This is a genomic window from Cesiribacter andamanensis AMV16 (assembly GCF_000348925.1).
Taxonomy (GTDB): domain Bacteria; phylum Bacteroidota; class Bacteroidia; order Cytophagales; family Cyclobacteriaceae; genus Cesiribacter; species Cesiribacter andamanensis.
Genome location: NZ_AODQ01000002.1, coordinates 1 through 57,671, shown reverse-complemented (window position 1 = coordinate 57,671; position 57,671 = coordinate 1). Strand labels below are relative to the sequence as shown.

30 protein-coding genes, 1 tRNA gene and 1 pseudogene (1 of these 32 running past the window's edge) are annotated in these 57,671 nt (G+C 50.8%); 25 read left to right on the top strand and 7 right to left on the bottom strand.

Annotated features, from left to right (window positions below; genetic code table 11):
• Together ADICEAN_RS00670 and ADICEAN_RS22200 are read right to left on the bottom strand one after the other, a co-directional pair.
• Positions 1 to 684 carry the start of a PKD-like domain-containing protein gene (locus ADICEAN_RS00670; protein ID WP_394330738.1) on the bottom strand. Its footprint begins 3,897 nt before the window's first position, so only the first 684 of its 4,581 coding nucleotides appear in the window; its start codon is at positions 682 to 684; its stop codon lies beyond the left edge, outside the window.
• Entirely contained in the window at positions 681 to 2,294 is a 1,614-nt protein-coding gene (locus ADICEAN_RS22200; RefSeq protein WP_009193555.1) for an immunoglobulin domain-containing protein, read from the bottom strand. Before ADICEAN_RS22200 ends, ADICEAN_RS00670 begins: the two co-directional genes overlap by 4 nt.
• Before the next feature lie 572 nt (positions 2,295 to 2,866).
• Between ADICEAN_RS22200 and ADICEAN_RS23475 the strand changes: the two genes are divergently transcribed.
• A complete protein-coding gene (locus tag ADICEAN_RS23475; protein WP_009193554.1) occupies positions 2,867 to 2,989 on the top strand; it encodes a hypothetical protein in 123 nt (40 codons plus the stop codon).
• Positions 2,990 to 3,007: 18 nt separating this feature from the next.
• Here ADICEAN_RS23475 and ADICEAN_RS00665 read toward each other — a convergent pair whose 3' ends face one another.
• Complete coding sequence (locus tag ADICEAN_RS00665) at positions 3,008 to 9,682, bottom strand: HYR domain-containing protein (RefSeq protein WP_040395884.1); 6,675 nt, start codon at positions 9,680 to 9,682, stop codon at positions 3,008 to 3,010.
• Positions 9,683 to 11,343: 1,661 nt separating this feature from the next.
• On the opposite strand from ADICEAN_RS00665, the gene ADICEAN_RS00660 reads away from it, so the two are divergent.
• On the top strand, positions 11,344 to 12,582 hold the full coding sequence (locus ADICEAN_RS00660; RefSeq protein WP_009193552.1) for a site-specific integrase: 1,239 nt from the start codon (positions 11,344 to 11,346) through the stop codon (positions 12,580 to 12,582).
• A gap of 137 nt (positions 12,583 to 12,719) precedes the next feature.
• Here ADICEAN_RS00660 and ADICEAN_RS00655 read toward each other — a convergent pair whose 3' ends face one another.
• A complete protein-coding gene (locus ADICEAN_RS00655) occupies positions 12,720 to 13,823 on the bottom strand; it encodes a hypothetical protein (protein ID WP_009193551.1) in 1,104 nt (367 codons plus the stop codon).
• Positions 13,816 to 14,169, bottom strand: coding sequence for a helix-turn-helix domain-containing protein (locus ADICEAN_RS00650; protein ID WP_009193550.1), 354 nt, complete (start codon positions 14,167 to 14,169; stop codon positions 13,816 to 13,818). The genes ADICEAN_RS00655 and ADICEAN_RS00650 overlap by 8 nt, the downstream gene beginning before the upstream one ends.
• A gap of 245 nt (positions 14,170 to 14,414) precedes the next feature.
• Between ADICEAN_RS00650 and ADICEAN_RS00645 the strand changes: the two genes are divergently transcribed.
• The 20 genes and pseudogenes from ADICEAN_RS00645 (at position 14,415) to ADICEAN_RS00555 (ending at position 51,570) form a co-directional block, all read left to right on the top strand.
• Positions 14,415 to 15,290 (top strand): hypothetical protein, encoded by an 876-nt coding sequence (locus ADICEAN_RS00645; protein ID WP_040395883.1) that lies wholly within the window; start codon positions 14,415 to 14,417, stop codon positions 15,288 to 15,290.
• 396 nt (positions 15,291 to 15,686) lie between these two features.
• Positions 15,687 to 17,855 carry a type I restriction-modification system subunit M gene (locus ADICEAN_RS00640; RefSeq protein WP_009193548.1) on the top strand — a complete coding sequence of 723 codons (2,169 nt, stop codon included), beginning with the start codon at positions 15,687 to 15,689 and terminating at the stop codon, positions 17,853 to 17,855.
• Between the two features lie 10 nt (positions 17,856 to 17,865).
• Positions 17,866 to 19,758, top strand: a complete 1,893-nt coding sequence (locus ADICEAN_RS00635; RefSeq protein ID WP_009193547.1) for an ATP-binding protein — start codon at positions 17,866 to 17,868, stop codon at positions 19,756 to 19,758.
• The gene (locus tag ADICEAN_RS20760; RefSeq protein WP_009193546.1) at positions 19,755 to 21,128 is read left to right on the top strand and encodes a restriction endonuclease subunit S; all 1,374 of its coding nucleotides are present in this window, start codon (positions 19,755 to 19,757) and stop codon (positions 21,126 to 21,128) included. Before ADICEAN_RS00635 ends, ADICEAN_RS20760 begins: the two co-directional genes overlap by 4 nt.
• Positions 21,118 to 24,156, top strand: coding sequence for a type I restriction endonuclease subunit R (locus ADICEAN_RS00625; RefSeq protein ID WP_040395882.1), 3,039 nt, complete (start codon positions 21,118 to 21,120; stop codon positions 24,154 to 24,156). Before ADICEAN_RS20760 ends, ADICEAN_RS00625 begins: the two co-directional genes overlap by 11 nt.
• Positions 24,157 to 24,167: 11 nt before the next feature.
• Positions 24,168 to 25,115: a hypothetical protein gene (locus ADICEAN_RS00620; protein WP_009193544.1), complete on the top strand. Its 948-nt coding sequence runs from the start codon at positions 24,168 to 24,170 to the stop codon at positions 25,113 to 25,115.
• A 537-nt stretch (positions 25,116 to 25,652) separates the two neighbouring features.
• Entirely contained in the window at positions 25,653 to 27,671 is a 2,019-nt protein-coding gene (locus ADICEAN_RS00615) for a glycoside hydrolase family 32 protein (RefSeq protein WP_009193543.1), read from the top strand.
• Positions 27,672 to 27,760: 89 nt separating this feature from the next.
• Positions 27,761 to 30,055: a GH32 C-terminal domain-containing protein gene (locus ADICEAN_RS00610; RefSeq protein ID WP_009193542.1), complete on the top strand. Its 2,295-nt coding sequence runs from the start codon at positions 27,761 to 27,763 to the stop codon at positions 30,053 to 30,055.
• A 303-nt stretch (positions 30,056 to 30,358) separates the two neighbouring features.
• Positions 30,359 to 33,112: a hybrid sensor histidine kinase/response regulator transcription factor gene (locus ADICEAN_RS00605; RefSeq protein ID WP_009193541.1), complete on the top strand. Its 2,754-nt coding sequence runs from the start codon at positions 30,359 to 30,361 to the stop codon at positions 33,110 to 33,112.
• A 697-nt stretch (positions 33,113 to 33,809) separates the two neighbouring features.
• A complete protein-coding gene (locus ADICEAN_RS00600; protein WP_040395881.1) occupies positions 33,810 to 35,192 on the top strand; it encodes a sugar porter family MFS transporter in 1,383 nt (460 codons plus the stop codon).
• Between the two features lies 1 nt (position 35,193).
• Positions 35,194 to 38,220 carry a SusC/RagA family TonB-linked outer membrane protein gene (locus tag ADICEAN_RS00595; protein WP_009193539.1) on the top strand — a complete coding sequence of 1,009 codons (3,027 nt, stop codon included), beginning with the start codon at positions 35,194 to 35,196 and terminating at the stop codon, positions 38,218 to 38,220.
• 29 nt (positions 38,221 to 38,249) lie between these two features.
• Entirely contained in the window at positions 38,250 to 39,998 is a 1,749-nt protein-coding gene (locus ADICEAN_RS00590) for a RagB/SusD family nutrient uptake outer membrane protein (protein ID WP_009193538.1), read from the top strand.
• 89 nt (positions 39,999 to 40,087) lie between these two features.
• Positions 40,088 to 41,320, top strand: coding sequence for a DUF4960 domain-containing protein (locus ADICEAN_RS00585; RefSeq protein ID WP_009193537.1), 1,233 nt, complete (start codon positions 40,088 to 40,090; stop codon positions 41,318 to 41,320).
• 93 nt (positions 41,321 to 41,413) lie between these two features.
• Positions 41,414 to 44,323 carry a LamG-like jellyroll fold domain-containing protein gene (locus ADICEAN_RS00580; protein WP_161622640.1) on the top strand — a complete coding sequence of 970 codons (2,910 nt, stop codon included), beginning with the start codon at positions 41,414 to 41,416 and terminating at the stop codon, positions 44,321 to 44,323.
• Positions 44,324 to 44,453: 130 nt separating this feature from the next.
• Positions 44,454 to 46,742, top strand: a complete 2,289-nt coding sequence (locus tag ADICEAN_RS00575; RefSeq protein ID WP_009193535.1) for a GH32 C-terminal domain-containing protein — start codon at positions 44,454 to 44,456, stop codon at positions 46,740 to 46,742.
• 25 nt (positions 46,743 to 46,767) lie between these two features.
• A pseudogene (locus ADICEAN_RS24010) lies at positions 46,768 to 47,631 on the top strand (glycoside hydrolase family 32 protein); the annotation flags it as partial.
• A 468-nt stretch (positions 47,632 to 48,099) separates the two neighbouring features.
• Positions 48,100 to 48,852 (top strand): GH32 C-terminal domain-containing protein, encoded by a 753-nt coding sequence (locus tag ADICEAN_RS24005; RefSeq protein WP_236612843.1) that lies wholly within the window; start codon positions 48,100 to 48,102, stop codon positions 48,850 to 48,852.
• 26 nt (positions 48,853 to 48,878) lie between these two features.
• A complete protein-coding gene (locus ADICEAN_RS00565; RefSeq protein WP_009193533.1) occupies positions 48,879 to 49,682 on the top strand; it encodes an HAD-IIA family hydrolase in 804 nt (267 codons plus the stop codon).
• 3 nt (positions 49,683 to 49,685) lie between these two features.
• The gene (locus ADICEAN_RS00560) at positions 49,686 to 50,564 is read left to right on the top strand and encodes a carbohydrate kinase family protein (protein ID WP_009193532.1); all 879 of its coding nucleotides are present in this window, start codon (positions 49,686 to 49,688) and stop codon (positions 50,562 to 50,564) included.
• 79 nt (positions 50,565 to 50,643) lie between these two features.
• Positions 50,644 to 51,570 carry a TolB-like translocation protein gene (locus ADICEAN_RS00555; protein ID WP_009193531.1) on the top strand — a complete coding sequence of 309 codons (927 nt, stop codon included), beginning with the start codon at positions 50,644 to 50,646 and terminating at the stop codon, positions 51,568 to 51,570.
• Positions 51,571 to 51,969: 399 nt separating this feature from the next.
• Here the strand turns inward: ADICEAN_RS00555 and ADICEAN_RS00550 are convergent.
• Together ADICEAN_RS00550 and ADICEAN_RS00545 are read right to left on the bottom strand one after the other, a co-directional pair.
• Positions 51,970 to 52,043, bottom strand: a tRNA-Asn gene (locus ADICEAN_RS00550).
• A 119-nt stretch (positions 52,044 to 52,162) separates the two neighbouring features.
• Positions 52,163 to 53,479, bottom strand: coding sequence for an NRAMP family divalent metal transporter (locus tag ADICEAN_RS00545; protein ID WP_009193530.1), 1,317 nt, complete (start codon positions 53,477 to 53,479; stop codon positions 52,163 to 52,165).
• A 416-nt stretch (positions 53,480 to 53,895) separates the two neighbouring features.
• Here ADICEAN_RS00545 and ADICEAN_RS00540 point away from each other — a divergent pair, with 416 nt between their 5' ends.
• The 3 genes from ADICEAN_RS00540 (at position 53,896) to ADICEAN_RS00530 (ending at position 57,625) form a co-directional block, all read left to right on the top strand.
• Positions 53,896 to 55,407, top strand: a complete 1,512-nt coding sequence (locus ADICEAN_RS00540; protein WP_009193529.1) for a Do family serine endopeptidase — start codon at positions 53,896 to 53,898, stop codon at positions 55,405 to 55,407.
• Between the two features lie 134 nt (positions 55,408 to 55,541).
• A complete protein-coding gene (gene amaB / locus ADICEAN_RS00535) occupies positions 55,542 to 57,089 on the top strand; it encodes an L-piperidine-6-carboxylate dehydrogenase (RefSeq protein ID WP_009193528.1) in 1,548 nt (515 codons plus the stop codon).
• Between the two features lie 125 nt (positions 57,090 to 57,214).
• Entirely contained in the window at positions 57,215 to 57,625 is a 411-nt protein-coding gene (locus ADICEAN_RS00530) for a response regulator (RefSeq protein ID WP_009193527.1), read from the top strand.
• The last annotated feature ends 46 nt before the right edge of the window (positions 57,626 to 57,671 follow it).

The window sequence follows — 57,671 nt, the reverse complement described above, 5'->3', positions numbered from 1 at the left end:
GGTAAGCGTGCTGTTAAGCTGAGGTCTGGGGTTTACGGTTATGATTACCTCATCGGTATTCTGGCAGCCCGTGCTGGTATTTCTTGACGTCAGCGTATATGCCTGGGTAATCGGGGCTGTGCCTGTATTGCTAAGTGTAACAGTGGGATTGGATATATTTGGGTTCGATAAGCCAGTAGATGGAGACCAACTGTAGGTAACCCCGGTTACAGGACTAACCCCTAAAGCGGTGGATGTAGCTCCGGAACAGATTGCTCGATCCGCTCCGGCATTTGCAACAGGCAGAGCGTATGTGACTACGTCTAATCTTGCCCTTGGCCCTTCACACCCATTCACAGTCTGGGATACATAATAGGACACTGTTCCTGCTGTGGCAGTAGAAGGGGTTGGTGCTCCCGGCAATGCCGCTCCTCCTGTAGCAGCAGTATACCATTTTAGGTTACTGCCTGTAGCCGTTAAGGCGGTTGCCGGATCATTGAGGCAGTAATTAACCGGAGAAGAAACACCCGGCGCCGGAGGGGTAGTATTTACAGTGACATTTACAGTTGTTCTGGCACTTTCGCAGTTCTGAGCTGAAGTCTGGCTCACATAGTAGTTGCCAGTAACAAGGGCAGCGCCGGAAGTTAAGGCTGTTCCGCCAGTGGCTACATTGTACCACTTTAGGTTGGTACCTGTAGCTGTCAAATTAGCAACTGTTGGGTTAGTAGCTGAGCAAAAATTTGAGGAGATGCTGCAGTGGGCGCTGCAGGTGTGGTATTTACAGTAACAGACACTAGCGTTCTGGCACTCTCACATCCCTCTGCGGAGGTCTGGCTTACATAGTAGTTGCCAGTAACAAGGGCAGTGCCGGAAGCTAAGGCTGTTCCGCCAGTGGCTACATTGTACCACTTTAGATTATTGCCTGTGGCTACCAGGTTAGCGACCGTTGGGTTAGTAGCCGAACAGAAAATTTGAGGCGATTGGGCTACAGGCGCAGCTGGCGTAAGCGGCTGCGGATTAACAGTTAGTTGCGTTGGTTCAGAAATACAGCCATCAGCATTCCTTACCCTTATATTATAGATGTTGGGCTCCAGACCACTGAAGGTTGTAGATGATTGATACGCCCCTCCATTGACGTTGTACTCCAGCCCTGCGCCGGTAGGCGCACTAATGGTAATAGTGCCGGTTGCCAGTGTACAGGTAGGTTGTTGAGAGACTGTGGCAGTAGGCGCAGGGGGTGTCTGGGGCTGGGCATTTACAGTTGCAGTAGTTGCTCCAGAGGTGCAGCCGTCGCTGTTTCTGGCCGTAACACTGTAGGTACCGGGAGCTACCCCGGTGAAAACACCATTGGTATTTGTATAATCTGTTCCATTAATGCTATAAGCAACGCCTGTTGGGGTAGAAACAGTAAGCGTAGCTGTAGCTATTAAACAAGTTGGCTGTAATATGTCCACAGTCGGTGGCGCAGGGGTAAGCGGCTGCGGATTAACAGTTAGTTGCGTTGGTTCAGAAATACAGCCATCAGCATTCCTTACCCTTACATTATAGTTGTCTGGGTCCAGGCCGCTAAATGTAGTGGAAGTCTGAAAGGGTCCATCATTCACATTAAATTCCAGTCCTGTGCCGGTAGGCGCACTAATGGTAATAGTGCCGGTTGCCAGTGTACAGGTAGGTTGTTGAGAGACTGTGGCAGTAGGCGCAGGGGGTGTCTGGGGCTGGGCGTTTATAACTGCAGTGTATATTCCAGAGGTGCAGCCGTTGCTGTTTCTGGCCGTAACACTATAGCTGCCTTCAGTAAGCCCTGTGAAAACACCAGTAGTATTTGTGTAATCAGTGCCATCAATACTGTAAGCAACACCTGTTGGAGCCGTAACTTGCAGCGTTCCTGTAGCCAGCTGACAGGTGGGCTGTGTAATTACAACCGTAGGAGTAGCGGGCGTTGGTGGCGGCAGGTTTATAGTAACTACCTGTGGAGCCGAAGTACAGACCAGATCGCCATTTGTATCTATAACGCCATAGGTAACATTGTAGGTAGCAGGTTCTACATCAGTAAAAGCGCCTGTTGTATTGGCATAATTTACGCCATCAATGCTATACCTGACACTACTGCCCGCAGGGCCCGTAATGGTAATGGAGCCCGCTTCTTGCCCACATCCCGGATCCTGTTTTGTATATGTAAGTGGTGTGTCACACTGGGCCCAAGCCTCCTGAGGCAGGAATAGAAACCCGGCAAAGCACAAAAGCATGACAACCAGTTCGTGCTGGAACCCTCTTCTAGTAGCTAAAAATCCTTGATGCGTAGAGGTCTGTTTCATAGAGGTCGGGAGAAAAAAATGATCAAGTGGTCCTATCTGCTGTAGCGATTCGTTGCTTTAAAAATCCTCCCCTTGAAAAGAAGAGGCTCCTGCTCAGTACAAAAATTTGGTAAGTAACGGCTTACCCAAATCATGCCACCGGCGGAAGGTCCTAAGGGCAGCATGGCGCAATAAAAAGTATGGAGATAGCAATTCACTATCTACACGTATAAAAAGGCTCCTGGTTTTGCTGCTGGTAAAGCGCTTTTAGAGCTGATTTACCTAAAAAACCTGGTTTACCCACTGATAGTCAATGGGTAATCTAATTTACTAAAAATGTAAGGTTAATGTAATGAAATCAGAATAATTTATTGATTATTTGATTTATCTAACAAAATATCAAAATACTTTCAAAGTTTATGATATTTTATTACTCCCTCAGATGTAGCTCTTTAACTAACGATCATGGGCTTTGTTTGCTGCTTTCTAAAAACCAGAAAGAATAGTAGCCCGCAGCCTACCGTCCACTACCTGCCAGAACAGGCTGCCCCAAGCAGAAGAAGGTATTCTATCCTCCCTCTTGAAAAAATGATATGGTATCTGACTGGCCCTATAGCCTGATCTCCCGCACCAGCTTAGGCAGGAAGGGGGTGCCCGGCATGCAGGGAAATCAAAACAAAAAGGCCGCTCCGGAAGAAGCGGCCTTTCTTATCTAATGAAAAAACTAGTAAGGACTACTGCCTCACCAGCTTGAAGTGTTGCCGCTCGCCATCCAGTTCGGTGATTACCAGGTAAACGCCTCTTGGCAGGGAAGGATCAAGGGCGATCTCTTCCAGTTTGCCTCCCCTGGGGATGTCAAAGCTGCGCTCCAGCACTTTCATGCCAGCTGCATCGGCTATCTGAAGGGTAAGGATACCCCCCTTCTCAGTTTGAACGCTGATCTTCAGCTGGTGCTGGAAGGGATTGGGGTATAGGGCAATCGACTCCCGGCTGGAGAAGCGCACCAGTTCAGGGCCATAATAGTCAATTGACCCATCACTATCGGTTTGCATCAGACGGTAATAGCGGTTTCCCGTCTTGCCAGGCTCCCGGTCGGTGTAGCGATAGAGCTGCCTGCTAGTGGAATTTCCCCCTTGGGTGGGCACAAAGGCCAGCTTGCGGTACTGACTCCCATCTTCTGATACCTGTATCTCAAAGCCGGTATTGTTCTCCTCCTTGGCCGTAGCCCATTCCAGCACAGCATCTCCTCCAAGCTGCTCGGCCGTAAAGTAGAGCATTACCACCGGAAGCGGCTTTGGATCTATTCCTTCCAGAATAAGTTCCTTTATACAGGTGCCAGCAGGGGGAATCACCACCACCTTAAGGTTGATGTAGGCCGCTACCGTAAAGGAGTTTGTCTCGGTGATGGCGATCGTATTCTTGCTCCACTCTCCGGCATAATCGTCCCAGGGATACCAGGCATAACGCAGGCCTTCAATAGCCGGATCATAGTCCTTTACAATATATTCCCACTGGGCACTTTCGTTTCGCCACCATACTTCCAGCTCAGCATCGGGCTCCGTGGCAGCGCGTACCTCAATGGTGTTGCTTACGGTATTGGCACAGCCCAGGGCATTGGTATATGTATAGCTATAGGTGTGGGTGCCCGGGCCGGCAGCCGCCGGATCGAATTGGTTATTGCTGATGCCCGTTCCGCTGTAGCTCCACGAGCCGCCAGTGCTGTTGGATGAGCCGCCATCGAGCGTAAAGGGTGCATCCAGTATGCAGACGCTTATTGCCTTCAGGGCTACCTCCGGAAGGGGGTTTACCTTTAGGGCAACAGGGGCATATACGCTACAGCCGGTAACCCCATTGGTGAGTTTGGCATATACGGTGGCGTTGCCACTGGTATAGGGACTGCTGATGGGGCTAGTGCCGTTGGCGCTGGTATACCAACCTGTAACCGATACACCGCTGGCCGAACCCATAAGGGTGCTGCTGGCGGTGGACAGATCAAAGCTGGCCGTACCTGATCCGGCACTGCTTTCGCACAACTGCAGGGAGGCAGGATTCACTGGCGGTACGGGATTTACGGTAATGGTAAAGGTTCTGGCAGCTCCCTTGCACCCATTGGCTGTAGGGGTTACTGTAATGGTGGCATTGATAGGGGCAGTAGTGGTGTTACTAGCCGTATAGGTCGGAATAGTGCCTGTGCCGCTAGTGCCAAAGCCAATATTATGAGAAGACTGCCAGCTATAGGTAGTTCCTGTTAGTGTGCTGGCAAAGGGTATGGCTGCTCCGGCATCGCCATGGCAGTGTGTTCTAGCTTGTATCGCAGATAGCACGGGCAGTGGTTTTACCACCAAGGTGCCGGCCGAAAGTGTTTTGGTCAAGGCAGTGCAGCCGTTAGAAACCCTTACCTTAACGTCGTAGGTGCCGGCCTGTGGGCTAATGGTGATTGAGGAAGTGGTATAGTTGGTTACTGCATTGGTGGCGGTATTCTTTACTTCCCATGCATAGGTGATTGGGTTAGGGCCGGTTTTGGTGGAGAAGGTTACTCCAAAGGTAGCCGATTCGCCTTCGCAGATGGTCTGGCTACTGCCAGCTGTGGCGGCGAAGTCATTTACCCGTATTGTAACAGTTTGGGAAGTGGCGCCCCCGGAGCACTTTGTACCGTCCTGGAAGACCTCATCAATGGCAGAAGTAAAGCCAATTGATACCACATCTCCATCAACAAAGCCGCCTGCCGGGCCGGCAGATGTGAAAGTAAGCGCCCCAACGCCATTAGCACCATAGTCGGTTGTACCCAGGCTGTAGGTGGTTCCGCCCCTGTTAACATTCCAGGCCAGTTTCAGCTTGAAATCTGCATCATCCCAGTGGGTAAAATTCTGATCAAGGCTTGCTTTAAACGTAACTTCGTCTCCTTTGCAGATGGGGTTGGGGTTAGCAACCAGAGCGATGTTATATTCTGCGATCTGGCCGGTATAGGTGCGGCTTGATTCACCGCTTTTGATGGTTTTTCCACACAGGAGAGGGCCGGACACCTCCACTGTATAATAATCCATGGAAGAAAGGCCCGCGTTTTCAAAAAACACACCATCACTGCCAACGCGTTGTTTGTTGTTTTTGAGCCACTGGTATTCAAATTTTTCAGGATTCATTTCCTGGCCGCTTCCTACCACCACATGGGGGTTAAAGAAGCGGTACGAATACTCGATCATCCACTGAGGGGCATCGGCCGGAAACGGATAGGCGGGGTTGGAAACGGGTATCTCTCCAGGCTGAAGTAGGGTAACGCCATCTGCCCTAACGGCCTGGCCGCTGGCATTTACCAGCCAGGGATAAATAATGGTTTGGGGGTCCCGGTATACTTTCGCCGTATGGCGTACATTATCTCCCCGGCAAAAGGGCTTCGGCAGCGACTCTACCACAACGTAGTAGGTAGACTCTTTGATGGTTATTTTTTTAGTAGCCGTACTGGTACAGCCCTTTTCGTTGGTATAGGTGTAGGTAATGGTATGGGTTCCCAGGGGCTGGCCACACATATTGGCCAAGGACAGTTTATCCCCATTCACCGTCAGCTTTGTGTTATTCGCATAGAGAATTTCAAACACCCCTTTGGTAGGAGCGGTACCAGGAACAGGCGAGCCTGTCAGCAGATAATCCGGATCTCCGCTGTACAAGGTTTGGCCGTCGGCAACTCCGCTTATGCTAACGGTTGGCAGCGGATGCACCTTTATTGTATGGCTGGCACTTTTACTGGTATTGTTGCATCCCAGGGCAGTTACGGTAATGGTAGCATCTCCGCTGAAATCCTTATTCCAGCTTACCGTGCCGTTGGCAATGGTTCCCGCAGTAGATGGTGCAATGCTCCAGCTGTAGCCGGTAGCATTGGTAGCGGAGGCGCTAAAAGAGGTAGTGCCAGTTCCCTGACAGCGCTCGGCTAGAGGAGAAGTAAATACCGGCGCCCCCAGGCTGTAGGTAACCGTTACGGTAAAGCTGGCAGAGGTAGTGATGCCTGCAGCATCGGTGGCGGTATAGGTGATGCTGGTAGTGCCTATGGGGAAGCTGGATCCACTGCTGGGGCCTGCTGTCTGGGCAATGGTACTGCCGGAGCAGTTATCGGTTGCTGTTGGGGCAGTCCAAGAAGCCTTAGCCACGCAGCTGGCATCGGCAACCAGGGTGATATTGGCAGGAAGGTTAGCGATAGCCGGAGCCAGTTTATCTTTGGCTGTCAGCAATACCGTCTTTACGTCGGTATTGCCGGCAGCGTCGGTAGCAGTTACAGTAACAGCGATGGTTCCATTATGAGAGGCAGCCACAACTGTACCAGCAGCAGGGCTTTGGGTAATGGTTGTTCCGGCGCAGTTATCCGTGGCGGTTCCTCTTACATCCGGTATGGTTACCAAGCAGGTGGCATTCAGGTTCACTTCCTGGTTGGCGGCTGGTGAGAGTGCGGGCTTTTCCTTATCGGTAATGGTAATTGTCTGAGTCACCGAAGTAGCTGTATTGCCGGCGGCGTCTGCGGCATTCCAGGTGATGGTGGTAGTGCCTGCAGGATAGGCAGCAGATAAGGCCAGCCCATCACTTCTGCTGCCTATGGGGGTTACGGAGCTGCAATTGTCTGTAGCAGCGGGAGTAGGGATGCTTAGTGCAGCGCTGCACTGGCCAGCATCCGTATTGGCAGTGATAGCGGAAACAGCGGCAATTACTGGCTTTTCATCATCAGCAACGGTTACGGCCTGGGTGGCTGAGGCAGTATTACCGGCTGCATCGGTTGCGGTCCAGGTTACGGTAGTGGTGCCTACCGGGAAAGCATAAGTAGTGGGATTGATCTCGTTCCCGCCCACATAGGCTTTTACAGAAGCCACACTGCAGTTATCTGCCGTAGTGGGCGTACCCAGCGCAACCTTTGTGCTGCAGTTGCCGGTGCCATCAGCAGAGGTTTTGGCGCTTGTGATAGCGGGAGGTGCCGTAATGGTAGGGTTTTTATCATCTGTAACCGTTACGGTGATCTGCTCAGTGGCTTTGTTGCCGCCGGCATCGGTTACCGTATAGGTAAGGGTACTTACCCCCAGGTTAAAGGTTCTGGTGCCTACCTGTCCTGAACCGTTACCAGTGGTAGTCCCTGTAAGGGTCCAGCTCAATGCACTGCCCGAACAATTGTCGGTATAGGTGAGTGTAGGGATGTTGATCGAAGCTGTACAGACACCGGCATCGGTTCCCTTGGCCACATCTGCAGCTGCGGTGATAACAGGGGCTTGGGTATCCTTAATAATCACCTTCTGATCAGCAGTAGAGCTATTTCCACTTCCATCATTGAATGTCCAGGTAATGGTATACGTACCCTGCTGGGTGAAGGTAAGGGGGGTAGTTGTGGTGGTACCGGTGATAGTTCCTCCACAGTTGTCGGAAGTGGTAGGAGCCGATACGGTTACCGAGCACTGGCCTGTGACATCCGCAAGACTAGGCTTAACGGGAGGGGTTACGTCTTTGGCGGTTAGCGTTACGGTTTTGCTGGACGTATTGCCGGCGGCATCGGTAGCCGTTACTGTTACGGCGATGGTTTGGTTGTGCGAAACGGCCAATACAGCACCCACAGCCGGGTTTTGGGTAAGGGTGATCTGAGCTGCACCTGAACAGTTATCAGTAGCAATGCCCCTGACATCGGGGATGGTCACTGAGCAGCTGGTAGCGCTGATGTTTACATTCTGGTTGGCCGCCGGAGTAAGAACCGGAGCGGTCTTGTCCAGCACGCTTATTTGCTGAGTAGCCGTAGCCATGTTATTAGCAGCATCGGTAACGGTATATGTAATGGTGGTCGTACCCAGATTAAAGGTTCCGGTACCGAGTTGGCCAGAGCCGCTTCCACTGGTGGCGCCGGAGAGGGTCCAGCTTAGGGAGCTGCCCGTACAGTTGTCATCGAAGTGTGCAGCAGGTACGGCAACCGAGGCGGTACAGCTGTTGCTGGCTGTGTTGACACTAAAATCAGCCGTAGTGGAGATGCTAGGGTTTTGGGCATCACTAACCGTTACGGTTTGTGATCTTGGCTCAGCGGTATTTCCATTGGCATCGGTTACATTCCAGATTATGGTGGTGGTCCCTGTCGGGTAGGGGTCGGTTAAGGCCTTGCCATCGCTACGGGTGCCAATGGGGCTGCCCACGCTGCAATTATCAGTCGCAGAAGGGGCGGAGATACTGATGCTGGCACTACACTGGTTGGGATCTGTGTTGGCCGTAAGTGCAGAAGCAGTAGCAATCACTGGTTTCTGGGTATCGGTAACCGTTACCAGTTGTGTGGCGCTAGCTGTATTGCCAGCGGCATCGGTAGCCGTCCAGATAACGGTAGTATTCCCAAGGGGGAAGGTAGTGGGGGCATTGTTGGATACTGTAATGTAGGCAGCAGCAGCGCAGTTGTCGGATACGGTAGGAGTACCAAGCGCTACACCGCTTGCCTCACAGGTCGAATTTGCAAGAACGCTTACAGCAGCAGGTGCCGTGATGGTAGGCTTGGTGCCATCCTGAACGGTGATGACCTGGGAAGCAGAAACTGAATTGTTGGCAGCGTCGGTGGCGGTCCAGGTTCTGGTAATAGAGTAATTATAGTAGCCGGCCTGAGTGGGGTTGCTGCTTTGAGTGCTTTCTTCTTTCAGGTTCACCGCAATGGGGTTCGTGCAGTTGTCGGTAGCAGTAACTGAGGCGACTGCAGGGACATTTTCGCAGCTTACGGTCATATCAGCAGGTACACTGCTGAGCACAGGTGTGGTATCATCGACCACAGTTACTGTCTGAGTAGTAGTAGCTTTAAGCCCGAGATGATCTGTAGCTGTCCAGGTGACGGTAGTAGTCCCAAGTGGGAAAACAGTGGGGGCATCATTGGTTACAGAGGCAACCGAGCAGTTATCGGCTGTAACAGGAGTGCCAAGCACTACACCTGTTGCCTGACAGCCGGCATTGGCAGGTACGCTTACTGCTGCGGGGGCGGTGATGGTAGGGGCCTGGGTATCGGTTATGATTACCTTTTGCTCAGCGGTGCTGCTGTTACCGTTGCCATCATTGAAGGTCCAGGTGATGATATGTGTGCCTTGTACGTTGTAGGTTAGTGGATCTTCAGTGGTGCCGGTGATGGCGCCTGCGCAGTTGTCTTGAGCCGTTGGAGCCGAGCTGACTGTTGCTGAACACTCGCCGGTGACAGTGGTGATCGAAGCAGGTGCAAGTGGAGCTTCAGTATCGCCGCCGGTATAGGTTATCACCGCATTGGCAGCTGCATTTCCTGCAGCATCAGAGATGCTGTAGGTGTAGGTGGCTGTCCAGGAAGCATTAGTGCCAGTAACAGAAGAGGTAAGCAGCGTTGCGGTTACGCTGCTGCAGTTATCAGTATACAGGCCGGCAATAGTAGATTCGGCTGGAGCAGCGGGAGCATTTGTCATACACAAATTGTCATGGGCTCCGCCAGGAAGGCTACCTATCAGACTAGGTGCCTGAACGTCCTTTATTGTTACTGTTTGCTGTACTTCCTCTGCATCATTTCCGCTTTCATCCGTTGCTGTCCAGGTAATAATGGTAATCCCTACGGGATAGGGATCTGCTAAAGCCTTTTGATCACTTCTAGTCCCAGTAGGGGTTACCTCGCTGCAGTTGTCAGTAGCCGTAGCTGTAATTGCTACCACTGCACCACAACTATCGGGATCATTATCTTCTTCTATAGCTATATCCTGAACTGTAATTGTTGGCCCCACACTATCTGTATCACAACTTCCCAATGGGGGTGCCTGTCCTGCCCCTTGCTGAGGCATTAACAAAGCGCCACTAAAGCATAAAAACAAAGCAATAAGCCGAGACTGCTTTCTCTTCTTGGCAAATAAAATCAGTTGAGTAGAGATGTTTTTCATAAAATCAGTTCAAAAGTGAGCAGAGGTTCCTTTGATCGGGACCGGCTTTTTTTGACAGTAAAAATTGAGCGACAAGCTGCGGAATAGGCCGTATACTGACCAATCCATGCTTAACGGGTTAGCTATATGATAGGAGGAAGAGATTAGCCGGCGGATCTGATACAACAGAAACCATTTTTACACCAGGCCCAATAGACAGGTGCCACATGAATCCAGGGCCAGGTTTTGAACAAGGGGAAAGGTAGAGAGCGTACATAGGCGAATAATCTTGGAGAAGGAGTCAGGTGCTTAAAGCATTACTTGAACTACTGAAACGCAAATGTAAGTTCAATGTAATTAAAAATTAAAATATTATTAAATATATTTTTATTAAAATTTTAACTTTTATAAATCCAAAAAAATAAAACCTTTATAATTTGTTCTGCTATTGTGCCTGTAGAATACTTGCTAAACGATCAGGTGCAGCTTTATAGTAAAGTAGGGGTTCACCCCCTTTTCAGGCAGGGTAAGGTTCAGGACACCACTTAAAAATTTGAACTACAGGAAAAATAATCAGAAGAGCGCTCCAAAGTGATACTACGGATAAAACTCTTGAACGGTTGGAATATATGGAAGAGATTGGTGAAGTAAGAGCAGTGCCAACAATTCTGCTCTCACTCTTTTCAAAGCACTTCTTACTCTAGTAGAAAAGCATGACAGGTACATCCTGCTAAAAAATGCTGTTATCAAACTTGCTGTAGTAATGCGTTGATGGGTCAGGTTGTGTACTTGTTTATGGGAAGTTGCAGGCATCCCTGGAGACGCAAGACCTGTTGGGGACAGAGAATGTCCTTGTTTTTACCGCGTTTTTTTGCTGGCAAGCAACCGCTACTATTGCAAAGAATTTACCCCCTCCCTCCTCAGATATACCAATAGATCATCCCCAGGACGTGCGTGTTTTTACATTTTGTGCACAAAAAAAGCACTTACCGCATGTTATAGCAGTAAGTGCTTCATTTTTAAGCTCCCCAGCTTGGGCTCGAACCAAGGACCCCCTGATTAACAGTCATACTTCCCCGGTTTTCAGGCCTTTGCATCGGTTTCGAAATATTTGTTTAAATGGCTTTTAAAGCCGATTTTTCGTCCAACGTTCTATGACCGCTTATGGCCTTTTGCCGTAAATGTATGTAGATTGTATGTAGGTCTCTTACCTCTCAACCATGGCAAACGTTACAACCGACATCGTGCTGGATACCCGGCACCTACATAAGGACGGTACCTTCGCCGTAAAACTCCGGGTCACCTCCCAGCGCAAACAGAAGTATTATCCCGTCATGGTGGACCATGGGCAGGTGAGTTTAACCCAGGAAGACTGGCATAGGGTGTATGGACAACGCCCCAGGCAAGACTACAAAAACCTTAAGCTGGCTTTCGAAGCATTCGAGAGCCGTGCCCTTAAAATCATTTCCGAGCTGCCGGTTTTCACCTTTGAGGGCTTTGAGAAGCGGCTTTCCGCTAAAGGCAATCCGGATGATTTGTTCTCAGCTTTCCGGGAATATGAGGAGAGCCTGAGAAGCGCTGGGCGTGCCAGTACGGCAGATTCGTATGGAACTGCGCAACGGTCTCTGGAAAGGTACTGGGGGAAGAATAAGCTACCTTTTGATCAGGTCAGCGTTGAGTTTCTAAAGAAGTATGAGGAATGGATGTTGAAGGAAGGTAACTCAACTACTACGGTGGGAATTTACCTGCGCTACGTCCGTACATTGTTCAACCTGGCGATCGAGGAAGGAGCGGTCAAGCAGAGCCAGTACCCTTTTGGAAAGCGTAGGTATGAGATTCCGGCTGCCAGAAACGTAAAAAAAGCGCTTCTCCCGGCAGATATCAGAAAGTTGTTCCTGTACCAGCCGGCAACAGATAGTGAGGCCAAAGCCCGGGATCTGTGGCTCTTCAGCTACCTTTGCAATGGGATCAATATCCGGGATATCGCGAACCTGCAGTACAAAGATCTTGATGACGGTAAAATTACTTTTGTCAGGGCGAAAACTCGGCACACTACCCGCAAAAACCTGAGGCCTATCCAGGTGGTGCTGCTACCGGAGGCGCTGCAGATCATCGAAAGATGGGGGAATAAGCCGGCATTGTCCGACTCTTTTGTGTTTCCTATCCTTGAGGAGGGGCTGTCCGCAGAAAAGGAATTGGCCCGTGTGAAACAAGCGACGAAGACCATCAATACTTATGTAAAGCGGATTGCCGGGAGTTTGGGCATTGGAAAACATGTTACTACCTACACGGCCCGCCACTCTTACTCTACGATCCTGAAGCGATCCGGGGCACCGATTGAGGTGATTTCCGAAAGCCTGGGCCACAACAACCTTAAAACGACGGAAAGCTACTTGGATTCCTTCAGCGATGAAACCAAGCGCAAGTATGCCAGTCATCTAACCTCTTTTCTTGACTAGGAGTGAATCGGGTAGGAAGGTTTGAGTGGAAGCCTGTGCGGGGTAGATGCGGGGTAGTACATGCTACGAATCTGGGACAGGTACAAGCACGGAAGGGCTAGCATGGCGACTGCTTCCAGTCCCACACTAGCCCTTCTTTAACGCTGGTCTCGTTGATACTCCTTTTTCCACTCAGGCTGTTTTCGTTCAAAGTATTTCTGAAGACCTTCTCGGAGGCAAATTTCCATTATGAGACTCATACCCCCCGGAACGATTGATTCTGAATCCTGCGAGCTGTCTAGATAGATTAAATAGAGCTTCTTCAGCATTCCTTTAATATGATTTTTGCTTTTCACCGTATTACCCGTCGCAGGCAGCTGAAATGCTGGAGGAAGCCTACTCCAATCAATTAAATTGAGGTACGGCCAGCGAGTTTTATTGGCCTGTCCTTTTTTTGGTTTTACTTTAAAACGCAGTGCCTTCTCTCCTTCGTGCCGAATCAAGCTAAACAGAAACTGCTGATCCGTTAGCATGTCTATTTGTGTTTCTAAACCCTTTGGTACTTTTACATACCTGAGTTCTAGCCGATTAATTTTTCGGTTCTGGATTAGGTAGAGGCCATTCTTTTTCCAATAATCAAGAATATATGGTTTTTTCTTTTCGACATCGCTTTGTTTGTCATAGATCTGGAAATGACGCCGCGTGGTTAAAGAATATACCCGTATCGAGTCTACAAAGCCAATTGGGTTATTAGATATTTTACCATAGGGAAGGGCTCCGCTGTAGGGCTGACCCTTTCTCTTAAAAAAGCAGTAGTTATATCTGTCTATGAGACTATAAGTATCTAATGCTATATGAAGCATCCTGACGTTGCTAAAATGAAGTCCAGAGTAGTTATTAAAGATTTGTACATGTTTATTCCAGTCAGCATTCGTGTAGAACTGTGTGTTCAGCACCGAAAGGGTGACCTGGCCATTTCCTGCAAAGTGTAATTCGCCAAATTCCTCGTCCCCGATCTTAACTTTGATGGGTGCGAATCTATTCCTCATCTCAAGTCTTAGGTATGGGTACTGAAGATTAGCATACGTACCATGATCATGATCTACTTCTTTGAAGCCTTCCATTAGACCAGCATGAGTGCCTGTGTAAGCGGCTTTAAAGGTATCAACAGTGGCTACCACATTGGGTTCATCCTTGTAATTCGAGCCCTTGTTATACTGGTAACTGAAGTTACCGGCACCGGAGAAGTTACCGCTATACATTTCGCCCTCCTTTCCTTTTATAAGTGTAGTTCGCTGCCTGCTCCATAGCGTCCTGGCGGGTCTGCTGCCGGCCTTCCCGCAGCCAGGCATCCAGCTGGTCTTTTTCGAAGTAGAGTTTGTTGCCCCGCTTCATGTGTGGTAGCTCGCTGGCGGCAGTTTTGGCGTACACTGTGGATACGGATAGCTGCAGATATGCCGCCGCGGCTTTGACGGAGAGGAACTCCGTTTTTGTTGGTGCATGCTTGGAAAACTGGTATTGCACCGCTTTCTCTACGGAATGGAAAATAAGCTTCTCCAACTCGGCTGCAGTAAAGCCGAGCGCATTGAATTGCGTCATGTTGTTCATTATTTAATTGATGAATTTACCTGTATACACGGAAAGAGAAATCCAGTACACGTCCCCAGCTAATGTTTTTTTCATCAGCGAAGCTTATCTGAAGAATTATGTGTATACCCGAAAAAATAGCACTAATACACGTCGATGTAGGTTTGCTTTTTTGTTAAAGGCCATACTGATGTATCCTAAAACCGATGAACCATACTATTTAATGTTCTGTATATAGCAGGCCTCCATCATAGGCCAGTTAGATTATGACTGTACATTTACCTTCTATAATGGGATGGAGTAAGAAACAAACCACCTCCCTCCTGACAGCCAACCACCAACTGCTCCAGGAGCATGAGGATACCATCCTTCAGGATCCGTACTTGTACAGCTGCCGATTAGGCCTTCAGTGTTCAATGGGATTTATAGGGAGCCTGAATCTGCGCCTGGGCCACCTGCTTAAAATATGGAAGCAAATTCCACAGAATAAGGGTAGGGCTATTCGGTTGCTGGAGACGAGAATTTCAACCTTTTCAAGCGATAATAGCAGCCACTGGTATGACATAGAAGCGAATGCTGTACAGGCAGGCTACCTTATCTTTTATCGTAATAATAGTATCCCTCTAAAGCGATATTTACTTGATCTCGCCAAAAGTCCTGCTCAGGAAGTTTTTGTAAGCCTCTCCCAGGTGATAGAGCAGATAAGCAATTCCGAATGCTGTGATTATAGCAAACAGTTGCGTTACGCCCATGAACAATTCCTGGCTGGATTGGAGAACATTCAACCTTCACTCTCGCAGGATCAGCGGGTAAACGTGGATGCTCATAGCACAATAGCCGGTGGGATTCACCTTCAGGTTAAAATCCCCTCAATGAGCAAGAAGGTTGTTTCCTTGGGCCTGATCGATCACAAGGCTACCTATTACCGGGAAGAGGTCGACACCCTGATCCAGGAGATTGCCTTGGATACTGGCTTCGCCTTTATGAAAAAGGATGTGCGGGAAAACACATTCGTGTTCTGTCGCACATTCAGCGCCTACGATATTGCTGAGTGGTATGCGCCATCCACCCTACGCAGTATATCCGCATTATTCTTACGGTATCAGGCGGGGATGGAAAAAATCAATACAGAGATCCACTAAAACAACCCCTTTGGAGTGTATAACCCGGCATTTTGGTACCGGTAACCCCCCATTACGGTACCAAAACATGAGCCGGTTTCAGCGTTCACCACAACAGTAAGCCCCATTTCCCGCATAATGAGCTGGGTTTATAGTTTTTTATAGGCCAGGAAAATTTGCTCCCGAAAATTTCCGCAAAAATTCCTCAGAAAATTTTTCTGGCGGGGCCTCCGTGTGTAGGGGGTAGCCTACATTGTAGGAACAGGTAGGGCGGGATACCTCCCCGGGGTAGGCGGGGTCCCTCCCCGCCCTACAATGTCATTTGGGGTAACATTGTGAATATTTGTTGTTACTTTTATTGGTTAAGCCAGGACCAACCGATAGATTGCCGGACTCAACTGCTATTCCGCAACTGTCATGACGCAACACAAGCACCCCGAACTGGTAGGCCTTATCTGGAAGATTGCTGACGGCCTCCGTGGCCCCTACCGCCCACCGCAATACCGACATGTGATGCTGCCGATGATTGTGCTGCGCCGGATGGATTGTGTACTGGAGGAAAAGGCCGATGAGGTGAAAGCCAAATACGAATCCCTGAAGCAACAGGGCTTTGAAGACGAAGTGATCAGCCGGATGCTGGGTAAGTTTGCTGCCCCCGATCGAAAACAGCCCCTTTACAATACCAGCGGGTATACCTTCAAGCGTCTGCTGGCTGATCCGGAGAATATCGGTCGCAACCTGGTTGCCTACCTTCATAGCTTTTCTCCCATTGCCACGAAGATATTCGAGAAGTTCGGTTTTGAGAAGGAGATCGAAAAGCTGGAGACGTCCAATCGTCTGTACGGAACGGTAAAAGCTCTTGCCAATGTAGACCTGCATCCCGAAACCATCGATAACCTGCAGATGGGGTATGTATTTGAAGACCTGGTGCGCAAATTCAACGAGCAGGCAAACGAAGAAGCGGGAGACCACTTTACCCCCCGGGAAGTGATTCGCCTTATGGCCAACCTGGTCTATACGGCTGATGAGGATATCTACAAGCCGGGAGTGGTACGCACGGTCTACGACCCTACCTGTGGTACGGGTGGCATGCTTTCGATATCTGAAGAGTACATCAGAGAGTACAATAAAGATGCGAGACTGGCCTTCTTTGGACAGGAATACAATGAGGAGTCATGGGCCATTTGCTGCTCCGACCTGCTGATCAAGGATGAGCCAGTAGATAATATAGTATGGGGCGATACCCTGGGCGATGGGAAAACTGGCGATGGCCATGCGGGTAAACGTTTCCATTACCAGCTGGCAAACCCGCCTTTCGGGGTAAAATGGGAGACGCAGTCTAAGGTGGTGGAGAAGGAGCATAGGGAAAAAGGGTTTGATGGGCGGTTCGGTCCCGGTACGCCCCGCAGCAACGACGGTTCGCTGCTCTTCCTGCTCCATATGATCTCAAAAATGCAAAGGGCTCCGGAAGAAGGAGGAGAAGGCTCAAAGATTGCCGTAGTCTTTAATGGCTCTCCGCTGTTTACAGGCGATGCTGGCTCGGGTGAGAGCAACATCCGCCGCTGGATCATTGAAAACGACTGGCTGGATGCGGTGGTTGCCCTGCCCGATCAGCTGTTCTACAATACCGGCATCAGCACTTACATCTGGCTGGTAACGAACCGCAAGCCGGCTGAGCGTAAGGGTAAAATACAGCTCATCGATGCCACCCAGCACTTCCAGAAGATGCGCAAAAGCCTCGGAAACAAGCGAAACGAGCTGTCCGAGGCCCACATACATGACATCACCCGACTCTATGGACGCTTCCGCCAGAATGATGCCTCCGATTTGGAAGAGGCGCAGCTACGAGGCAAGGTATGCAGCAAGATCTTCTCCAATCGGGAGTTTGGCTACCTGAAAATGACGGTAGAACGTCCCCTGCGCCTGAACTTCCAGGCGACGCCCGAGCGCATTGCCCGGGTGCAGGAGACAACAGCTTTTCAAAACCTGGCGACCAGCAAAAAGCGGAAGGACGATAAGGTCCGCCAACAGGAAATTGAGGCCGGGCAGGCACTCCAGCAGCAGATTCTGGGTGTACTGGAGAAGTTGGTCGACAAAGGGCTGTACCGCAGTAGAGCGCCCTTTCTGAAAGCCTTTGATGCCGCCTTTAAAGCCGCCGGTATTAAGCTGGATGCCTCCCTGAAGAAAGCTATCCTGGCAGCGCTCTCCGAGCGAGACCCGGAAGCCGAGATCTGCCGGGATGCCAAAGGAAACCCCGAGCCGGACTCGGAACTACGTGATACAGAACTGGTGCCGCTGCCAGAAACAATCGCTCTCCCCTTGCCAGTGGACTACGACAGCAAAGCGGATAACATCCTCTTGCTCCAGCTGGTTCAAGCACACCTGCAAGCATACCTGGAGCAGGAGGTAAAGCCGCATGTACCTGACGCCTGGATCGACTTTAAGAAAACCAAGGTAGGGTATGAAATACCGCTTAACCGGCATTTCTATGTGTACGAGCCACCACGTCCGCTGGAGCTGATCGAGGAAGAAATGAAGGCCCTGGAAGGAGACATCATTTCGATGCTGCGGGAGGTGGTGCAGTAAAGTGCAGAAGATGGAGTCAGCAGCAAATTTAATAAAGCAATTAAACCGCACGGACGAAACCAGCCGCATCGAAGTAAAGGAAGGGCGGAAGGTTGACCGCTCCGTTCTGGAAACCGTCTGCGCCTTTGCCAACGAGCCGGGTCTTGGAGGAGGGTACATCCTGTTGGGCGTAAAAATGACGGGCTTAAGCCTGTTTCCCGATTATGAAGCCACCGGCGTAGCGGATACGGATAAGCTGCAGTCAGACCTAGCCTCCCAGTGCGCCAGTGTATTTAACCAGCCCATCCGGCCCGATATCCGAATAGAGGAGGTGAGCGGCAATCTGGTCATGAGTGTGTATGTGCAGGAGCTACCCGAAGGAGCAAAACCCCTTTACTTTCGGAATGAAGGCTTGCCCAAGGGTGCTTACCGGCGCATAGGACCCACCGACCAGCGCTGCACGGAGGATGATCTTCAACTGTTCTACAACAGTCAGGAGACATTTGACAGTCAGGTCGTGAATGGCAGCTCCCTGGGCGATCTGGATGAAAATGCCATTGACTTTTACCGCAGCCTCCGGGCACGTGTGAACCCGGCAGCAGAGGAGCTTACGTATGATGATCAGGAGCTGCTCCAGTCGCTCAACTGCATTACCCGTAAAGGCGGGGATTGGGTGCTTACCTATGCCGGGCTTTTGCTCTTTGGCTCCCGTAAGGCCCAGCGCCGGCTGGTGCCCATGGTGCGGGTGGATTATGTACGGGTGCCCGGCAACGAATGGGTAGCCGATCCGGACAACCGCTTCACCACCATCGACATGCGGGGTTCTCTGCTCCTGCTGGCCCAGCGTGCCTACGATGCCGTGGCCGACGATCTGCCCCGGGGCTTTCTGCTGCCGGAAGGGCAGCTGCAGGCGGAGTCGCTGGGCCTACCAGGCAAGGTACTCCGCGAAGCCATTGTAAACGCCCTGATGCACCGATCCTATCGGGTGCACCAGCCGATCCAGATCATTCGCTACAGCAACCGGATCGAAATTAAAAATCCTGGCTACTCGCTGAAGCCTACTGATTACCTGGGTGAGCCTGGCTCCCGGGTGCGCAATACTTTCATCGCGGCCGTCTTTCATGAAACCAACCTGGCAGAGAACAAAGGGAGCGGCATTCGCTCCATGCGCCGGCTTATGGAGGGTGTGGGCATGGCACCGCCCACCTTTGAATCAGAACATGCCCAGGACCAGTTTACAGCCCGCTTACTCCTGCATCACTTCCTTACCAGGGAGGACCTGGAGTGGCTGCAGGGTTTCGCCGAGTTTGGGTTAAATGACAACCAGAAAAAGGCGCTTATCTTCATCCGGGAAGTAGGTGCCGTCGATAATTCTACCTATCGGCAGCTCAATGGCTGCGACAACATGAAGGCTTCCATGGAGTTACGGGACCTGGCCGTCCATGAACTGGTGCAGCGGAAAGGGCAGGGCCGTGCCACCTACTATGTACCCGGAGTACAGCTTAGTGCACCAGCTGCTGTCCCTGGTGCCCCAGTTGGTGGGCAAAGTACACAAGGTAATGGGCGAAGTACACAAGGTAATGGGCGAAGTACACAAGCTAATAGCCAAACTACACAAGCTACTAGTCAAACTACCCAAGGTAGTGACCAGAGTACCGAATCTTTTCCTGCTCTACCCCCTGACCTTTCCGGGCAAGTCAGCCAGCTGGGCAAATGGAAAACCGATCAGGCAACCATGGAGAATGCTATACTTGCTTTATGCAGCTGGCAGCCGCAGTCCATGGAGGCGCTGGAGTATTACCTGCAACGGGACCGGCGCTACCTCTTTCGGAAATTTGTGCAGTCCCTCCTGAAGGATAACCGCCTAAAGTATAGTATACCTGACATGCCCAAGCATCCGGAGCAAACCTACAAAACGTCATGACAGAAAAAAGATATCCTGTTTATAAGCCCACTGGAATTGAATGGTTTGGTGATGCGCCGGCACATTGGGAGGTGAAACGGCTAAAGCATCTCATAGATAAGATTGAACAGGGTTGGTCTCCCCAGTGCCACAATCAAGCCGCTGAAGAGGGAGAATGGGGTGTTCTTAAGGTAGGGTGTGTGAATAGCGGAATCTTTGATCCTTCTGAAAACAAGGCGCTCCCATCTGATCTTGAGCCAAAGCTGGAATATGTGATACGAGCCGGGGACATCTTGATCAGTAGAGCCAATACAAAAGAGCTAGTAGGCAGCGCTGCAAAGGTCAAGGCTGTAGATGCAAAGTTGCTTTTGTGTGATAAGTTGTTCCGGATAGTAACGTCAGGTAAAGTGCATGATGAATACCTGATCTATACTTTGCGATCAGCGGTGGCACGGCACCAATATGAAAAAGATGCGACTGGCACCAGTGGTTCCATGCAAAACATTGGCCAGGACACTATAAAGAACTTGTTGGTAAGTCTACCTCCATTGAAGGAACAGGGAATTATTGCTGATTTTTTAGATGGAAGAACAGCACAAATAGATGTCCTTATAACCAAGAAACAAGCCCTGCTGAAGCTACTGGATGAGAAGCGTACGGCGCTGATCACCCAGGCGGTGACCAAAGGCTTGAACCCCGATGCTCCGCTAAAGCTGTCCGGCATCGACGGGCTGGGGGATATCCCAGCACACTGGGAGGTGAAGCGGTTAAAAAATCTTGTTACCAAAGTTGGTAGCGGGGTTACTCCAAAAGGAGGTAGTGAAGTGTATGTGGATGAGGGTATAATGTTTCTGCGCAGTCAAAATATCCATTTTAATGGATTGAGACTTGAAGATGTTAAATACATCTCGGAGGAGACCCATGAAGCTATGGCTAACTCACAGGTGAGCAACGGGGATGTACTACTTAACATTACTGGAGCATCTATTGGAAGGGTAACTACCTACACATTACATGAGGAGGCTAATGTCAATCAGCATGTTTGTATTATCCGGCCAGTAAATAATTCGTATTCCGCCTTTATCCGGTACCTGCTGACTTCGACAATTGGTCAGCACAAGATCTTTGCGGGTCAGGTAGGCACATCGCGTGAGGGGTTGACCTTTGAAGAAATAAAAAACTTTCAGTTTCCCATTCCCCCTGTTGAAGAAGTTGGGTTGATTGTTTCAGAAATAGAGAAGAACTGCCAGTTGATTGACAGATTAGCTGAACAAAATACTCTGGCTATCAACAAACTTAAAGAATACCGTTCCTCCCTCATCACCCATGCCGTAACGGGTAAGATCGATGTACGGCAGTATGCCCCTGAACCATACGCCCATGAAGCATAAGGAAATCGAGTTCGAAAAGGCGATTGAGCATTGCCTGCTGCAGCCCGAGAGCGGTTACGAACTGGGTAACCCAGCTGCCTATAATGCCGAAAAGGGGCTATTTCCACAGGATATCATCACCTTTATCCGGAAGAGTCAGCCCAAACGCTGGGCAATGCTGGAGCAGTTTTATGGGCAGCAGGCCGGGGAGGCGCTGATCAGCGACCTGGAAAAGGAACTGGCGGCCAAGGGCGTACTGCATGTGCTGCGCCACGGTTTCAAATGCTTCGGGAAAACGTTTCGCCTGGCCTATTTCACACCCAACACCCGCCTGAACCCCAAGGCCTGGGAAGACTATGGTAAGAACCGCCTAACCGTTACCCGGCAGCTGCACCAAAGCCCGAAATTTCCCATGCAGTCGGTGGATGTGGTGCTGGCCCTCAATGGCCTGCCGGTGGTTACACTGGAGCTGAAAAATCCCCTTACCGGCCAAACGGTAGCGCATGCCAAAAAACAGTACCGGGAGCGCGATGCCCGAGACCCGCTCTTCCGCTTCAAGGAGCGGGCGCTGGTGCATTTCGCCGTCGATCCCGACGAGGTATACATGACCACCCGGCTGGAAGGAAACAGTACCTTCTTCCTTCCCTTCAACCGGGGCTTCAAGAACGGAGCCGGCAATCCGCCGTCCAATTACGACAACTACCGTACCGCCTACCTATGGGAGCAGGTGCTGCAGAAAGACAGCCTGCTGGACATCATTGCGCGCTTCCTTCACCTGGAGGTTACGGAGAAGGAGATCGCAGTGCCAGAGGGGATAAAAACGATTAAAAAAGAGATCCTGATCTTCCCACGTTACCACCAGTTGGATGTAGTGCGCAGCCTGGTGGATAGCAGCCGGGAAAAAGGGGCCGGTTACAACTACCTTATTCAGCATTCGGCCGGCTCGGGCAAGTCGAATTCCATCGCCTGGCTGGCGCACCGCCTCTCCAGCCTGCACAACGAGCAGGACGAAAAGGTATTCAACACCGTCATCGTCATTACCGACCGCCGGGTACTGGACCAGCAGCTGCAGAATACCATTTACCAGTTTGAGCACAAGGAGGGAGTGGTGCAGAAGATCGAGGAAAACACCCAGCAGCTGGCCAAGGCCCTGTCGGACAATACCCCCATCATCATCACCACCATACAGAAATTCCCCTTCATTGCCCAGGCGCTGGAAACGCTCGCCAAAAAGGGTGAAGGCGTGAAGATTGAAACGGCCGGCAAGCGCTTTGCCGTCATCGTGGATGAAGCTCATAGCTCCCAAAGTGGCGAAACGGCTACCGAGCTGCGGAAGGTCCTGAACAAAGAAGGCATACAGGCGGCCATTGCCAGCCAGATGCTGGAGGAGGAAGACGAAGACCTGAGCGAGGAGGCACGGGAAAATATGTACCAGGAAATGCTGAAGCGGCCCAAGCAGCCCAACATCAGCTTCTTTGCCTTTACTGCCACGCCGAAGTATCGTACGAAACTGAACTTCAACGAACCCGGCCCAGACGGTAAATCACCCTTCCATCTCTACAGTATGCGCCAGGCCATTGAGGAAGGATTCATCATGGATGTGCTGGCCAACTACACCACCTATAAAGCCTACTACGGGCTCATTAAAAAGACTGAGGATGATCCGGAGGTGCCGAAGAAAAAGGCGGCCAAAGCCCTGGCGCGTTTCATGAGCCTTCACCCCCATAACATCCGGCAGAAGGTGGAGGTAATTGTAGAACATTTCCGCCTGCATACCCGGCACAAGATCGGCGGCAGCGCCAAGGCCATGGTGGTTACCGGCTCCCGCCTGCATGCTGTACGCTACAAGCGGGCATTCGACGAGTATATCAAAGAAAAGGCATATACCGGCATTCGTTCCCTGGTAGCCTTCTCCGGTACCGTCCAAGATCCTGATATTCCGAATAGTGCGTATACCGAGGTGGGCATGAACGCAGGGGTGAAGGAAAGCGAGCTGCCCGAGAAGTTTGCCACCGATGCCTACCAGGTGCTGCTGGTGGCTGAGAAGTACCAGACCGGCTTCGATCAGCCGCTATTGCACACCATGTACGTGGATAAGCGTCTGGCCGGCATACAGGCGGTACAGACCCTTTCCCGGCTGAACCGCACTGCCCGGGGCAAGGAAGATACCTTTGTGCTGGATTTTGTGAATACGCATGAGGATATCTATGAAGCGTTTAAACCCTACTATGAAGCAACTGCCATCGATGCGGAACCCGATCCGCACCAGCTCTCCAAGCTGCAGCATACGCTGGATCAGTGGCAGGTATATACCTATGCGGAGATCGTGGCTTTCTGTGAAGTGTGGTTCTCCAACAAGAAAGACCCCTCTGTCTCCGATCATAAGAAAATGAACAGCATCCTGGATAAGGCGGTGGAGCGGTTCAAAGAACAGTCCGAGGCCGAGCAGGAAGAGATCAAGAGCCAGATGGCCTCCTTCCAGCGCCTCTATGGTTTTATCTCGCAGATCGTCCCCTATCAGGATTCCGCGCTGGAGAAACTCTACACCTACCTGCGCTTTTTGCTCACCAAGCTGCCGCATCGGAACCAGGAGCAGTTTCAGCTGGTAGGTGAGGTAGCCCTGAAATACTACCGCCTGCAGCAAATAAGCGCCGGCTCTATCGAGCTGGGTACGGGGGAGGCTGATCCGCTGAAAGGACCGACGGAAGTCGGCACAGGTGCCCCCAAAGATGATAAGGTAAACCTCTCCATGCTCGTGGATAAGCTCAACGACTTGTTTGGGACCGAATTCACCAAAGCCGATGAGCTTTTCTTTGATCAGGTAGCTGAATCCGCGGCGGCCAAGGATGACATTATCGCCACCGTCAGGGCCAATACCTTCGAAAATTTCATGCACTACTTCATGACCGCTCTCGACGGCCTCATCTTTGAGCGTCTGGACGGCAACGAAGAGCTGGTGAAGAAAACCATGAACAACCCCGACATGTACCGCACCGCCGCTCAGCACCTGGGCCGGGATGTGTACAACCGGGTCAGCCGGCGGGAGTAAAATAAAATCGTATGGTGTTTCAAGATCTTCTGGATGCTAAACAGGCTGACATTGCGCCCGGCTTTGAGCGGCTGGTGAATGATGCGCTAGCGAATCAGTCGCACAAGGGTGATTTTTTATTGGTGTGTTGCAATGGAACTTATGATCCGGATATAAACAACTATTCTGGAGTCGAGCCTAGGATGCCTTATCGGATTGGCGGAGGTAGTGAGGGTATGTCGGCGGGTCTTCATTACAAGTTTATTAACAACTACATGACCTCATCCATGTACCAGCAGTCTTATGCGGGTTATTTGGAAATTATCGGTCAGCCGGCTAATAATGATGAGGAAAGTGCTCTATTGGCAAAGGTACTGAATCAGGAAGAGATAGTCATTCAGTTGGAAATGCTGATCTACTTGAAGATATGGGAAGCCGATAGCTTCATAAAACGGCTATACCAGATCACCCGGCTGGCTTTTGGCGAGCCCTATGACTGGCATTTCAAAATTGAAGGGATACGAAAACAGAAGGAATCAGACAGTACAGGTACCCGCCAGAGCATCATCAGGGAGAAGGTTAGAGACCGGCTTCAAAAGGCTTACCCTGAGGTATACGAGTGTATTAAGAACGGCTACATAACCCAAATCCGGAATTCCATCGCCCATTCCAATTATTCATTTCTTGACAGGCACATTCACCCAAATAATTTCACTAAAACCGATCCTGCTTCGCAGCTCCAGTTCATTACCTTTAACGACTGGGTAAACATGCTTCATGAAACTATCGTCTTGTATACCCTTCTCATAGAATCCAGCAGGGCGATCCATAAGTACTATGTTGAAAAGGTGAAGCAGACTGGCAACATCCACGAGATTCAGATTTCAAGAAAACAACCTGAAGAAAAAACGGAATTTCATGATCTGATCTACCTTCCGGAGACCAATAGGTGGAACTTCCGGAGTAATGAGGAACAGTAGAGGCAGCGTCTTGGGAGGGCTTTTCTTCGGATAATATCCAGGTACCAGTACATCGAATGTAGGTAAAAGGGAGAATACCGCTTTAGCCGTAATATTCTACTCTTTATGCTACGAGCATGGGCTAGAACAAAAAATGCTTAGAGATTTTTAAGCAATGGCCAACACCACCACCTGCATCTTGTCCGATGCCCCTCATCCCAAAAAGGTGGAACTTCACCAGTAAACTGCCCGTTACGCGACAGCGAAAACAGAAATACTAACCCCTATTGGTGAATCATGGGCTGGTAAGTAGGTGGTATGAATTCAAAAGCATGAAACATAATTGAAACCCTTCAGGCCATTCGCAAGCCTATCAATGTTGTTCAAACGTTTGCGGAAACGGTGTTTATGGGGCTGTGATCAGAATTCGCAATTAATTGATCCGTTATTGGAACTGGATGTTGGCGAGAGCTTCTATCTTGAAGTGTATGGTAAAGAGCGGCTGTTTTGCGCTTTTTATTTAGGAAATCTGTCAAATCAGAACAACTCAAGGTTGCAATGGAAAGACTCTATTTTTTTACCCTCTGCTTCATCTTGTCATCTTGTGTGACAAACCCTGAGGGCCAGGTGAATACTACCTCGAAAGCGAATGAGGAGAGGGAGCATACGTACCGGCCACACTATCATCTAAGTCCACCCGAAGGCTGGATGGGCGACCCCAGTGGTTTGGTGTTCCATGAGGGGCTATATCATTTTTATTATTGGCGACATGCCGCCAGTAAAGATCTAGTGAACTGGAGCCACTATCCCAAAGCGTTTAAGCGTCAGGATTCCATTGGGCAAATGTCTGGCTCGGTGGTAGTGGATTATGAAAATACCAGCGGTTTCGGGTCCAAAGAAAGTCCTCCCTTTGTTGCCATTTATTCCATGCTTCGGCCCAGCGATGGCCGGCAAATGCAGGGCATCGCCTACAGTACGGATAAAGGAAACACTTACACCCATTATGATAAGAACCCTGTCATTGACATTGGTTCTACCGAATTTCGGGATCCACAGGTTTTCTGGCATGCTCCCTCCAACAAGTGGCTGATGGTTATTGCATTGGCGGATGCGCGAAAGGTGCAATTTTATTCCTCACCAAACCTAAAGGATTGGACTTTTGTGAGCGATTTTGGTCCTGTGGGGGCTGAAGGAGGCGTATGGGAATGTCCGGACCTATTTCCTTTGCCGGTAGATGGTGATCCAAACAATATAAAATGGGTGCTGGAGGTGGATGTGCAGCCGGTAGGTGGGCAGTACTTCCTGGGTTCGTTTGACGGCGAGCGATTTGTGGTCGATCCCGATTTTCAAAAACAACTTCAAACAACTTCGTATGTGCCCAAGGGTAAAGTCCTGTTTGATTTTGAAAAGGGGTTAGAGGGGTGGCGACAGGAAGGTGAAGCTTTTTCGGCTTCGCCCACAAAAGGTGCGTTGGAGCTGCAGAGTGTGATCATAGGCTACCAGGGCCAGCAGCTGGTAAACAGCTACTATCGGCAGGACAAAACAGTAGGAAGAATAACTTCACCAGCATTCACCATTGACCAGGAGTATATCAACTTTATGATTGGCGGAGGCTATCACCCCGACAGTACAGCCATTCGGCTGCTGATAGATGGGAAGGTCGTACGCTCAACCACCGGTGCAAATACAGAAACCATGCGCTGGAGTAACTGGCCGGTAAAGGAGTGGCGGGGAAAGACGGCTCGGATTGAAATAGTAGATCAGCATACCGGAGGCTTTGGCCACATTAACGTAGATCACATCATGCAGTCAAATGAGCCGGCGGTGCACAAACGGGAGGTGGCTCCCTGGATTGACTACGGCCCCGACTTTTACGCTGTGCGTTCCTGGCAGGATGCTCCCCAAAATGGAAAGAGTAGAGTATGGATCGCCTGGATGGGCAACTGGTTGTATGCGCATGACCTGCCGACCAAGGGCTGGAAAGGTATGCAGTCGGTGCCCAGAGAGCTTTCCCTAAAGGCCTTTCCGGATGGCGTAAGACTGGTGCAGCAGCCAGTTGGTAGCCTAAAGCAGCTAAGGAAAAAGCATGTTCAGGTGCAGGATTTAGTCGTGAAGGGCATTGTTCCTGTAAACGACTTTCAACCAGACAGAAACGCTTACGAACTTGTGGTTGAGTTTGACCTGGGGGAGGCAAAGCATGTTGGACTACACATTGCTGCAGGAGAGAAAAATAAGACTATCATAGGTTATAGAGAGGATCAGCAGCAGCTTTATGTAGACAGAACGAACTCTGGCAAGGTAGGCTTCAATCCTTCTTTTCCGCTCATGAGCGAAGGGCCTCTATCATCGGCAAATGGAACCATTAGGCTAAGAATCTTTGTAGATCAGTGCTCGGTGGAAGTCTTTGGTGGGGAAGGGGAAACGGTAATCTCAAGCCTTATTTTCCCCGAGCCCGAAGACCTGGAGGTGCGGCTTTTCTCCGAAGGCGGATCTGCCAGAGTGCTGAAGCTTGATGCCTGGATGCTGGATGCCGCTACGATAGAAAAAGTGGAAGTGGCTGACATGAAAAGCTTTTAAAATTCCAAAAAGTTTTTTGAGACACAGAAGGTCATGCCAAATCCGGAGGAGTACAGAACGAATCCTTTTAAAAAGCCAAACCGATAGCAATGAGCAATTTTATTGGATATACATTAAGTGTTATTTCACTTTTTCAGGGCAGCGATTTTCAGAGGGACACCCCCGTATCCAACCTGCACTACAGTTTTGACCATACCGCTGGCGCAGTCGTAGAAGAAAAGGTGTCGGGTCAGTACGATTCGGTGCAGTATGCCTTTACCAAAGCCTTGTACAAGCCACAATCAGATCCATTGTGGCGCAAAAGTGGGGTGACGCAACAGGCCCTGCTGTTCGATGGGTACTCAACCTTCATCGAAAAAACTAATTTTACTCCCGCACAGGAGCTGACATTAGCTGTCTGGGTAGCGCCAAGAGCCTTTGAGTGGGGCGATGAGGGGAAGCTGTCGGCAATTATAAATCAGCAGGATTTGCCTAACAAGAAAGGATTTGCCCTGGGCATGTACCGACATGGCGCCTGGTCGTTTCAGTGTGGCGACGGAGCGCAGTGGGTAGAACTGTGGGATCAGGAGCATCCCTTGCCAAAAAACGAATGGTCCTTTGTGGTTGCTACTTTAAGCGAGCAGGGCGCAGCGATATACCTGAATGGTAAAAAGATAAATGAGAAAAAGTTTAGTACTCCTTTTCAGCTGGCGGCAGCAACAGATCAGAAGCTACTAATAGGTCGTCACAATCAGGCAGCCGTTATAGAAGGCGACATGCCTTTTAGCCTGAATATGTTCAACGGTCTGATGGACGAACTGTGGGTTAAGGGCCAGTTTCTTTCCGAAGGAGAAGTACATGCCATGTACCTAGCCTATTTGCCAACGGGGAAAATCCCTAAAATTCCTTATCAGGAAATCGCGCTGGACTACTCAAAGTTTAACGGAGACCGCTACAGACCAACCTACCATGCGGTGGCACCTGCCCATTGGATGAACGAGCCGCATGCACCTTTCTACTATGGAGGAAAGTACCACCTCTTTTACCAGCACAATCCCACCGGTCCGTACTGGCATCAGATTCACTGGGGCCATTGGGTAAGCGATGACATGATCAACTGGCAGCACGCGCCCGTTGCGCTGGCCCCAGAAAAAGGTGATTTGACCCCGGACGGCATCTGGTCGGGCTCTGCCCATTTTGATGCAAAAGGAGAACCGGTGCTGTATTTTACAGCTGGGAATGATGGTAAAAAGCCTAACCAGGCGGTGGCCATCGCAAGGCCTAAAAATCCGAAAGACCCGAATCTGATCGAATGGATCTATCACCCCAAACTGGTCGCTGAGCAGCCACAGGGGTACCTTTTCAATGAATTTCGAGATCCCTTTGTGTGGAAGGAAGGGACCCTGTGGTACATGCTGGTAGGTTCTGGAATTGAAGGCAAGGGAGGAACAGCTGCCTTGTTCACCTCAAGTGATGCCCTAACTTGGGAGTACAGCAACCCTTTTTTCCTGTCCGATTCCCAGAAGTATCCTCGACTAGGGGATATGTGGGAGCTCCCTGTGTTTCTACCGGTAGGAAAATACAAATCGGGTGAAACCCGGTACATCCTGCTGGTAAGCCCTTTGAAGGAAGACATTCATTACTGGTTGGGCAGGTTTGACAAAAAGAACAACAGGTTTATTCCCGATCAGGAGGCGCCCCAGCTTATGGACTATGGGAAGTTTGGTTTTACCGGCCCCTCGGGCATGGTTGATCCTAAGACCGGCCGATCCATTGTCTTTAGCATTGCTCAGGGTAAGTACAGGGGGCTACATGCCTACAACATGGGCTGGGCTCATAATGCGGGCCTTCCATTATCTTTGAGTGTGGATCAGCAGGGCCGGCTGCTGTTTGAGCCGATCCAAGAAGTGGAGAACAAAAGAGGCCAACAATTGCTCAGCCTCAAAAATATGTCTCTTGTAGACGCCAATAAAGCACTTGCCACTATTACGGGTGATGTGCTGGAAATTAAGGTAACGTTGGAGCATAAGGGAAAGCAGCCCTATGGTCTGATCGTGCGAAAATCCCCTACCGGAGCAGAGCAGACCAAGCTTTACTACAACCCTGAACAAGAAACCTTTGGCATTGACCGGATGAAAACCAGCCAGTTTCAGGAAAACGGAATAGACGAGGGGCCGCTGTCTTTAGCAGGAGCACCCTTTGAGCTCCGTGTGTTTCTGGATAAATCGATGCTCGAGGCCTATGTCAACAAGCGCAGGTCCATCACCAGCAGAACCTACTGTGCTTTAAAAGATGCACTGGGAATTGAAGTGTTTGGAGACCCGGCGGTACAGGTAAAATCCCTTGAAGTGTGGGCGCTCAATCCCATTGACTGGCAATATGTGTCGCCTGTTCCGCAAGACTAGTCGGAATAGCTGGGTAAAGCCTTTTAGCGTTACCCTTTAATCCGTTAAGGGTATTGGTGTTGAAGGGTAGTGTTTGTAAGTCAGTGGGTTATGTGGTTAAAGCTGTGCAAAGTATGCAGACAATATGGCAAATAATGAATATATTTGTTTACCGCAAAAATCACCACATTTCTACGGATGCTCTCTACTGAGGCTGATTAGTGCTGCTGAGGCTGAATAGATGAATGATTCGCACACATAGTTTTCCGTTGAAATACTTAAAAATTGCCGTACTTTAAAAAGTTGATTTAGTAAAATCTGTGCATGCGTAAGCTCCTTGCTTGTCTTTTTGTGTTGGTAGCCTTTATGTTTTCCTGCGAGAGTATGGAGCAGGAAGCAAGCTATACCATTGGGTTTGCCCAGTGTACTGGCGGGGATGCCTGGCGTCAGGCCATGCACGATGAAATGAGGCGGGAAATTTCTTTTTATCCGGAGCTTGACCTGATCATCAAGGATGCTAACAATAATACCTCTCTGCAGGCAGAGCATATCCGCCAGTTCATCAGGCAGGGGGTTGACCTCCTCATTGTTTCCCCAAACGAAGCCGAACCGATCACCCCTCTGGTTGAAGAAGCTCTTGAAAAGGGAATTCCGGTAATCATTGTAGACAGACGTACGGCTTCATCCTTCTACACCGCTTATGTGGGAGCCGATAACTATGAGATTGGAAAGCTGGCGGGCAACTATGTAGGCGAGTTGCTAGGGGGGCAAGGAAAGGTGCTGGAGATCTGGGGCCTTAAGGGTTCTTCGCCGGCCCAGGACCGCCATCGGGGGTTTGTAGAAGCTCTACAAGGATTCAAAGACATTCGTGTAGTGGCCGAGGTTCGGGGCGAATGGGAAAAGGAAATTGCCAAGAGCCGGTTTCCAGATGTCTACCAGCAAGTAGGGGAGGTAGACCTAGTTTTTGCCCATAATGATGTGATGGCCCTGGGAGTGTATGAGTACCTGAAGAGCATTGGGCAGGAAAAAAAGTTTAAGTTTATTGGGGTAGACGGCTTAAGTGGTCCAAGCGGGGGCCTTCAATTTGTAACCGAAGGCATTCTGGATGCCACCTTCCTGTACCCTACAGGGGGCGAAGAAATTATTCGGCTGGCCAGCAAGATCCTCCACAAGGAGCCCTATGACAAGGAGAATATTCTGAACAGTACAGTAATCGATAGCCGCAACGTTCATATCATGAAGCAGCAAACGGATAAGATCCTAACGCAGCAGAAGAGCATTGAACGTCAGCAAGAGAAAATCGCCGAGCAAATCGAGATTTACCAAAGCCAGCGCGTGCTTCTTTACATTTTACTGGGCGGCATGGTGGTTATCATCATCCTGGGGGCCCTGGCAGGGCTTGCTTTGCGCGAAAAGCAGGAGATGAACCGGGTGTTGGTGACCAAGAATCGAGAAATCATCAAGCAGCGCGATGAAATCGAAAAGATGGCCCGTAAAGCCGACAAGGCCACCGAAGCCAAATTTAAGTTCTTTACCAATATTTCGCATGAGTTCCGTACACCCTTAACCCTTATACTGGGTCCGGTAGATGACATTCTTCGAAGCAACATCAGCACAGACCTGAAGAAGGATATGCAGCTGATTAAGAACAATGCGAACCGCTTGCTGCATCTGGTCACCCAGCTGATGGACTTCCGGAAGATTGAAAACAAGAAGATGAAGCTGCAGACGGCAGAGCGAGACATTGTAGCTTTTGTCCATACCATCGCATCCTCCTTCAAGCGCCTGGCGCAGAAGCGCAGAATACACTTTGCCGTAGAAAGCAAGCCTGAGAAGGTAAAAGTCTATTTCGATGCCGATAAGTTGGATAAGGTGCTGTTTAACTTGCTGTCCAATGCTTTTAAATTTACCGATGATGGGGGTGTCATTTCGGTGAAAATAACCATTTCCGATACCTGTGATCGGGTGATTCTGATGGTAGAAGACAATGGCAGAGGCATGTCTGCCGAACATGTAAAACATGCTTTTGACCGCTTTTATACCGGCGATGTGTATAACAACCTCAGTACAGGCTTGGGCTTATCGCTTTCCAAGGAGTTCATTAGCCTCCATAAAGGAGAGATTGCCGTGGTAAGCGAAAGATGGAAAGGCACCCGTTTTGTCATTACCCTGCCCCTGGGCAAAGAACACCTGCAGGCCGAAGAAATTCTGCTACAGGAACAAGAAGAAGAAATGGTAGCCTTGGCTTCCCTTCCTTATGCACAAGAGATAGAAGTAGAGGCAGCCGAAGGGGTAGAGGCAGCGGCCCAGAAGCAGTACACCATCTTACTGATCGAAGATAATGAGGAGCTGCGGGGATTTTTAAAGCAGCGGTTGCAGAAAGAATTTACGGTGGTAGAGGCTCCCGATGGATTATTGGGCCTGAGCCTGGCCTTTGATGTGGTGCCCGATTTGATTATTTCGGACATCATGCTGCCAAACAAAGGAGGACTGGAGGTAACAGCAACCCTTAAAAAAGATTTACGTACTGCTCATGTTCCTGTGATTCTGCTTACGGCCAAAGATTCCATTGAACAGAAGATTGAAGGAATCCAGTCCGGGGCAGATCTGTACGTAACCAAGCCATTCAATTACCAGTACCTGTATGAGCGGGTGAAAAGCCTGATCCAATCCAGGGAGCGCTTAAAAGACCAGTACAGCAGTGAAATTAGTGTAGATGCTTCCTTAGCGGCTCCAAAACAGCTGGATAAGAAGTTTATCAACGCATTTACCGCTGTTGTTCAAAAGAACCTGGCCAATCCTCAGCTGAGCGCCAACGACATTGCCGAAAGTCTGGGGATGTCCAGGGTACAGCTCTACCGGAAGGCAAAATCAATTCTGGGCTATTCCATCAATGACTATGTAGTGAAGGCACGCCTGAAGAAGGCAAAGCACTTGCTGCTCAACAGCGATCATACCATTACTGAAATTGCCACCGAAGTAGGCTTTTCCTCGCCTGCCTATTTCTCAACAGCCTTCAAAAATCACTTTGGTGTGAGCCCCTCCGACTTCAAGGCCAGCCATACAGTAAAAGAGTAAAGGCTGTTATCCTGAACGTTAGCCGGTACCAGTCTTAGCTGAATCTGAAGAATGCAAGGAGCTCTGTAGGTTCGATCCTGTTGTGCCAACCAGCGGGAGGGATTCTGAAAGGGAGGGTGCACAGACCCTCCTGAGGGGACAGCTTCTCCAAACAAAGTGTTTTATTCCAAGCCTTGGCAGGTGTTTTCAAGCGCAGCCTAGGAGGTGGAAAGATGCCAATCCACTTCATTCACCTTTCCCCTATTACCCCTCTACCAGATGGTATTCAGTTGGAACTCCGCTTTCATGGCTTTGTAGAGTTAAAGCCTCTAATAAAGAGTCCACAGTAACAGGTAGAAAGTCCTGAAATGCATTCTATGATCCAATTTTAAAAAAGGGGAGAGTCTACGGCAGTAGAGAATTCTACCTGCCTCCAGCTGCCTTAACTAGAAAGTAGAATCCTATCCTGCAGTAGAATTAGAGGGCTATAAAAGGCTTGTTTTCTCATTTAACAAGCTGTGGAGATGATTTTGAAAGTGTGGTACAATAGTAGAAGTGAGGCCTGAACAGCAGTGAAATTTATTTCTCTGCAACCGATTGCGGGAGCAGGGTTTTCTGGAGGTTTTTTAGCAAACGTTTGAAATTTTAAGATTATTGAAACGATCCTGAAATGCCGTTCCTTGGCCATCCTCTACCTTGAAGAAAAAAACAAGTGGAGATGATGCAAAGGAAAATCTTATTTTGGTCGATCACAGTAGCGTTAGGAGGCTTTCTTTTTGGCTTCGATACTGCCGTGATTTCTGGTGCCGAGCAATCCATACAGGAGCTCTGGCAGCTGACCGTTATAGAGCATGGCCTCACCGTAAGCATAGCCCTTATCGGCACAGTCTTAGGTGCTCTGTTCGGCGGCATTCCCTCAGATGCCATCGGCAGAAAAAATACCTTATTCTGGATAGGTGTACTATACCTGGTTTCTGCAGTTGGGTCTGCCCTGGCAACTGACTGGTACTCTTTCCTGTTCTTCCGCTTTATTGGTGGGATAGGAGTAGGTGCTTCTTCCGTAGCAGCTCCCATGTACATCAGCGAAATTGCCCCGGCCGACCGAAGGGGGCGTATGGTGGGCATGTTCCAGTTCAACATTGTGCTGGGTATTCTCATCGCCTACCTGTCGAACTACCTGTTGAAAGATGCCGGTTCAAGTGCCTGGCGCTGGATGCTGGGTGTAGAGGCAGTGCCGGCACTTGCGTTTGTAAGCCTGATGCTGCTGGTGCCCAAAAGCCCCCGCTGGCTGGTGGTGAAGAGAGGTGCCGTAGATGAGGCCAGAGCAGTGCTGATGCAGATCAACCCCCAGACCGCAGATGCAGAACTTAAGGCCATCATCGCTTCTAAAGGAACACCCCAAACGGGCATTTCCACAAGCCGCCTTTTCTCAAAGCAGTACAGCTTTCCGGTAATGCTGGCCATCTTGTTTGCGGTCTTCAACCAGGTATCCGGCATCAATGCCATCATCTACTATGCACCCCGCATCTTTGAAATGACCGGCCTGGGCAAAGAGTCTGCCTTGCTTTCTACCACGGGTATTGGGGTCGTTAACCTGCTTTTTACCATGATCGGCTTAAACCTGATTGACCGGGTAGGGCGCAAAAGACTCATGTTGGTAGGCTCTGTTGGTCTGATCCTCACCCTGGGGCTGGTGGCCAGAGCCTTTTATGTGGAGAACTTCAGTGGCATGATGGTTCCCCTCTGCCTGTTTGCCTACATCGCCTTCTTTGCCATGTCGCAAGGAGCAGTCATCTGGGTGTTTATCTCAGAGATCTTTCCGAACCAGGTGCGTGCAGGTGGTCAGGCGCTGGGAAGTTTTACCCACTGGATCATGGCAGCCGGCATTGCTTTTATCTTCCCTTACATCACGGCTAATCTGGGAGCCGGCAACACCTTCATGATCTTCGCGGGCATGATGGTACTCCAGCTGCTCTTTGTTTGGAGAATTATGCCCGAAACCAAAGGCATGGCCCTTGAAAGTGTAGGCAGGAAAACGGCTGCACCGGCAGACCTTAAATCTGAAAAAGTACTAGAAGGATACACTACTAAAACATACTAATATGCATGTACGATTACTAATTCTTTTATGCCTTAGCTGCTTACCCTGGGTAAGTATTGCACAGCAAAATGTTGTGAAAGGTACCGTAATCGATTCCCAGTCGAAGGAACCGTTACCGGGTGTGAGCATTCTTGTGAAAGGAACAGCAAGAGGGGTAGTGACAGATATTGATGGTGCTTACCGCTTGGAAGCCGCACCATCCGATGTGCTGGTATTTTCATTTGTGGGCTACCTGCAACAAGAAATTGAGGTCGGCAACCAATCAACCATTAACATCTCCCTGGCAGAAGACCTCGACCTGCTGGAGGAAGTAGTTGTAACCGGCTATCAGTCGGAGAAGAAGGCCGACATAACCGGTGCGGTTTCAGTAGTGAAGATGAAAGACATTGCCAACATCCCTACGGGGAACGTCATGTCTACCTTGCAGGGTCGATTGCCAGGCGTTACGGTTACGACCGATGGTACGCCCGGTGGCGTAAACACAGGGGTTGGCATCCGGGGTGTAACCACCATCAATAACGGTACACCTCTATATGTGGTAGATGGAGTACAAACCCGTGCCAACATTGCTACGCTGCTCAATGCAAACGATATAGAATCGATTCAGGTCCTAAAAGACGCTGGTTCTGCTTCGATCTACGGTACCCAGGCAGCGAATGGTGTGATCATCATTACCACCAAGAAAGCAACAAAGGGAGAGGTGAAAGTGGATTTTAGCTCACAGCACACGGCACAGTTCTACCACACCAACATCGACATGCTGGATGCCCGGCAGTGGGGCGAAGTGTATTGGAGCGCTTATCAGAACGATGGGCAGACGCCTAGTCATGACCAATATGGCAGCAGACCCTTTCCGCTTATTCCGGAGTACATTGATGCCAATCAAACCATCCCTGCTGGCAATACTAATTGGGCTGACGAAGTTTACGAAACAGCCCTGCTGCAGGATTACAATGTTACCGTATCGAAAGGTACTGATCGTGGTTCTTCCCTCTTCTCCCTCAACTACTTTGATCAGGATGGTCTGATCAAACATACAAACTTTTCCCGCTTTACGGCGCGTTTGAATACAGACTACAATTTCCTGAACAATCGTCTGAGAGTAGGCGAAAACATCAACGTAAGCCGCTGGACAGAAATTCTGAAACCAGGTGGTATCGAAGAGCTAACCATTGCGCAGCACCCCCTAATTCCGGTGTATGATATCAATGGCGGCTATGCAGGACCTACGCAGGGTTTGGGCGATAAGCCAAATCCGATTCGCCTGCTGGATCAGCAGAAGGATAACCGCAACACCAGCTGGCGGATCTTCGGAAATGCGTTTGTAGAGGCTACGCCTGTAAAGAACCTGGTATTCCGATCAAATCTGGGCCTGAACTACAGCACTGGTTTCCACTCAAATTTTGAGCCCAGATGGCGGGAAGGCAACCGCACGGTTGATAAAAATGCCTTGGTGGTAACTACCGGAAATGCCATGAGCTGGATCTGGACCAATACGGCCAATTATGCTATTGAGCTGGACAATCATTCCATCAACGCCCTGGCGGGTATTGAAGCGAAGGAAGAAACCGAAGAATGGCTGTCTGCCAGACGGGAAGGCTTCCTGATCCAGGAACTGGACTATCGCTACCTGGATGCTGGTAGCGGAACCCAAACCAACGGGAACGCAGCCTGGCGCGTAGCCATGCTGTCTCACTTCGGAAAGGTGAACTATGCCTTTATGAGCCGTTACCTGCTTTCCGGTACGCTGCGCCGCGATGCTTCTTCGCGTTTTGGCGCAAACAACAACTCGGCTATTTTCCCTGCCATTACGGCTGGCTGGCGCATCAGCGAGGAAGCTTTCATGCAAGACTTACCCTTCATCACCGAACTGAAACTAAGGGGTAGCTGGGGTAAAAATGGAAATGACCTGCTTGACAACGAGGCCACCTACACCAAGTACCTCATTCAACTGAACAAAGCTGGTTATGACATCAGTGGCGCAAACGGAGGCGTTATCCCTGTGGGCATCATCAAGGAAAGAACGGGTAACCCTGATATCAGGTGGGAGGAAACCACCCAAACGAACTTTGGTGTAGACCTTTCGATGTTCAATAACCGCTTGAACCTGAACCTGGACTACTTCATGAAAAATACCGAGGACATGCTGATTGACCGCCCCTACATTGCCATTATCGGGGAAGGCGGCTACATGGCCTACAATGGTGCATCCATGAAAAACAATGGTTTTGAAGCTATTGTAAACTGGCGGAGCCAGATTGCCAGAGACCTGAACGTTGACATTACCTTTACCGGCTCTGTGTATAAGAATGAAATAACCGACCTGCCTGAAGATATTTATTATACCTGGGGCGGTGGCAATGGCATAGACCAGAGTGTTGTTGGTCAGCCGTTTGGCTCCTGGATGGGCTACCGCACCGACGGTCTCTTCCGTACCGAAGCAGAACTGGAAAATGGCATTGAACAGCCAGGGAAAGGTCTGGGCCGGATTCGCTATGTAGACCTGAACGGTGATAATGTGATTGATGATAAGGACCGTACCTGGTTGGGCTCAGAGCAGCCAAGGTTTACCGGCGGTCTTAACCTGGGGCTTACCTACAAAGCCTTCGATCTATCGCTCTTCTTCAATGGCATGGTACGCGATGCCTGGAATAATTCTAAGTTCTATACCGACTTCTTCCAGCTCTGGACGGGCAACCATAGCACACGCCTGCTCGATGCCTGGAACCCAGACGAGAACTTCAATTCTGATATTCCGGCACTGACCGCAGAAAATAGTAATGACGAGGGCCGTGGCTCAGACTACTTCATTGAAAACGGCTCTTACATGAAGTTGAAAAACTTTGTGGTGGGCTATACCCTGCCTACCAACCTGGCCCAGACCCTGAAGATGCGGAACATGCGGGTGTTTGTGCAGGGGCAAAACCTGTTAACCTTTACCAAGTACAGTGGTGCCGATCCTGAGCTGCTGGGGTATCCCTACCCACTGCCGCGTACTGTATCCTTTGGTCTAAATGTTGGCTTCTAAGCCTGTCTACCACTAGAAAAAAAACTGCTATGAAATATTATTCATTACTTCTAGCCCTATTTTTCCTGGGCTTTACCGCCTGCCAGGAAGAAGAGTTTCTCGATAGCAAGCCTAAGGGAAAACTAAGCGATGAATTGCTAAATTCTCCTGAAGGGATCGAGTCGCTTGTGATTGCTACCTATGCTGCTCTGGCAGGTCCCGAGGGAAGCGATGGTGCTTTCCTATCACCAACTACCAACTGGGTGTATGGCGATGTACGTGCCGAAACAGCCTATAAAGGCGGCGGGGGCATTGGTGACCTCTGGGAATACCATGCCTTTGAAACCTTCAATGGTGTATATGCGACCAATGGTCTGCTGGATCGGAAGTGGTTTCACCTCTATGTGAGCGTACAACGCGCCAACAATGCCATCAGAAGACTAAATGCGGTAACCGAGCAGGAAGTACCCCTAAAAAATGTGCGCTTGGGTGAAATGCGCTTTCTGCGGGCTCACTTCTTCTTCGAACTAAACCGCCTGTTCAACCAGATTCCATATTTCGATGAGAATGTTCCTTTTGAGGAATACAAGAATATCTCAAACGTAGAATACAACCGGGATGAGATACTGGCCATGATTGCAGATGAGTTTGCAGCTGCAGCTGAATTGCTGCCGCCTACACAGCCTCAGGAAGGACGGGCCACAAAGTATGCGGCACTTGCCTACCAAGCCAAAGCTACCCTGTACCGCGCCTATAAGCAGAATCCAAACAATACAGTAGCCAGTGTGGATCAGCAGCTGATGCAAAAGGTCGTAGAGCTGTGCAACCAAGTGGCCGAAGGCGGCTTTAGCTTACTAGCCGATTTCCAGCAACTGGCGGAAGTGGAGTGGGAAAACGGGCCTGAGTCTGTATTTGCCGTTCAGTATTCGATCAGTGATGGAACAGACTTGGGTCGCATCAACTGGAGTAATCTGCTGAATGCCCCTAGAGGACCTGCCTACAGTGGTGATGGTTTCTTCCAACCTAGCCAAAACCTGGTAAACTCTTATAAGACGGGTGAAGATGGTCTGCCGAATTTCGAGACCTACAACAACACCAACCTGATGACCGTGCAAGATGGATACGCTACGGCTGTAGATCCTCGTCTGGATTTTACGGTTGGCCGCCTTGGTATCCGCTGGAAAGATTATGCCGCAGCGCCATACACAGAAGAATGGGCCCGCGAACCCGCTGCCTATGGTTACTACAGCACCAAGAAGTTCCTGGTGTCGCCAAACTCACCTTATCTGGTAGAAGGATGGCCCTGGGGTGGTTCTGCACTCAACTTCCAGATCATCCGCTATGCAGATGTACTGCTTTGGAAAGCGGAGGCGCTGATTGAACTGGGCCGCCAGAATGAAGCAGTAGAGCTCATCAACCGGATACGAGCACGCGCCAAGAATAGTGCGTATGTACTTGCCTGGAACAATGCCGGCCCTACCGACTATGCTGCCAATTACAACATCGATCTGTACCAGCCCGGTGTGAACATCGAATGGACTCAGGACATGGCCAGAAAAGCCCTGCGCTTTGAGCGCAAACTGGAGCTGGCCATGGAAGGTGAGCGCTTCTTTGACCTGGTACGCTGGGGCATTGCCGACGAGGTACTCAATGGAGAGTACTTTGCAAAAGAGAAAAACCTGAGAACGTACCTGCAGAATGCCCAATTTGTAGAAGGCCGGGATGAATATTTCCCAATTCCACAAGCCCAAATCAACTTCTCGGGTGGGCTTTATCAGCAGAACCCAGGCTACAATTAGTGATTGATGGACAGGCAGCAGAGGGTTGCTTTAACCCTTTGTTGCCTCTAATCAAGGGTTTTTCAATTCAAAACTCAATCTTTTCATCCATGCAAAATTTTATAAATAAGTCTTTCTTCTTTAAGGCGATGTTGGCAGTAGCCACCTGTGTGCTGGTTTCCTGCGGCGATGATGCTCCAGGAGATGAAGTGGTAGAGCCTGCCATTACTGCATTCAGCGTGGTATCGCCTGTTGCTTTTAGCGGTACTGTTGATCAGACCGAGAAAACACTTGCCTTTGAAGTGCCCGGCGGTGCCGATCTTTCTTCTGTGGAGATCGAGGTAGAAGTGCCTGCTGGTGCTACTGTTACGCCCGCTTCAGGATCAGTGGTAGACCTGACAAATCCTATTGAATTCATTGTAACCGGGATGAATGTGAACGGAGCGCCTGTATCCCGTGTGTACACTGCCATGGCGATTCCATCGGCCTCGGTTGCGTTTGTAGGCAAGGCTGCTACCATGGCTGAGCTGGAAGATGATGCCAAAGCGGCTGCCACCTGGGCGCAGGAGACCTATGGCGATGAATTTGTGTACCTACCGGCCGCACAGATCAATGGCAATACTCTCACCAATGTGAAAGTCATCTTTTACTATGAGCTAAGTGCAGGCGCACCTGTTAGCCTGGGTGGCATGAATGCCCCTAAGACGGTAACAGCCATTTCGAACTTTGTACGCAGGGGCGGACAGTTGCTCCTGGCTGGCGACGCAACCAACTACATCTTCAACATAGGCCGTGTGCCTGCTGCTTTTGGATTTGGAGAGAACAATCCTGCCGGCGTAGAAACCGGAAAGGCTCCGGATGATCAGTGGGGCCTGAGCGTAGTGCCTGGTACTACCTCTGCAGATCGTACTACGCATCCACTGTTTGAAGGAGTGATTAACGGGGAGAATCGCGTGTTTTTGTACAATGCGCCTACCCGTGAAGTACGGTTGATCTGGTGGAATGTGGGTCCTGCCGGCGGCGACTGCTGCGGAAATCTGGACATGGTCACCAATTTTGAGGAGCAGCTGCAGGCAGTAAAACTGGCTTCGCTGCGCCACGTAGGTGACTATTTTGGCTTTGCTGCCGTTGAATTGTTGCCGACCAATGCCAATACGCATGCCAACATTAGCCCCAGCGTTCCAAAAGACTTTAAAGGCACAATATTGGTGCTGGCCAACAGCATCATTGGGTATGAGTGGGCACCGAACGATGGCGCACCAAATGATTACCAGGAGAACATCGAGCGACTTACCAAAAATGCCTTAGACTACCTGATTGAAAAGTACGATGAAATTCAATAGTTGATGGTTGTTTGTTCACTATAAGAACCAGGCAAAATGCCTGGTTCTTATTCTATTTTCCTAAAGATGATACGTCCTTTCCTACTCCTATCTTTGTTCACCAGCCTCCAAACTGCCTTTGCGGCGGGTGATCCCATTCTGCACTTTACCTTCAACGAAGCGTCTGGTACATCCCTTATCCGGGAGGAGGTAAGTGGAACTCAGTTTTCGGTAGTTAACCTGTTTAATGCACCAGAGCGTATACCGGCCGTTCAGGGGTCGGCACTGCGACTCGATGGCTATTCTACCTGGGCCCACAGTGACTATGCTCTTTCGCAGGTCGATAAGCAGATAACCCTGGAGGCCTGGTATGCGACCGATGCTTTTCCGCCAGCGACCGATGCCAACAGAAATGCCATAGAAGGGGCTGCCATCATCAGTCAGATGCAAAGTGGGGCAGGCTTTGCACTGGAAGTTGGGCCCTATGGAAACGTATCACTTGATTTTTATGCCGATGGCAAAAAATATGTAGTGGTGACTGCCCGCAGCCTGGAGAAATGGGTGTGGAACCACATTGTTGCCACTGTAGATCTGGAGGCCAGACAGGCCAACATCTATGTGAATGGTAATCTCTGGCAATCAATGAACTTGGCTGCCCATAGCTCCCTGAGCCTGGCTTCTGCGGCTCCCCTATATATTGGCCGGCACACCAGCCCAGCCACTATTGAGGGCTTTAACATCACCAGCCTGAACGGCGCCCTTGATGATCTAAAAGTATTCAATACAGTACTTGGTCCGGCAGAGGTTATTGCCAGCTACACGAATTTCGCCCCAGAGCCTGTCGCTGCAACGCTGTTTGAAGATTTTGAAGGCACGAACTATGGCGCCTGGACTACCGAGGGAACTGCCTTTGGATCTCAACCTGCTGCAGGTACCTTGGCCGGACAGCAAGTGGTATCGGGCTACAGGGGAAATCAGCTGGTCAATTCATTTCTGGGTGGCGATGCGCCCGTAGGCAAACTAAGCTCTTCCACCTTCACCATCCAGAAACCCCTGATCCGCTTTTTGGTGGGAGGTGGTAACCATCCTGGCAGAGCCGAAGTGCGCCTGCTGGTGAATGGCAATACAGTGCGTACCGCCACCGGCAGAGATACAGAAATGCTGCGGGAAGAAACCTGGGATGTTAGTGAGTTCATCGGGCAAACCGCCCGTCTTGAAATTGTCGATCAGGTTACAGGAGGCTGGGGGCACATTCTGGCCGATCACATCACCTTTACTGAAGAGCAAGCGCTGTTGCCTGCCAATTTATACATCGATCCGGCAGTTCGCCATGCGGGAGATTACCTGCGCCCGCAGTACCACCCCATGCCCAACACTGCCTGGGCCAACGAAGCCTACGGCTTGACTTACTACGAGGGTAAGTACCATCTCTTCTTTCAGAAAAACCCTAATGGTCTTTGGCTGCACTTTATGCACTGGGGCCACCTGAGTAGTCCCGATCTGGTACACTGGCAGGAAGAAAAAACTGTGTTGGCCCCGTCCGAAGGTTTTGATAATTTCGGCATCTGGTCAGGTACCACTACAAAAGATCCTAATGGCAAACCGGTGATCTTCTACACCGGTGTAGATCTGGCCAAAGCGGGCATTGGTCTTGCCTTGCCCAAGGACGAAAACCTGATTGAGTGGGAAAAACATCCCGCTAATCCTGTAATCCCCGCAGGCCCTGCCGGCTATCTCGACTTCCGGGACCCTTTTGTCTGGAAGGTGGGGAGCACCTATTACATGATTGTAGGCGCCGGTATCGCCAATGGGGGAGGTGGCGCCCTGCCTACCTACAAAAGCTCTGATCTGGTAAACTGGACCCGAATCACTGATCTGTACCGGAGTTCAAATCTTGAACAATCGGGCTTCTTCTGGGAAATGCCGCTCTTCTATCCCCTCAACGATCAGGGGGAGTATATACTAGCGGTAACTCCACTCTACAATGGAAAACCTGCTAATGTGATTTACTGGATTGGAAAATGGGAGAACGAAACGTTCACTCCTTATTTTACAACCCCTAAATTATTGGATGCCTCGAACAACAACACATTGGCACCCGCCATTGGTACCGATGCCGAAGGCCGCATTACTTACATTGGTATCGTGCCAGAGACGCGTAATGTTGGCGATCAGCTGAAGGCCGGCTGGCGCCAAACCTTTTCCATTCCCCGGGTGATTCGGCTGCTGCAGGATTCTACTATCGGCCATTACCCGCACCCCAATTTGTGCCGGCTGCGCCAAAACGAAGTGCTGCTAGCAAACCGCAGCATTGCCAAGGGTAGTAAAAACAACCTGTCCGAGTTTGGTGGCAATCAGCTGAACCTCAAGTTTAGTGTAAAGGCAGATTCTGCCGCTAAGTTCTCGCTTCAGCTCCTGAAGAATGATGCGGGTACTCAGTATACTGCCTTTCATTTTGATCTGGAAAAGAACCTGGTGGCGCTGGATACCCGCTATGCCCATGCCCAGGAAGCCCTCCGGGAATACACCACGGCAGACTATGTATTCGAGCACAAGGAAGAGATCCAACTGGAGGTGTTTATCGACCATTCCGTGGTGGAGATCTTTATTGACAATCTGCTGGTGCTGTCTACCAGAAGCTATCCGGCCCAAAGCAGCCAGGGGGTAGATCTGCTGGTAACTGCAGGTGCAGTTGAAATTTTAGAAGCCCGGCAGTGGACCATGCAGAACATGCGCAGCAGCACAGGAGCCGAGGTGTGCGAACCTCAGGATTTACCCACTCAATTTCGGGACCTACCGAAAGAAGTGGTAACCGGTTTTAAGCGAAATGATGAGGTCCGGAATACGATTAAGCTCTACCCAAACCCAACAAAAAATCGACTTACCCTAGAGCTGCCGGCACATCTTGGTGCCTACGAAGCAGCCTTTTATTCTAGTGGTGGGGTACTGGTAAAAAAGAAAAGTTGTCGCCTGCCGGACAGGAGATCAGCACTCAGGGAATGCCCAGCGGCACTTACCTGCTGAACCTTAAGGGCAGGACTATTTTCAGTAGTTTTTTCGAATCGTCATTTTACAGGAATAGTAACACCTCAACCAAGGGCTTTCTGTCTCTAGTAGGAACTGAAATGAACAGCAATACATCAAGAAAAGTACTATGAAAGGGTCGGGTATCATATCAGTTTTCGTGCTGCTGTTAGCCTTCTTAGCAGAGGCGTATGGGCAGGCCTATCAGGAGCCCTACCGGCCACAATATCATTTTTCTCCCTATGTAAATTGGATCAACGATCCCTGCGGCATGGTCTACCTGGATGGGGAGTACCACCTTATGTACCAATACAATCCCCAAGGTACCCAATGGGGCAACATGTCCTGGGGGCATGCCGTTTCCACTGATCTGGTGCATTGGAAGCCCTTGCCTACCGCCTTGCTGCCCGATGCGCAGGGGCAGATCTTTTCAGGAGGTGCCGTCATAGACCACCACAACACGGCTGGCTTTGGAGCAGGGGCCATGGTGGCCTTATATACCAGCGCAGGTACTACACAAAAACAAAGTCTGGCCTACAGCCTCGATAAAGGCAGAAGCTGGAAAAAGTATTCAGGGAATCCGGTGCTGCCCAACCCTGGTAAGGCTGATTTCCGGGACCCTCAGGTATTCTGGCATGCTGAAAGTAGCAAATGGATTATGACCCTGGCGGTGCTGGATCAGATTGATTTCTATTCTTCTGCAAACCTAAAAGAATGGACCTATGAAAGCAGCTTTGGTAAGGGACTAGGTGCTCATGGTGGGGTGTGGGAGTGTCCAGATCTTTTTCCGTTGGCAGTAGAAGGTCAGGCTGAACCGCTCTGGGTGCTTATGGTAAGCTTAAATCCTGGCTCGCCTTCCGGTGGTTCGGGGACCCAGTATTTCCTGGGTCATTTTGATGGGGCTACTTTTAGGCTTAGCGATGAATTTAGTGCGCATTTGCAGCAGGAGAAAGCCTTGCCCGAGGGTGTTCTTTTTGAAGATTTTGAGGGGGAGAGCTACAATGGATGGACAGTAGAAGGAACCGCCTTTGGCAGCAGGCCTGCAGCCGGTACCCTGGCCAACCAACAACCGGTGGAGGGATATTTAGGGCAGCAGCTGGTCAATTCCTACCTAAATGGAGATGAACCGCAGGGAAGGTTGCTGTCAGCCTTCTTTACCATTGAGCATGCGTACATCAACTTTCTCATCGGTGGTGGTAATTTAGCAGGCTTGGCAGAAATTCGTCTGTTGATAAACAACGAAGTGGTAGCTACGGCAACTGGCAAAGATGGGGAACAGCTGCGCTGGCACGCTTGGGATGTGCACCAGCACCAGGGGCAGCAGGCCAGGATTGAGATTGTCGATTACGCATCCGGTGGATGGGGCCACATCAATGTAGACCATATTTACTTTGCCAATGAACCTCTTATTGACGATGCCGGAACTCCTTTCTGGGCCGATTGGGGTCCCGATTTCTATGCCGGGCGTTCCTGGGAAAATGCTCCTACCTCAGCATATGAACGGGTGTGGTTGGCCTGGATGAACAACTGGTCTTATGCCGGAGCACTTCCAACCTCCAGCTGGAGAGGAAGCATGTCGCTGCCCAGAGCCCTGAGTCTGCAGCGCAATGCGGCAGGCGCCATCAGGCTTTACCAACAGCCGGTGACAGAACTGAACAGCCTGCGAGCTAATCAGGCACACATTACATACGCACAGCACTCCATTCAGGCACTGAATGAGCAGTTAACAGCCGATAAAGTAAGCGGCACTCGCTACGAACTAGATTTCACTCTTTTACCCTCAACTACTTCTACTAACACAGGCGTTCGGCTTCGCAAAGGACATGGAGAATACACTGAAGTTGGATATGATCCCCTCCGCCAAGCAGTATACCTTGATCGCAAGGAATCGGGCTTTAGCTTCTCAGGCACCTATGAGAAGGTGTTCTATGCTCCGCTGGAGGGGCAGCAGCCACAGGAGCTGCGCTTTCAGATTTTTGTAGATGAGTCTTCGGTAGAGGTGTTCGTAAATGGAGGTGCGGTGGTACAAACCGCCCGCATCTTTCCTTCTGCTCAGGCCAATCAGATACAATTTTTCGGATCAGAAGAAGTAGCGGTAGCTTCTCTTGACTTCTGGATGATGAAATCCATCTGGCGGCCCGAAGAGCCTGTACTTGCCACTGGAAATGACCCGCTGCTACAGGCATCGGTAGCGATTTACCCAAATCCGGCAAAAGAAACGCTGCAGATCCAGAGTCCGGAGCCGGTTGAAGCGGTAACCCTGTATGCCCTCACCGGAGCACAACTGCCTCTTCAGCATAGGCCGGATGCCACCGGTGCTAGAGTGTTTCTACCGGCGCAGCAGAGTACTGGCATGCGATTTCTGAAGATCGACTTCCGCGGAGGTAAAACGGTGATCAAAAAGATAATTATAGAATAAGGTTTCATTCTTTCGACATCATACCATGAAAAGAGTACCCCTTTTGCTTGGATTTTGTGCTGTGCTGTATAGCTGTGGCACCAATTCCCAAACAGCAGAAACAAGTCAGCATGCTCCTGCTACTATCAGCAATAGCTTTCCAGAAAAGCACCGTCCTCAGTTTCACTTTACGCCACCTTCTGGCTGGATGAACGATCCAAACGGCATGGTGTATCATGAGGGTGAATACCATCTTTTTTACCAGCACAACCCCGATAGCACCGTATGGGGACCTATGCATTGGGGCCATGCTGTAAGCAAAGACATGGTACATTGGGAGCACCTACCCATCGGTCTTTATCCCGATAGCCTGGGAACCATCTTCTCGGGCAGTGCCGTGGTAGATGTTCACAATACTTCTGGCTTGGGTTCCAAAGAGAACCCGCCGCTGGTAGCCATCTTTACCTACCACAATGCTGAGGCAGAGCGGGCCGGCAGAAATGATTTTCAGACCCAGGGCATTGCCTTTAGTGTGGATAAGGGACGTAGCTGGACCAAGTATGCCAGCAATCCGGTGCTGCCCAACCCGGGCATCCGGGATTTTAGGGATCCAAAGGTGATGTGGCACGAGGAGCAGCAAAAATGGATTATGGCCCTGGCCGTGGCTGATCACATCAGCTTTTACTCTTCTAAGAACCTGAAGGAATGGCGCCACGAAAGTGATTTTGGTGCAAACGTAGGGGGCCATGGCGGGGTGTGGGAATGTCCCGATCTGTTTAAGATGCCGGTTGCAGGCACCAATCAGGAAAAGTGGGTGCTGCTGGTGAGCATCAATCCCGGAGGCCCCAACGGAGGCTCCGCCACCCAATACTTTGTAGGGGACTTTGACGGCAGCAAATTTGTACTGGACCAGCAGTTTGCCCAGCAGCTTTCTGCTAAGCCCGCTGTGCCTGCCGGCAAGGTGTTTGCCGCTTTTGAAGGAAAAGACTGGGGAAGCTGGGTGGCTGAGGGCGAGGCCTTTGGTTCAGCACCTGCCACTGGCGCCATTGAAAGCCAGCAAAAGGTAAGTGGCTTCAGGGACAAGGGTGTGGTCAACAGTTTCCGCAGGGGCGATGCCAGTACGGGGAAGCTTATTTCTCCTGCCTTTACCATTGAAAGCGATTACATCAACCTGCTGGTGGGCGGGGGGAAGCATCCCACTGGTACCGCTGTACGCCTGTTGGTGAACAATGAAGTGGTAAAAACCGCCACTGGGAAAAACAGCGAGACGCTGGACTGGGTGGCCTGGGATACCAAAGCGTTAAGGGGACAGGAAGCTCGTATTGAGGTGATCGATACTGAAACGGGTGGCTGGGGCCATGTTCTGTTAGATCAGGTCATGTTTGCGGCTGAACCTGCCAAAGAGAGCAAAGAAGGCATCTGGCTGGATTGGGGCCGCGATAACTATGCCGGCGTTACCTGGTCGGATGTGCCAAAAGCAGATGGGCGCCGCCTGTTTATGGGCTGGATGAGCAACTGGGCCTATGCCAATCTGGTGCCTACCGAAAACTGGCGCAGTGCCATGACGGTAGCCCGCAGCCTGAGCCTGGAAAATACGGCAGCCGGTTTGAGACTTACATCCCAGCCGGTAAACGAATTACAAGCTATTTATGGAGCCACTCATAACCTGCAGGCTCAGCCTGTTTCAGGTGTCTTGAACATTAGTGAAACCTTGTCGGCCACCCCTGCTACCTTCGCACTGAATCTGAACCTGGTAACTGCTGGAGCAGACAGCGATTTTATGGTGGAGCTTTCCAATAGCATGGGGCAAAAAGCAGTTGTTGGCTATGATGCCGCCAGAAACGAATACTTCATCAACAGAACAGCCGCAGGTGCCCATACCTTTTCAGATGATTTTGGCGGTATCCACTGGGCGCCCCGAATTGCTACCGGATCCACTCATCACCTGCAACTGTTAGTAGATGTTGCCTCGGTAGAGTTCTTTGCCGATGGCGGCAAAACGGTGATGACCGATGTTCTTTTCCCCGATGAACCATTTACCTTTCTTACCCTTCAGACAAGTGGAGGACAAGTACAGCTGAAATCCGGAGAGCTCATCGAGCTGAAGTCGATCTGGAGCGCAGCCAATTAAACCTGAAATAACTTAATTATACCCTTATGGCCTACGGCTTATTAATCGATATGGATGGGGTGATCTATGGCGGAGATATTTTAATACCCGGCGCCGATACGTTCATTGCTAACCTCATCAAGCAGGACATTCCCTTCATGTTCATGACCAATAACAGCCAGCGAACCCCGCTGGAGGTAACCCGCAAGCTCAAAAAGCTGGGCATAGAAGTCAGCGAAAAGCATGTGTATACCAGCGCCATGGCAACCGGAAAGTTCTTAGCCGGACAGGAGCCAAACGGCACCGCCTATGTGCTTGGCGAGGGAGGCCTGCTCACCAGCCTGCATGAGAATGGAATAACCCTGGTGGAAACAGATCCTGAATTTGTGGTGCTGGGAGAGGGCCGTAATTTTACCCTGGAGATGGTGCAGAAGGCCGTCGACATGATCCTGGAAGGGGCGAAGTTTATCACCACCAACCGGGATCCATCGCCAAAAAAGCGGGGATGGGCGAATCTGGGCATTGCGGCAGTTACGGCCATGATCGAAGAGGCAACCGGCATTAAGGCATTTGAGGTGGGCAAGCCCAGCCCGGTGATGATGCGCTCTGCCAGAAAAGCCCTGGGGCTGGAAACGGCCCATACCACCATCATTGGCGACACCATGAGTACCGATATCCAGGGCGGGGTGCAGGTAGGTTACAAGACCATTCTGGTGCTGTCGGGTGTTTCTAAACGGGAAGATCTGCAGAAGTATGCGTTTAAGCCCGACCTGATTGTCAATTCCATTAACGAGCTGCGCCTTCCCCTTAAATGGTGGGAGCAGGAAGCTTCCCTGGCCGTAACTAATTAAGGCATGAGCGTTTTATCCTTTGGAGAAATCCTGTTTGATATTATTGAAGGGGAGCATTACCTGGGCGGGGCTCCTCTCAACTTTGCGGCCCACCTGGCGCAGCTGGGAGAGGAATCCTACATCTTTTCCCGGCTGGGTCAGGATGAACTGGGAAAGCGAGCCCTGGAGCAGATCAGCGCATTTGGGGTCCACACCGACTATGTGCAGCTGGATGAAACACATCCAACCGGCACAGTTCCTGTAGAAGTCAGAGACGGACAGCCCTCTTATACCATTCTAGAAGGGGTGGCTTACGATTACATACAGTTTAGGGAACAGTCATTTGCCGGTACAGCTTTCGATGTGTTGTATTTCGGGACCTTGGCCCAGCGGAATAGTGTATCCCGGGAAGCGCTGGCCCAATTGATGGAGCACCAGACGTTTAAGGAAGTGTTTTACGACATCAACCTGCGCAAAAACAGCTATACGCCTCAGGTCATCCGGCAGTCACTGGAGCGCTGTACCATCCTAAAGCTCAACGACGATGAGGTAAGCGTATTGGCCAGCATGTTCTATGGGCAAGAGATGAGCATTGAAGCCTTTGCCAGGCAGCTTGCGAAAGAGTATTCCATTCGCCTGATCATTGTTACGGCAGGCGCCAAGGGCTGCTACCTCTATGAACAGGAGGAGCTAAGTTTTGTAAAAGGGTATCCCGCCAAGGTAGTCGATACGGTGGGCGCCGGAGATTCCTTTAGTGCGGCTTTTTTGAGCTTCTACCTGAAAACAGCAGATGCCCTGCAGGCTGCCGACCTTGCCAACCAGGTGGGGGCCTTTGTTGCCTCTTCCAGAGGACCGCTGCCTACATATTCTGCCGAGATAAAAAAGGTGCTGATGATTGGTTGAGGATGAAATGCTTCCGGTTAGGAGCATCGTTTGTAGACGGTATTTACTAAAATGTTGCTATAGATTCATCCTAATGAACATGAAGATAGAGCGTCTTATTTTCGGATTGGCCATTTGTCTTCTGGGTTGCGGGCCTTCACGTGCCTATTTAACCTTCGATCAGGAACCGCCGGAGCTAAAGCCAGTTCCTTTTGCGGAGAGGCTGATTACAAAAAACGGTGAACATGTTGGCTACTGTGCTTTTAGCCCGGATGGGACCGAGCTGTATTATGCTGTTACCAGCGATAGCTGGTTTCCCAGCAAAATGATTCGGATTTCAGCAAATGACTTGGAGAAAAAGGATACACTCTATTTGAAGGACAGAACTTACGAAGGGGAGCCTTTTATAACTCGGGATGGCAACACTCTTTATTTTACGGCCTTGCTGGCACCCGCAGCTGGGGAACAGTGGCATGCAGATATATACCGCTCCAGTAAAACGGCTGATGGCTGGGGTACACCGGAGCTCTTGGACACTCTCATCAACAGCAAATCCAGTGAGTGGCACCTGTCCATGACCGATAGAGGAGTAGTGTATTTTGCCTCCGAACGGGGAAAAGGAACAAGTGCCTGGAATGGCGATCTATATAGGGCTGTAGTAGAGGGTAATTCATTTAGCGGACTTGAAAAGCTGCCCTACCCGGTCAATACAGAATATCATGAGAGTGATCCTTTGATTGCCCCGGACGAGAGCTTCCTGATTTTTCATTCCAACAGGCCGGGAGGATATGGTCTTGAAAGCGGAGGCGTAATCCATTGTGATCTCTACATATCCTTCAACGAAAATGGAAAATGGACAGAGCCGGTAAACATGGGGCCCGACATAAACTCAGAAGGAATTGAAATGGCCCCTGCCTTAACACCGGATGGTAAATATTTTCTTTTTACCAGGCGAAGGGCTATTGAAACCGCTGAGCCTGCTCAAATCTTTTGGGTGAGCAGCAAGATTTTTAAAAGATATCGGTAGCTATGCAACAAGGGTAGTTAGTCTGCAGCAGGACTTACAACAGCTGTTTTCTGAAAAAATCAACCAGATCAACAAGCTAGTAAGGACATCAGCTAGTTCCCTCGTCACTCATAAGCAGTAAGAACAATTCTTCACTGCTTAAACCTGTCATGGTGTCCCTTATGCTGGCCGAACTTGCTGCTCCAACCTATTCATAGGACTCAGAATCCAATAATATTTTGGTGTACTACTTTTTGGGGAGTGACCGGCAAAGCAGGCGGAGCTGGAATAAGTAAGAATTATAGCGGCCAACTACCAGATATGTTTTTTGGTGGGTAATATAAGAGACTGAGTATGTAGATTGTATGTAGCAAAAAAAAGAAGGTTACCGCTTTTCGCCGTAACCTTCTCATTTTCAAGCTCCCCAGCTTGGGCTCGAACCAAGGACCCCCTGATTAACAGTCAGGTGCTCTAACCAGCTGAGCTACTGAGGAGTGTCACTCTATAGGCTTAGCCCGAGAGTTTCTCCCTGTTTGGGAATGCAATATTACCGCCTTTTTCAGGTACACGCAAGAACCTCCCCAAAAAAATTAGTGCGGCCCGCTAAAATTTTTCAGGCTAGTACCAGCAGGTAATAGCCATACACCAGCGTAAATCCGGATAAAAAGATGATCCCCAGCCAGGAAAGAATCCGCATGCCCCGGCCCGGCTGATGCGCCCGGGCTACTTCCTTCCCCAAAATTACCCGGTAGTTGATAAGAGCAATAAAGGGGGCAATAATAAAGGATAAAATGGTGGCAAAATCGACCAGGGCCGCAAGCCCCGTGGCCAGCAGGCTGATGATCATAAAAGACCCGCCTGCCACCAGCAGCAGAATGGGGGTGTACAGGCGCTGTCCGCTCCTCTTTCTAAGAAAGCGGGGACTCAGCAGCAGCAGGGTTTCATCAAGCGCCCGGCTGTAGCCATCCAGCACGGTAATGACGGTGCTGAACATGACCGTTGCCGCCGCTATGGCAATGATGTAGTAGATCCAGTCGCCAATGGCGGCGGTGTACAGGCTGATGAGCTGGGCGGCAAAGCCCACCGAACTATCTGACAGGGGCGTACCGCTTCCCCACATCACCAGCGCACCCAGGCTCAGAAAGCACAGGGCCAGGCCAGCCGAAAACCAGTAGCCGAGGTTAAAATCAAACAGCGATTCTTTTAGGGTAGGATGATAGCCGGTTTGCCGGATCTTCTCTACCGTCCAGATGCTGTTCCAGGCACTCAGATCAACGGCCGTGGGCATCCAGCCCATCAGGGCAATGATAAAGGGCAGGCTGCCGGCAGCAAAGATATCGGTATTGCTTAGGTCCAGCCGGCGCTCGGGCAGCTGGCCACTGGCCCAATCCCACATAAGGGCGAAAAAAGCGGTGAGCGTGGTAATCAGCAGCACCAGGGCCAGGATCTTCAGCGATCCATCCAGCAGGCTGAACTTATCAGCGGCCAGCAGCAGTACACACACCAGCAGAATGCCCCCGGCCACCCAGGGGGTGGCGGCAGCGGCAAGGCCCAGCAGGTTGCCAAACAGGCCGGCACACACAAAGGTAACTGCCGAGGCTACGGAAAACATGCTGACCCCCGTCAGTACCAGGTACAGGAGCAGCATCCAGCGGCCGCGCTGCCGGTAGCCCCATAAAATGCTGCGCCCCGTGGCGCAGGCATAACGCGTGCCATACTCAAAAAACGGAAACTTCAGCACATTGGCCAGGATGATGAACAGTGCCAGGTCAAAGCCATAGAGCGCCCCTGCCCGGGTACTCTGCACCAGGTGCGATACCCCAATGGCACAGCTGGCAAACAGGATGCCCGGCCCCACCACCCGCTGCAAGAGCTGCCAGAGGGGGAGGCCTGTACGGAGCGGTGCTGAGTCAAGTTCTTTCACCGGCATAGGAGGTGTGTGATTTTAAAAACTCACCATATTAGCGTTTTTGTGCCAGTTTTTCAACAGCCCAACCTTAACCATTCATTCTCAGGCACGTACCCTTTTGTAGGAGCTTTACACCCTTTGCTAAAGTGGGCGCTTCCCGCTTACCTGCCTGGCAACACCGCTCCACCGGCCGAGCGTGAATTCACCGAGGCCCTGCAACCTGAGAAGAACCGGTCTGTCAATTTTTCAGGCAGTCGTGCAAAAGAGGCCCTGCCGGATGTAACAGGTGGGCTGCAAAGGGGTGCCGGCGGTGGATTATTTCGTTAAAAAGTGTTAAATGGTATAAAAAATCGGCTTGATGGTGCGTTAGCTGTATGATTTTTGCACCTATGCTGGTAGCTGCGCAAAAGACTGAAATCAAAAAATAAGGATATACTATGAGTAAAAAACAATTCTTTTTAACGACCGTCACCTCGGCGCTGGTGGGAGGGATGGTAGCGGTAGGAAGCATGCTGGCCCTGCAGGACGATTCCAGCGTACCCCTTACCGAGTACATGGAGCGCCAGAATGTCAGACTGGCCTCTTATTTCGAGTCGGGCGATTTTACCGTGCCCGAAGGACTCAACTTTGTGTATGCGGCCGAAACGGCTACGCCAGCCGTGGTGCACATTCGCTCCAAATACGGAGCCAATGCAGCCAGCCGTCCGCAAAGCCGCCATCCGCTGGAAGAAATGTTTCCTGATCTGTTTGAAGAAGGCACCCCCGGCCCGCGCCGTGGCGGTATGATGCCGCAGGGCTCCAGTGGCTCGGGCGTTATCCTCTCGGCCGATGGCTACATTGTAACCAACAACCACGTGATTGACCGGGCCGATCAGGTAGAAGTGACCCTGAACGACAACCGCAGCTATACAGCCGAAGTGATTGGGGTAGACCCCACCACCGATATTGCCCTGCTGAAGGTGGATGCCACCGACCTGCCCTACCTGAGCTACGGAAACTCCGAGTCGGTAAAAGTGGGTGAGTGGGTACTGGCTGTGGGCAACCCCCTGGACCTGACCTCTACCGTTACAGCCGGCATTGTAAGTGCCAAAGGCCGCAACATTGGCATTCTGGGCCGCGGCAGCAACATTCAGGGCAATGTCAATACCGCCATTGAATCCTTTATCCAGACCGATGCTGCCGTAAACCCCGGCAATAGCGGGGGTGCGCTGGTGAACCTAAGGGGAGAACTCATCGGCATCAACACCGCCATTGCGTCTCCTACCGGCTCCTACTCGGGCTATAGCTTTGCCGTGCCGGCTACGCTGGTGAGCAAAATTGTGCGCGACCTCAAGGAGTTTGGCACCGTGCAGCGTGCGCTGCTGGGCGTGCAGATCCAGGATGTAAACGCCCAGCTGGCCAAAGAACGGGAGCTTAAGGTAAACCGTGGCGTATACATTAATACCGTAACCAGCGGCAGTGCCGCCGAAGAAGCCGGCCTCAAGGTGGGCGATGTGGTGGTAGAGATCAACAACCGCCCCGTAAATACAGTAGCCCAGCTGCAGGAAGTGGTGGCCATTAACCGCCCCGGCGATAAGGTGAAAGTAACCTACTACCGCGATGGCAAAGTGCGCACAGCAGATGCCGTACTGAAGAATGGCATGGGCACTACCACCATGCTGGCCAAAAGCAATACGCTGGAGATTGGCGGCTCCGTGCTGGCCAACCTCTCCGATGCCGATAAGGCCCGGCTGAAGATCAGCAAGGGGGTAAAGGTGCAAAAGCTGGGCGCCGGCAAGCTGCGCGATGCCAAAGTAAAGGAAGGCTTTATCATAACGGCCATTGACCACAAGCCGATTGAAAATGTAGACGATGCCGCCCAGATCCTGAGTGGCAAGCGCAACGAAGGCACCCTGCTGGAGGGGGTATATCCCGACGGACAGAAAGCCTACTACGGCCTGCCCTGGTAAGCCAGCGGGTCATAGCAGCCTACACAAGTATACAAGAGGCCGCCCTTAATAGGGGTGGCCTTTTTTAGTTTTGGGCTTTCGATACTCCGGGCTAATTTCCTACCTTTAGGGCGCTAATCGTTTCCGTTTTTTATATGAGCCAGCCAACTTTTAATCTTCAGCAGATTCTTACCCAGTTTTCCATACAGGCCACTACCCAGGCTGCTTCTACCGGCAGCAAGTGGTTTGGCCAGAGCGGCGAGCTGCTCACCTCCCGCTCGCCGGTAGATGGCCAGCAGATCGGCCAGGTGCACAGCGCCACCGAAGCCGACTACAACCAGTTGATTGAAACCTCCCAGCAGGCCTTTGCCGAGTGGCGCCTCTGGCCCTCGCCCAGGCGGGGCGAAGTGGTGCGCCAGTATGGCGAGGCCCTGCGCCGGCACAAGGAACCCCTGGGCCAGCTGGTCAGCTACGAGATGGGCAAAAGCCTGCAGGAGGGCCTGGGCGAAGTGCAGGAAATGATTGATATCTGCGATTTTGCCGTGGGCCTGAGCCGCCAGCTGCATGGCCTTACCATGCACTCCGAGCGCCCCAACCACCGCATGTACGAGCAGTACCACCCCCTGGGCATTGTAGGGGTCATCTCGGCTTTTAACTTTCCGGTAGCCGTCTGGAGCTGGAATGCCGCCCTGGCCTGGGTCTGTGGCGATACCGTACTCTGGAAACCTTCTGAAAAAACGCCCATGACCGCCGTGGTCTGCCAGAAGATTCTGCAGGAGGTGTTTGCCGCCAATGGGGTGCCCGAGGGGGTAAGCTGCCTTATTCAGGGCGATTACCGCATTGGCCAGCTCATTTCGCATGACAAGCGCGTACCGCTGGTATCGGCCACCGGCTCTACGCGCATGGGCAAAAAAGTAGGCGAGGCCGTAGGGGCCCGCCTGGGCAAATCGCTGCTGGAGCTGGGGGGTAACAATGCCATCATCATCAGCCAGGATGCCGACCTGAAGGTGGCCATTCCGGCCGCCGTATTTGGCGCCGTGGGTACGGCCGGCCAGCGCTGCACCACCACCCGCCGCCTCATTATCCACGATAGCATCTACGCCGATTTTAAAGAGCGCCTTGTAAATGCGTACAAGCAGCTGCGCATTGGCAATCCGCTGGATAGTAACATGCACGTAGGTCCCCTGATCGATACCGATGCCGTAAAAGCCTACCAGCAGACCATTGAAAAGGTGAAGGCCGAAGGCGCCCGTACCGTAGTAGAAGGGGGGGTACTGGAAGGGGCCGGCTATGAGACCGGCTGCTATGTAAAACCAGCCATTTATGAGGTGGAGCCGCAGTACGAGATGGTGCAGCACGAAACCTTTGCGCCCATTCTGTACCTGATGAAGTACAGCGATATCCGGGAGGCCATAGCCATCCAGAACGGGGTGCCGCAGGGGCTTTCCTCTTCCATCATCACCAACAACCTGCGCGAGGCCGAGCTGTTCCTGAGCCAGGCCGGCTCCGACTGCGGCATTGCCAACGTAAATATTGGTACCAGCGGGGCCGAAATTGGCGGCGCCTTTGGCGGGGAGAAGGAAACTGGCGGCGGCCGGGAGTCGGGCTCCGATGCCTGGAAGGTATACATGCGCCGGCAGACCAATACCATCAACTATGGACAGGACCTGCCACTGGCACAAGGCATAAAATTCGACCTGTAAACAAAAAGAGCTCCAAAAGCTTTTTTTAGATAGTATTTTTACGGTACATTTTAACAAATATTGTATTACTGGATGAGGGTTCGTATATTATGCCTGCATCCGAATTTTATTTTTTTGCAACCTTTATGGCAGAAAAGAACAAACCCCGCTACAATGCTGTCATGCTTATTGATGACAATGAGATCGACAATCTCATTAATCATAAAATGATAGAAGCCAGTAACATTACAAATAAGATCTTCACCCATACCGGGGCCAAAAGTGCCATCGAGTTTCTGAAAAACATCGAAAAGCTGGATGGTGCCGGCGAAAGCATCCTTCCGGATCTGATCTTTCTGGACATCGACATGCCGCTGATGGATGGTTTCCAGTTTCTGGACGAGTTCGACAAGCTTTCCGGCATGACCAAAGGCAAGTGCAAGATTGTAATGCTCACTTCCTCCATTAACCCGCAAGACGTAAATCGCTCCAAAAATACGAATACGTTAAAAAGTACATCAACAAGCCGCTCACCCAGGAAAACCTGGAGAAGCTGAATGTGTGATGGCATAATAAGGGGAAAAACAAAAAAGGGCCTCAGAA

Bases quoted from the DNA above. Each gene is read 5' to 3' on its own strand.
- ADICEAN_RS00625 (WP_040395882.1), top strand. From the start codon at position 21,118: ATGAAGCATAAGGAAATCGAGTTCGAAAAGGCGATTGAGCATTGCCTG.
- ADICEAN_RS00555 (WP_009193531.1), top strand. From the start codon at position 50,644: ATGAAGATAGAGCGTCTTATTTTCGGATTGGCCATTTGTCTTCTGGGT.
- ADICEAN_RS22200 (WP_009193555.1), bottom strand. From the start codon at position 2,294: ATGAAACAGACCTCTACGCATCAAGGATTTTTAGCTACTAGAAGAGGG.
- ADICEAN_RS00590 (WP_009193538.1), top strand. From the start codon at position 38,250: ATGAAATATTATTCATTACTTCTAGCCCTATTTTTCCTGGGCTTTACC.
- ADICEAN_RS00610 (WP_009193542.1), top strand. From the start codon at position 27,761: ATGAGCAATTTTATTGGATATACATTAAGTGTTATTTCACTTTTTCAG.
- amaB (WP_009193528.1), top strand. From the start codon at position 55,542: ATGAGCCAGCCAACTTTTAATCTTCAGCAGATTCTTACCCAGTTTTCC.
- ADICEAN_RS00545 (WP_009193530.1), bottom strand. From the start codon at position 53,479: ATGCCGGTGAAAGAACTTGACTCAGCACCGCTCCGTACAGGCCTCCCC.
- ADICEAN_RS00635 (WP_009193547.1), top strand. From the start codon at position 17,866: ATGGAGTCAGCAGCAAATTTAATAAAGCAATTAAACCGCACGGACGAA.
- ADICEAN_RS00650 (WP_009193550.1), bottom strand. From the start codon at position 14,169: ATGAACAACATGACGCAATTCAATGCGCTCGGCTTTACTGCAGCCGAG.
- ADICEAN_RS00640 (WP_009193548.1), top strand. From the start codon at position 15,687: ATGACGCAACACAAGCACCCCGAACTGGTAGGCCTTATCTGGAAGATT.
- ADICEAN_RS00665 (WP_040395884.1), bottom strand. From the start codon at position 9,682: ATGACAAATGCTCCCGCTGCTCCAGCCGAATCTACTATTGCCGGCCTG.
- ADICEAN_RS00585 (WP_009193537.1), top strand. From the start codon at position 40,088: ATGCAAAATTTTATAAATAAGTCTTTCTTCTTTAAGGCGATGTTGGCA.
- ADICEAN_RS00540 (WP_009193529.1), top strand. From the start codon at position 53,896: ATGAGTAAAAAACAATTCTTTTTAACGACCGTCACCTCGGCGCTGGTG.
- ADICEAN_RS00620 (WP_009193544.1), top strand. From the start codon at position 24,168: ATGGTGTTTCAAGATCTTCTGGATGCTAAACAGGCTGACATTGCGCCC.
- ADICEAN_RS00615 (WP_009193543.1), top strand. From the start codon at position 25,653: ATGGAAAGACTCTATTTTTTTACCCTCTGCTTCATCTTGTCATCTTGT.
- ADICEAN_RS00605 (WP_009193541.1), top strand. From the start codon at position 30,359: ATGCGTAAGCTCCTTGCTTGTCTTTTTGTGTTGGTAGCCTTTATGTTT.
- ADICEAN_RS23475 (WP_009193554.1), top strand. From the start codon at position 2,867: ATGGTATCTGACTGGCCCTATAGCCTGATCTCCCGCACCAGCTTAGGC.
- ADICEAN_RS00655 (WP_009193551.1), bottom strand. From the start codon at position 13,823: ATGTATAGCGGTAACTTCTCCGGTGCCGGTAACTTCAGTTACCAGTAT.
- ADICEAN_RS00565 (WP_009193533.1), top strand. From the start codon at position 48,879: ATGGCCTACGGCTTATTAATCGATATGGATGGGGTGATCTATGGCGGA.
- ADICEAN_RS20760 (WP_009193546.1), top strand. From the start codon at position 19,755: ATGACAGAAAAAAGATATCCTGTTTATAAGCCCACTGGAATTGAATGG.
- ADICEAN_RS00595 (WP_009193539.1), top strand. From the start codon at position 35,194: ATGCATGTACGATTACTAATTCTTTTATGCCTTAGCTGCTTACCCTGG.
- ADICEAN_RS00660 (WP_009193552.1), top strand. From the start codon at position 11,344: ATGGCAAACGTTACAACCGACATCGTGCTGGATACCCGGCACCTACAT.
- ADICEAN_RS00645 (WP_040395883.1), top strand. From the start codon at position 14,415: ATGACTGTACATTTACCTTCTATAATGGGATGGAGTAAGAAACAAACC.
- ADICEAN_RS00575 (WP_009193535.1), top strand. From the start codon at position 44,454: ATGAAAGGGTCGGGTATCATATCAGTTTTCGTGCTGCTGTTAGCCTTC.
- ADICEAN_RS24005 (WP_236612843.1), top strand. From the start codon at position 48,100: ATGTTTGCGGCTGAACCTGCCAAAGAGAGCAAAGAAGGCATCTGGCTG.
- ADICEAN_RS00560 (WP_009193532.1), top strand. From the start codon at position 49,686: ATGAGCGTTTTATCCTTTGGAGAAATCCTGTTTGATATTATTGAAGGG.
- ADICEAN_RS00600 (WP_040395881.1), top strand. From the start codon at position 33,810: ATGATGCAAAGGAAAATCTTATTTTGGTCGATCACAGTAGCGTTAGGA.
- ADICEAN_RS00530 (WP_009193527.1), top strand. From the start codon at position 57,215: ATGGCAGAAAAGAACAAACCCCGCTACAATGCTGTCATGCTTATTGAT.